Genomic DNA, 56,468 nt, shown 5'->3' with positions numbered 1-56,468 from the left:
CGAGGCCGGCATCGAGTTGCGCGGCGACCTGCGCCGGCGCGCGCAGGGACATGGCCGTAATCCGGACTCGGTGCGGGTACTGCCGGGCCTGCATTTCTTCCTCGCCGCGACGCGCGCGGAGGCCTGGGCACTGCATGCGCGGGCGCACGCCCATCTCACCGCCGGGCAGCGTCGCAAGATGGTGGCGTCCGTCCTCGGGCTCGACCTTGGCGACCTGCCGCCCGAGGCGCGGGTGACAGCCCAGATGCTGCCGCCGCCCGACACGCCGGTGCGCAGCCGCACTCATGCCGAACTGCTGCGCCGCTTCATCGAGGCGAACGAGCCGACGGTGGCGGAGGTGCTGGCGCGGCCGGAAATCGTCGGCTCGGCCCATTGGGTCTGCGTCGGGACCGTCGACGACGTCCTCGCCGAAATCACCGCCTGGTTCGAGGCCGGCGCGATCGACGGCTTCATCGCGATCCCCGGCGGCTCCATGCAGTCGCTACGCCTGTTCATGGAGGAGCTGGTGCCGGCGCTGGCGCAGAGAGGCCTGTTCCGCAGCGACTATGAAGGCACGACGCTGCGTCAGCATCTGCGGATCGACGCGGAGCAGTGATGCGGCTCAGGCGCCGCCCGAGTCCCGCGTCGCCGCCCGTGCCGCGGCGAACAGCGCCTCGCGATGTCCCTCAGCCTCGGCCGTCTTGACGAAGGAGACTGTGGTGACGACGCAGGCGATCTCGCCGAGCGCATTGAAGACCGGCGCGGCCTTGCCGGTCAGCAGCGAGAACAGATGCTCATTCAGCTCCGCGCCTCCCTCGCGCCTGACGGCATCGAGCATCTCGCCCGGCGGCCGGCTGCCGCGGAAAGAGGCTGGTTGCAGCTTGCGCGCGGCGGCGATCGCCTCCTTCGGCAGATGCGCCTGGAAGACGAAGCCGCAGGCGGTGTTGTCGACAGGCAGGACGTCGCCCAGCGTCACCGTGCTCAGCGCGAAATCGGTGTTGCGGTACCAGCGCACGATGGTCGGGCCGCGCTCGGTCCAGATCGCGACGCCGCAACTGGCGGCGATAGCGGATGCAAGCGTCTTCATCGTCCGCGCCGCGACCTCGACGGCGTCGATGCGCCTGAGCGCGCGGACCCCGATGCTGAGCGCGACCGGGCCGAGATCGTAGTGGCCGGTGACGTCGTCCTGCGCCGCCAGCCCCTCCCGCACCAGGCTCTGCATGTAGCGATGGGCGGTGGACGAGCCGGTGCGCGCTCGTCGCGCGATCTCGCCCAGCACCAACGGCCCGTCCGCCTTGGCCAGGATGTCGAGAAAGCGGGCCGCGATCGAGACCGATTGGATCGTCGGCGAGCGTTTGGTGCTGAGGCTGATGGTCATGCGAATCGCGGCAGGAATGCGCGGCAGATGCCGGCTCGCGCTTTGTGACACCGGGAGCCGCCTGGGGACAAGCACCGCCCTCATTCGAGCCCTTCCAAACACCAAGCCGCGCCAGACCCAGAACTGCGACCGGAAAAGCACAGCGGGACGGCAATAGGGCGGCCCCGTGTCCGCTTCGTGTTGACATGCGGAATGCATCCCACACTGTAGGATCATTCAGTGTGACCTCGCGAGCCACGGCCCTGTCCCCAGCCAGCGAGATTTTATCGGGTGGTGGGGAACATCATGTCGTCCAAGCTTGTCCTGATGCGCAGCGTGAGCTTCGTGTCGCTGATCGCCGTCGCGGCGGCGATGCCGGCCTTCGCGCAGAGCAATCCGGCCCCGACGGCCGGAACGATCGAGCTCGATGCGATCACGGTCACCGGCGAGAAGGTCGAGCGCGACCTGAAGAACACGGCATCGTCAGTCTCGGTCATCACCGACAAGGACATCGCCCGGGCGAACACCGGAAATGCAACCGTGTCCGAGATCCTCGTCGGCACGCCCAACGTGACCTATAGCGACACGGTCAGCGCTCCGATCATCCGCGGCCTGGACACGCAAGGCCCGCTGACAGGCCAGAACTCGTTCTGGGGCGGCACGGTGCCGCGCGCCACGATCAATGTCGACGGCCACTATCTCAGCTACAACGAGTTCTATTTCGGCGCGACCTCGCCCTGGGACGTCAAGAGCATCGAGGTCTTCCGCGGGCCGCAGACGACCTCGCAGGGCGCCAATGCCATCGCCGGCGCGATCATCGTCAACACAAAGGACCCGACTTTCACGCGCGAAGCGGGTTTCCTGACCGAATTCGGCAGCTATGCGACGCGGCGCGCGGCGCTGATGCTGTCGGGACCGATCATCAAGGACCAGCTCGCCGGGCGCATCACGCTCGACTATTCCGGCCGCGACACCTTCATCGACTACATCAGCCCGAACTTCCAGACGCGCTATGCCGACCAGGACTTCCGGAACCTGAACCTGCGGGCCAAGCTGCTCTGGCGCCCGAGTGAACTGCCCGGGTTCGAGGCGAAGCTCACCTATTCGCGCAATGAGAGCAATCGGCCGAGCCAGGAGGCGGCGTCGGCCCCGTTCGACCGGCTGAAGCACATCACCACGACGATGCCGAGCTTCAAGCAGAACAGCAACACCGGCGTCCTCGATCTCAGCTATGATTTCGGCAACCGCCTCAAGCTGTCCAACCAGACGCAGTTCACCGACCTCTCGGTGAGCCGGAAGACCGGCCTGCTTGGCAATGGCGACGCCTATATCACCCAGCGGAACATCTCGAACGAGCTCCGGCTGAACTATGGCGAGCAGAACGACGTCCTCAGTGGCGTCGCCGGCATCTACTATGCCCACACCAAGACGGACGAGATCCTCTATCTCACCGGCCAGTCGACCTTCGACGATACCAAGCGCAATCTCGGCATCTTCGGCGAGGCCAGCTATCGCCTGACCGATCGCTGGACCTTCACCGGCTCGCTCCGCTTCCAGCAGGACCAGATCGAGCGCGAAGGCCGTACCGTCTTCGCGCGGCAAGGCGTCGATTTCGACAAGACCTTCCAGGCCGTGCTGCCGAAGGCCTCGATCGCCTATGCGGTGACACCGGACTGGACCGTCGGCGCGATGGTCAACCGCGGTTACAACCCCGGCGGCGTCTCGCTCAACCTCACCGCCGGCCGCTGGCAGCCGTTCCAAGAGGAGACGTCGTGGAACTATGAGTTGTTCACCCGCGCCAGCCTGCTGAACAACCGGCTGAACGTCGGCGGCAACCTGTTCTACACCGACTTCCAGAATGCCCAGTACTTCATCCCGGTCGTGCTCTCGACGGGCGTGGTGCAGTCCTATGCGATCAATGCCGAGAAGGCCCATGCCTATGGGCTCGAGGTCAACGCCGATTATCGCCTGCTCGACAATCTGACGCTGAAGGCCGGCGCCGGCCTGCTGCGGACCGAGATCGACAAGATCTCCGCCAATGCCGGCTACAAGGGCAACGAATTCGCGAAGTCGCCGGGCTACATGGTGAGCTTCGGCGCGAGCTGGGACGTCACCAGCAAGCTCAATCTCACCGCCCAGCTCCGTCACACCGACGGCTACTATTCCGACGTCGCCAATACGCGTCTCTACCTGATCAAGCCCTATACGATCGCCGACATGCGCGCGAGCTATCAGATCACCGACAATCTGCAGGTCTATGGCTACGTCAAGAACATCTTCGACGAGCGCAAGCCGACCTATATGCAGCAGAACCGCGGCATCGGCGGCACCGAGGCGAGCATGACCGAGCCGCGCATGTTCGGCGCCGGCATCAAGGGCACGTTCTGAACGAGCGCGCCTGACAAGGCGGCGCGGTGGCGAGCGATTGCGCCCGCCGCGCCCCTGCCGCCCCCCAACTTCCTGCAAAGAGGTTCGCATGAACGACCTGTCGCGCCCGGCCGCGCCACCGCCCGGCCCGCCTTTGCGCCTGCTCCAGCAGATCGCCGCCTATCGCACCTCCCATTGCATCCGCACCGCCGTCGAGCTCGGCATTCCCGCCTTCCTGCAGGAAGGGCCGCAGACCGCCGGCGAGCTCGCCGAACGCATCGGCGGCAAGGCCGAGCTGCTGGCAAGGCTGCTCGGCCATCTCGTCAATGAAGAGATCATCGGGCGCGATGAGATAGGCCGCTATGTCGCTCTGCCGACAACGCGCGCCCTCGTTCCTGGCCACCCTCATTCGCTGGCGCCCTGGGTTCGCTTCGAGCTCGATCCGCTGCACGGACGCGCCTGGGAGCGGCTCGGCGAGCAGATCCGAGGCGGCACGCCCGCCTTCGAGCTCGCCCATGGCAGCCCGTTCTTCAGCTGGCTCGGCCAGGACGAGGCAGCGCAGGAGCGCTTCGACATCCAGATGCGCGCGATCGCGACGGCGCTGATCGGCGTCGCGGTGCGCCACATCCAGTTCGCCGCCGGCGAGACGGTCATCGATGTCGGTGGCGGCGACGGTTCGCTGCTGGCCGAGTTGCTCGGCCGCAATCCCGGCACCAGCGGCGTGCTCTACGAATTGCCGCGGGCGACCGAGGCGCTGAACCCGCGCTTCGCCGAGCTGGTACAGGCCGGACGCGCCCGGGTGCAGCATGGCTCGTTCTTCGACGAGATCCCGACCGGTGGCGACGCCTATGTCTTCAGCCGGATCCTGCACGACTTCGACGACGCAGCCGCCGGCCGCATCCTCGCCAACGCGAAGGCCGCGACCAAGGGGCCTGAGCGTTTCGTCGTGGTCGACATCATGGTCGATCCCGCACGAGCTAAGCCAAACGAGACCTCGCAGGACCTGCTGATGATGGTGCTGATGGGCGGGCAGGAGCGCAGCGCCGGCGAGTTCTCGCAGTTGCTCGCCGATAACGGCTTCGAGACCGCCGCGGTGACGCCGACCGCCTCGCCCTTCCATATCCTCGAGTTCCGCCATCCGCGCTGAGGCGGGTGACGCGCCGGCTCCGTCAAGCCGGGACCAGCACGCGCGTCAGCAGAAGATCGCCGAGGCGTGCGAAGCGGGCTTCGATCTCGCGGCCGGCCAGGAACTCCGGCGACAGTTGCTCCACGAGGTGCAGGCGCGCCGTGCCCCGGCCATCCCAGGCGATCAGCTCGGAAGCGCGGAAGGACATCGGCCGGCGCAGCAGCGGATGGAGCGCCTTGAACAGGCTCTCCTTGGCCGAGAAGGCCAGCGTGATCGAGAACGGGTCGTTCGCGAGATGACGGCACTCCCAGGGCGTCAAGGCCTCGGGCGCGATCTCGCTCGCCGCCTGCCCGTCCATGATCCGCTCGATGTCGATGCCGATGCCGAGACAGCTGCCCGTGTGAGCAGCGATCGCGACAGCCACGTCGCCGCTATGCGAGATCGAGCCGAGCGTGCCTTCAGGCCAGACCGGTGAGCGGTCGGGCGCCATGCCGGGACAGGTGCCCTGCCCGGTCAGCAGCCGCAGGGCCTCGCTGGCGCAGCACCGCCCCGCCAGCCATTCGGCGCGGCGCCGGGGTGCGGCGCGCGCGATGCGATCCGGCAGGACGATGCCGTAGTCTGCCGGACCGGGCTCGCGCGAGAACCGTATCGCAACGCAGCGATAGTCGATGGGCTCGCCTTGCCAGGGATGGAGCAGCTCCGGTCTGCTCTCCATCGACGCTCCGGCCCTGCTCAAGCCGCCAGGCGGCGCTGCTCGATCAGCGACCACCAGCCGTTCAGCGTCGGCACGCGGGCGAGATCGTCAAAGCCGACGATGATGCCGCGTTCCTTCAACTCGCCGGCGAGGACCATGACCTGCACGGAATCGAGGCCGTAATAGATCAGGTTCTCCTCGGGATCGAGCTCGGTCTCGTCCTCGACCAGCTCAAGCACGCGCGCCTGCAGCCATTCGCGCGTCGCCTGCGGACGCTCCGCCACACCCGCCACGCTCTCGGTCGAGACCAGCGCGCCGCAGCGCGTCGCGACATAGCGCAGCGCCATCAGGTGCTCGGCCTCGGAGAAATCGGCGACGGCGTCACCGACCAGGAAGGGCTGGATATCGCTCATGAAGGCGTCGACCGCCGTCACCATACAGCCGATATGGGCGTAGACGCCGCCGATCACGAGCTGGTTGCGACCGAATGAGCGCATCCGCTCCAGCAAATCGGAACGCTTGAAGGCGCTGTAGCGCCATTTGGTCAGGACGATGTCCTCCGACCCCGGCGTCAGCTCGGCGACGACCTCTTGGAGATCAGGCGCGGCGACGGTGAGGCCCGGCCCCCACATGTCGTTGAGCAGGGCCCGGTCGCCGGCCGGCTGCTCATGCGGCTGGGCCGTGTAGACCACAGGCACGCCATTGGCCCGCGCCCAGTCGCGCAGGCGCACGAGATTGCTGATCAGCTGCGGCAGCAACTGGCCTTTCGCGTCGTAGAAGCGCAGGAAATAGCGCTGCATATCGTGGATCAGCAGGACGGAGCGCTTCGGATCGGGCCGCCATTGTGTGCGGTTGGCCGGAAAGACACTCGCCGCCGGCATCGGATAGTCGGTGATCTGCGGAATGGCCATGGAATCTCTCGTGAACTGGATGAGAAGGATCAGACGAGCTCGGCGCGCAGGCGCTTCTTGTCGATCTTGCCGACCGGGGTGAGCGGCATCGTCTCGATGAAGCGGACGCGGTCCGGCAGCTTGTATTCGGCGACGCCGAGCTCCAGCAGGTGCCGCCTCAGAACCGGCCCGCGCAGGGCCGCATCGCGGGCGACGATGAAGGCACAGCTCTTCTCGCCGAGCAGCGCGTCCTGCATGGCGACGAGCGCCGCATGCGTCACCTCGGGATGGCGCAGCAGGAGGTTCTCGATTTCCTCGGCCGCAACCTTCTCACCGCCGCGATTGATCTGGTCCTTGACCCGGCCGACCACGCGCAGATAGCCGCCGCGGACCCGCTGGACGACATCGCCGGAGTAATAGAACCCCTCCGCGTCGAAGACCTTGGCGCTGTGCTCAGGCGCCCGGTAATAGCCGCGGAAGGTGTAGGGACCGCGCGTCGCCAGCTCGCCGCTCTCTCCCTCCGGAACGGGGTCGCCATCCTCATCGACGATCTTGATCTCGTCGTCGGGGCTGATCGGCCGCCCCTGCGTGGTGAAGACGAGCTCGTCGTCATCGTCGAAACGGGTGTAGTTCACCAGCCCCTCGGCCATGCCGAAGACCTGCTGCAGCGCGCAGCCGAACACCCCGGGCACCTGCCGGGCCAGCGCCTCGGCGAAGCTGGCGCCGCCGACCTGCATCAGCCTGAGCGAGTCGAGCCGGGGCTTCTCTCTCCCCGCCGCCTCCAGCCAGAGCGCCACTGCCGTCGGCACTAGCGCAACCATGTCGACCTTGTGCTGCTCGATCAGGGAAAAGCAGGCGAACGGCTCGGGGCTCGCCGCCAGCACAACGCAGCCGCCGGCATGGAAGACGCCGAGCGCGCCGGGCGAAGACAGCAGGAAATTGTGCCCGGCCGGTAGCGGGCAGAGGAAACGCGTCCGCGGCGAGAGTCCGCAGATCTCGGCGCTCGCCCGGACGCTGTAGTCATAGTCGTTATGGGTACGCGGAATCAGCTTCGGCGTGCCAGTGCTGCCGCCGGAGAGCTGGAAGAAGGCGACCTCGTCGGCAGGCGATGGAGAGCCGGCCGGTGCGGCGCTGGTCTCCGAGGCCAGCCAGCGTTCGAGGTCGTTATAGGCGCGGTTGCCGCCGAGCAGCAGCACCAGCGACAGGCGCGGCGAGAGCGTCCTGAGCTCGGCGGTGAAAACGTCGTCGGCAAAGAGTTCGTGCGCTCGGGCTCCGATCACGAGCCGCGGCTCGATCTGCTGGGCATAGGAGGTCATCTCCAATTTGCGGTGGCTGAAGAGCGCATTGACCGGGGCGACGCCGATCTTCAGCAGCGCGAAGAAGACGATGTAGAATTCGGCACAGTTCGGCAGCTGCACCAACGCGGTGTCGCCCTGCCCGAACCCGGCTTCGCTCAATCGGTGCGCCAGGTTCGAGGCTTTGCGGTCGAGCTCGGCATAGCTGATCTGCCTGTCGCCACAGATGATCGCGATCGCGTCGGGGCGCTCCTGCCGCTGCGTGTCGAGGATGCGGGTCAAAGGCTGATCGAGCCAGTAGCCGCGCGAACGATAGCGCGCGGCGAAATCCGCCGGCCAACGCTGGAAGTCGATGGTCATACCATGGTCCTTCGATGTCAGGCGGCGAGGCCGCAGGCGCTGAGCATGGTGCCGAGCTTGGCCTGCACCTCCTCCCATTCGGAGGCGGGATTGGAGGCCTCGACGATGCCCGCGCCGGCGAAGAGCCGCAGCGTGTCGCGCCGGGCGATGCCGCAGCGGATGGTGATCGCCCATTCGCCATTGCCCTGCGCGTCGCACCAGCCGACCAGACCGGTGAACAACCCGCGCTCGAAGGGCTCGACATAGCGGATCAGCTTATGGGCGCTCTCGGTCGGGAAGCCGCAGACCGCCGGCGTCGGATGGATGACGCAGGCGAGCTGGAGCGCGGTCATCGCCGGGTCGTTCAGCGCGCCCTCGATCCGCGTCGAGAGATGCCACATCGCCGCCGTGCTCATCAGGGACGGCGCGTCGGGAACGTCGAGCTCAGCACAGAGCGGCGCCAGGATCGAGCGGATGTTCTCGATCACCAGCCGGTGCTCGTACTGGTCCTTCTGCGAGCGCTCCAATTGCTCGGCCGCGGCGCGATCGGCCTGCGGATCGGGTTGCCGCTTGGCCGAGCCGGCGAGCGGGTTCGAGACGATCCGGCCGCCCTGCTTGCGGATCAGCAACTCCGGGCTGACCCCGACAAGCTCGCCCTCGTCAGGCAGGGGAATCCTGAACAGATAGCCTTGGCTGTTCTGAGCACGCAGGCTGGCGAGAAGCCGGCCGACATCCATGCTCCCGGCGAAGCGCAGTTCGCGGACCACCGACAGCACCGCCTTGCGGACATCACTATGGCGAAAATTGACGATGGCGTGCTCGACAGCCCTCTTGAAGCCGTCCTCGTCCGGAAGGCTGCGCTGATCGAGCAGGTCGGGAACGTCCAGTTGCTCGCCTGCCGCCTGCACCGGAGCGGCCTGCTCGCGCCACTCATGGGCGGCCGGAACATAGAGGCAGGAGGGCTCGCGCACATCGAAGGGGATGGCGCCGATCAGGATCGGATTGGCCTGCCCTGCCCGCCTGGCCCGCTCGAAAGCCGCCTCAACCGCCGCGTGCAGACCCTGTCCGCGATCCTGGCCACCATGGGCTGGCACGGAGATCCACTCATGGATTCCCGATGACAACAATTCTCGCCCATTCGATGCGAATAAAGCACCAAATTTGAAATTAAGATTCTGTTTCAAGGCTAAACTTTCCAGCATTGAAGTTACTCTACTTCTAAAGAGGCTTCATTCAGCGATGCTGATCGCAGACATTGACAGCTTCTTGCTTTCGTAAGAAGCAATGTCAATCGAAATCGATTTGCAGTAATCGATTATAAATCTTCAAAACAAATGCCATGAACATGCGACAATTGACGCCTATGCAGGCGGCTTATTGGTTTGGCCGCCAATCACACACCTCCCTCGGAGGCGTGACGGCACATCTTTATGGCGAGTTCGACGGGCGCGACCTCGAGCCCGAGCGGCTGCGCGATGCCGTTCGCAGGCTCTGCCGACTGCACCCGATGCTGCGGCTGCGGGTCGATGCCGAAGGCTGCCAGCACCTCGATCCGACAGCCGACCCGCTGCCGCTCGATGTCGAGAACATGCGGGAGCTCTCGGCGGATGCGCGAGAAGCCCGCCTCCTCGCCAAGCGCCGAAGCTGGAGCCATCGCCGGCTCGATCTCGCCCGCGGCGAGGCAGCAGCGTTCGGCCTCAGCCTGCTGCCTGATGGCTTCTGCCGGCTGCATGTCGACACCGACATGATCGCGATCGATCCGAACAGCTTCCGGATCGTCATCGAGGATCTCGCCCGGCTCTACGAGCATCCCGATCAGCCGCAAGCGCCCGCCTCTCAAGGCTTCTTTGATTGGCTGGACCGGGTAGGCGCCGGAGCCGACGGCGCAAAACGGCGCGAGCGCGACAGGGTTTGGTGGCGCACCCGGCTCGCTGACGTCCCTCCGGCGCCGGAAATGCCCACAGCGCCTCATGCTCCGGCAGAGCCGGCAAGCGAGCGCCTGGCAACCCGGCTTTCATCCGATGAGCGACGCGCACTGGAGAGGCGTGCTCGCGATCTGCGGGTGACGCCATCCGTGCTGGCGCTCGGCCTTTTCGCCGCCGTGCTCGGCCGGGCGACGGGGCAGGCCCGGTTCCGCCTGAACGTGCCGAGCTTCTGGCGCGCGCCGCTCGTTCCCGATGTCGATAGAATCGTCGGCGAGTTCTCGAACGTGCTGATCCTCGGCGTCGATCTTGCAGCCGCGACGACGTTTGCCGAGCTCTGCCGCGACATCGGCCGCCAGATGGTCGAACTCATTGCGCATGAGGCTTATCCCGGCGTCAGCGTGATGCGCGACCTGTCGCGGCTGCACGGCTCGGTGCAGACCGCGCCAGTCGTCTTCACCGCCGGGCTCGGGATTTCCGGCGGCGAGCTCTTCAGCGAGACCGTCAAGCGCGTCGTCGGCGCGATGAACTGGGTGATCTCGCAGGGACCGCAGGTGGCGATCGACGCCCAGGTCGCGGCCTGCGACGGTGGCATCCTGATCAACTGGGACGTCCGCCTCGACGCACTGCCGGAGGCCTGGGTCCGCGAGACCTTCGAGGCCTATGTCGCACTGCTGCGCGAGGTCGCGGCGCGGCCGGAAGCGCTCGACGCCGCACCGACTGCTGCGAATGCGGCGCCGAGCCGGGAGCCCGCCAGCCCGACCGAAGACATGCTGATCGGCCTGCTCGGGCGCCTGTCACCGGGCGAAGCGGTGCATCAGGGTAGCGTGATCAGCGCGGCCGCCCAGGCCGAGATCACGCGCTTCCTCGACCGCTATTGCCCCACCGGTGCGCCGTCGCGTCCGGATCTCGACGAGGTGGTCACGCCTCGCAGCCTCGCCCATCTCGTCCGCGCCCGCTCCGGTGGCGCCTCCGACGAGATCGCGCGCATCTTCCTGGAGACGATCGATGCGGGATGACTTTTCCGATGCCGCGCAGGGCGGCGCCCACGGCCGGGACGAAGCGCCCCTGACCGACCTGCAGCAGGCCTATCTGCTCGGCCGCGAGCGGCATCTGCCGCTGGGCGGCGTCGCCATGCAGGAATTCCGCGAGTATCGCGGCGCGATCGACATTCAGGCGCTGCCGCAGCGCCTTCTGGCGTTGGTCGGACGGCATCCCGCCTTGCGCACCCGTATCGACGCGCAGCGGCGAGTCTCGTGGGTCTCCTCCGAGCCGACCGTCAACTATGACGAGATCGACCTGCGCGGCCTGTCACACGCCGAGGCGCTCGCCTGGATCGACGGGCAGCGTGAGGACTATGCGCATCGCCTGTTCGACCTCGCGCGCTCACCTTGGAACGTGACGGCGTTCCGCCTGCCGGAGCCGGAAGCGGATGATTCCGACCGGACGACCTGCGTGCTGTTCACCCGCTTCGATGCCCTGATCCTCGACGGCCGCGCCATCGCCTCGCTGCTGGTCGAGCTGCTGGGCGGTGAAGCACCAAGCCTGGAGGTTGCGGCCCTGCCGCTGCCGGCCGACGAGGCGAAGCGGCGCGACGACGCCGCCTATTGGGCTCGCAAGCTCCAGCCCGTCGAAGGCCCGCCGCAACTGCCCTGGACGAAGCCGCTGGAGGCGATTGCCGCCTCGCGCTACGAGCGCGAGAGCCTGACGATCGCCCGCGAGCGTTTCACTACGCTCTGCCGCCTCGCCGCCAGGGAACGCCTGTTCAAGAACACGGCGGTGACGGCCGTCATTCTCGAAACCCTGTCGCATTGGCTGGGCGAAGGCGCGCTGTGCATCGGTATTCCCGTCGCCCCCGCCGCCTCGGCCGAGCTCGCCAACCGGTCGAGCTTCATCGCCGTCAACTGGGATGCCCGACAGGGCGGCTTCCGCGAGCGCGCGCAGGCCCTGCAAGGCGATGTGTTGGAGGGGCTGGAGCATCTCTCGCAATCCGGCGTCCAGATCAGCCGCCTCCTGATGAACGCCCATCCCGGCGGGCCGGCCCTGCCTGTCGTCGTCACCAACGGCCTCGGCTGGCCGAAACTGGCGAAGGATGCCGGCATCCGCCGCCATGACGGCCTGACCCAGACGCCGCAGGTCGCTGTCGATGTCCGCTTCCGCGACGACGAAGAAGGCAACCTCGTCGTCGAGATCGACTATGCCCGCGAGGCGATCGACCGCGGAATCATCCGCGACATCCTCGCGGCGCTCGACCGGCAGGTCGCGGCGATCTGCGAACGCGGCGCCTTCGAGACCGTGCGGGGCGAGATGCTCGACCTCGGCCACTACCGGCTCAACGGCTGGGAGAGCGATTTCGCCTGCAGCCGCTTCCTGCAACGCATCGCCGATAATCTCTTCGCCGGCGACAAGGACAAGATCGCCCTGATCTCAGGCGCCCGCCGGATCTCCTATGGCGAGCTCGGCACGAATGTGGGCAAGGCGCTGGCGGCGCTGCAGCAGCGCGGCGTCGGCAAGGGCGATGTCGTCGCGATCTGCCTGCCGCGCGGGCCCGAGCACACCGCGATCACACTCGCCTGCGCGCTCTCCGGCGCGATCTGGGTGCCGATCGACGCGGCTTCACCGCCGGAACGGCTCGACTATCTCCTCGCCAATTGCCGGCCGGCTCTGGTGATATCGACAGTCCCGGTCACAGGACATGAGGCGGCGACGCCCGAGTCCCTGCTGGCGGGCGAGCCACCAGCCGATCCGCTGGCGTTGCTGCCGGCGCTGGACACGCTCTCGGCCAGCGACGAGCCCGCCTATTACCTCTACACCTCCGGCACCACCGGCCGGCCGAAATGCGTGGTGCTCTCGAACCGCGCGACCTCGAACGTCATCGGCCGCACGCTGGAGAACTGGCAGGCCGACGAAAGCGACGTCTTCATCTCGGTGACGCCGCTGCATCACGACATGTCGATCTTCGACGTCTTCGGCTGCCTGACGGCGGGCGCGACCCTGGTCCAGCCGGCGCCGGGCGAAGAGAAGGATGCGATCGCCTGGAACCGGCTCGTCGCCGAGCACAAGGTCAGCCTCTGGTGTTCGGTGCCGGCGATCCTGGAGATGCTGCTGTCCTGCCGGCGCGGCGACGAACTGCGCTCGCTCAGGCTGATCGCCCAGGGCGGCGACTACATCAAGCCGGCGGTGATCGCCGAACTGCGCCGTCTCGATCCGGCGCTGCGCCTCGTCTCGCTGGGTGGGCCGACCGAGACGACGATCTGGAGCATCTGGCACGAGATCGGTCCCGAGGACACCGGGCAGGTCCCCTATGGCCGGCCGCTGCCGGGCAATCGCTATTTCATCCTCAACGAGCGCGGCGAGCATTGCCCGCCCGAAGTCGTCGGGCGCATGCACACCGCCGGCGTCAATGTCGCGCTCGGCTATCTCCAGGACGGCGTGCTCGGCCAGAGCGATTTCGTCACCGTCGCGGATGAAGCCGGCAAGCCGGTGCGCGCCTTCCGCACCGGCGATCGCGGCCGCTATCGCCATGACGGCAACATCCTCTTCGCCAGCCGGGTCGATGGCTATGTCAAGGTTCGCGGCGTGCGCGTCTCGCTGCCCGACATCGAGGCGGAACTCGGCGCCCATCCCGAGATCCACCAATTGCTGGTGGTCGATTGCGGCGTCGAGCAGCGCGGCGAGGCCGAGATCGGCGTCGTTTATGTGCCGGCGCAAGCGGGCAAGCCGAGCGCCGCCGACTTGCGTGCCCAGGCAAGGCGCGTGTTGCCGGAGTCGCATGTCCCGACCCGCTTCGTCGAAGTTGAGACCCTGCCGCTTTCGGCGAACGGCAAGCCCGATCGCCGCAAGGCCCGCGAGCTGCTCGCGGCTGCAGCCGCTGAACGCCGCGAACCGCCGGTATCAAAGGCTGCACCGCCAGCCAACCCGCGCAGCCGCAAAATCCTCGACCTCTACCTCGCCGTACTCGGCCAAACGGCTTCACCGGAGATCGACGACACCACCGATTTCATCCGCCTCGGCCTGCTCCCATCCCACCTCAAATCCCTAGCGAGCCGCATCCGCGCCGAGCTCAACGCCGATCTGACGCCGCATCAGCTGCTGCGCTGCCGCAATGCCGGGCAGGTCGCGCTGCTGCTCCGCGAGCAGGAGCGGTGAGGCAACGCGCCGCCGCCAGCATCGTCCGAACAGGAGATTCCCATGTCGCAGGCCGATTCGCGCCGCGCCCTGATGCCGCTCACCCTGCCGCAGCTCGATTTCTGGGAGGAGTTCACCTTCCATCCTGACGAGCCGATCGCAACCGTCGCGCATTGCCTCGACATCGACGGCGTCACGGACGAGCAGGCATTGGCCGCAGCCATCACCCAGACCATTGCCGAATCCGACGCGCTTTGCGTGCGCTTCCATGTCGAAGAGGACCACGAGACGCCGCTTCAGAGCTGTGATCCGCAATTGCGGCCTGTCCTCCAGCAATATGACCTGAGGAGCGTTGCCGATCCCTTGCAGGAGGCGCGGCTGCGGATGGAGGCGGATGTTGCGGCGCCGCTCGATCTGCGCGGCGCCGGCCTTGCTGCGACCTGGCTCATGCGCGTCGGTGAGCGGCGTTATCTCTGGTATATCCGCGCCCACCACATCGTCCTCGACGGCTATGGCTTCACGCTGATCGAGCAGCGCTGCGGCCAGCTTTATTCGCAGCGCCTCACTGGGTGTGAGGCCGGCCCGGCCTTCCATCCCTTCGCCAGCTTCATCGCGGAAGAAGAGGCCTATCGCGCCAGCCGTCGGCAAGAGAGCGACCGCGCCTATTGGCGGGACGAGTTCGCCGCGCACGCTCCGCTGCCGGTATTGCATCGCGGCGACAAGCAGGCGGGTGAAGCGCCGCACGAAGTTTATGGCACGCTCTCAGCGGATGTGAGCGCCGGATTGCGCCGTCTCTCTCAGGAGACCGGCATCGGCTGGCCCGATCTGTTGGTGCTGCTCTCCGGACTCTATCTCTCGCGCAGCCTGCCGCGGCAACGGATCGACGGGCGCGAGGTCCTGGCCTTCTGGCTGCCCTTCATGAGCCGCTGGGGCAGCCTCGCCGCCCACACGCCCGCCATGGTCGTCAACATCTTGCCGTTCCATCTCTCGTTCGGGCCGGAGGAGAGCCTCGAAGACGTCCTGCGCGAGAACACCGCAACGCTGCGGACGCAGCGCCGCCATGGCCGCTACCGGATCGAGCAGATGGCCATGGACAACGGCATGCCCGAGGGCAGCCGCTATTTCTTCTCGCCGCTGATCAATGTGCTGCCCTTCAGTGCCCCGAGCTTCCACGGCTGCAAGGTAACGCGGGAGATCATGGGCAGCGGCCAGGGCGAGGGCATCGACCTCACCTTCCGCGGCGAGGACGATGGCAGCGAGCTGTCCTTCGCGATGTCGGCCGACCCGGCCATGTTCGCGAGGGAGCCGTTCGAACGGCATGGCGAGGCGTTGCCCGCCTTTCTCGCGCGGGCACTCGCATCGGAGGCGCTGGCTCGTCCGATCGCGGAGCTTTTGGCGGAGCAGCGGGAGGATGCGCTCAGCCTAGCCTGAGCGCGGCAGTGCCGTCATGCTCGCCCTTGTGGCGAGCACCCACGTCTTGAACACCGCATCTGGTGAAGGAAGACGTGGATGGTCGGGACAAGCCCGACCATGACGAAAATGGCGACATTGGCGGACGTTCACCCGTGCGGCAGATGCGTGCCAAGCTCCGCCAGCTTCACCTGCGCCCCGCCAGCCCGGCCCATCAGCGCGAAGACCGCGCTGGTCGTCGCGGTGATCTTCTCGACCTCCTGCGGCCCGTAGTGCTCGGAGCGATAGCTCATCAGCACGCGGATCGAGCGCTCGCCGGAAAGATCCACCTCCTCCATCACCTCGAAATGCAGGCCGAGCATCGATTCGTGCCGTTCGGGATCGACCTGCCGGAAGGCGATGCTGCGCCCGTCCGGCAGCGCCAGCTCGCCGTTCAGCTTGTTCTTGGCGTGGATCTGGATGAAGACCTCGAAGAGATGATCACGGCCCGGCGTCATGCCGAGCGCCTCCTCGACCAGGTCGATCGGGATTTCGCTCGATGGCAGCGACTCGTTGACCAGGTTCCTGACCTGGCCGACCAGCCCGCCGAGGCTCATCGTCTCATCGAAGCGGATGCGATGGGCGACGACGGTGGTGAAATAGCCGACCGTGTCGAAGAAAGCGGCGTCGCTGCGACCCGAGGCCGAGGTGCCAACCACCAGTTCCGGGAGCGAGCCGAGCTGGCGCAGCGAAGCGGCGATGCCGGCATAGACGACGTTGAAGAGCGAAGCGCTGCTCTGCTTGGCGAGGGCGTAAAGCCCTTCCGTCGCCTCCCGGCCGAGCTTGAACTCGACCCAGCCGCCGGCTGCGGACGCCTCCTCGCCGGCAGGCTCGGCCCGATCCTGACGCAGCAGGATCGGCTGCGGCTGTGGCGCCCCGCGCAGCATATCGGTCCAGTAGCCGAGATGCGTCTGATCGACGCCAGCCGCATCCTGGAGCCGGGCGAATTCGTGGAACGGCGCCGGCGCATCCGACCAGACCGGCATGCCGCCGGCGGCACGGACGCGGTAGCAATAGGCGATCTCGTCCATCATCAGGTTGACCGACCATTCGTCGAGCACCACGTGGTGGAACAGGAAGGACAGCACCTGCCGGCCCGTCGCCGGGTCGATCAGGAAGCGCAGGCGGAAGGGCAGTTCCTTCGCCAGGTCGAAATGGTGCTGCGCCTCGTCGCGGCGATCGACGCCCACGCTCTCGGCACTCGTCCAGAACCACTTGTATTGCGACAGCTCGGCGGCCGGCACGACCTGCTGGACCATGCCCTCGCCTTCCTGCCGGAACAGGCTACGCAGGCCGGGATGGCGTTCGAGGATATCGGTGAAGGCGCGCCCGTACAGGGCTTCGTCGACCGGCTCGAGGAAGTCGAGCGCGAAAGGCAGGTTGAAGATCTCGTTGAAGCCGAAGGCGGCATAAGCCTTCCACAACGAGGCCTGCGCCAGCGACAGCGGCGCGCTCGGAGCCTCTTCGATCGGCGCAGCTCGCGACGTTTCCGGGGCCACTTCGCCGGTGCGACGCGCCTTGAGCGCGAGCGCGGCGGCGCTCGGATAGCTGAACAAGTCGTTGAAATGCAACCCGATGCCGTGCTGGCTGAGCAGGCGCCCGATGATGCGGGTCGCGATCAGCGAATGGCCGCCATGGTCGAAGAAATCGTCGTCCGGCCCCAGCTCCGGCGCGTCGAGCGCGGCGCGAAACTCGGCGAGGATGAGGGCAGCCACGGCATCGGTTGCCGGCTCTTCGGCTGCGACCTCGCCTCCCCGGTGTGGCTTGTCGACGGCGATTGCCGATGAAGCGCCCGGCAAGGCGACCTCGCCTTCCTTCAGCCAGGCCAGGAAGCGCTCCAGCAGGACAGGGCCGATCAGCGGCGAGAGCCCCTGCCCCGTCACGAGCTCGACCGCGACGTTGCCTTGCTTGCTGCGTCCAACGGCGAAGGCGAGATCGGGGCGCGTCTCCAGGGTCGGCAACGGCAGCCGTTCGACCGACACCCCCGGCATCCGCAAGCTGTCTGCGAGATCGCTAAGCCAGTTGACGAACAGGATGGGCCGCTCTGCCCTCCCCGCGCGGCACGGCGACATCGAAGCTTTCGATGTCCGGGCAAGCACGTCCCGAATCACGGGAACGATCGCCTCTGCCGGCGCCTGTCCGTCCACGATCAGGAAGACGGCGTCTCCACCCGCGACGGATGACGGGGGATCGCCGAGCTGCGCGGTGGGTCCGCTCGGAATCAGCAGATCGATCTCGCGCTTGCCGGACAGAGCGGACAGGTAACGGGCGAACAGCGCAGCGAGGTGGGCGAGAACCTCCTGATCAGACGCATCCGGCGCGAGGCCGTTCAGGGCTTCCAGTCTGATCGTGGTGCCGTATCGCCCGGCCAGCGCCCGTTCGGACCGCGGGGCACGGAGATTGCCCAAATCGACGATGTCGAGACCCGCAACGTTTCCGCTCCGGCGCATCCAGGCCGGCAGCATCGCCGAGGCTTCGCCCGCTGCGAGCAGTGGCGTCCCAGGCGCACGCCTCACGGCGGCGGAGGTAGCAGGCACGACCGGCTCGCCAGCATAGGCCCTGCCAAGTGCAAGCAGGAGTTCCGCGGCGGGGTGAGCCGCGTCGAGGATGCGGTGCAGGATCAGCGCCAGAACCGTCTCCTGCGGACAGCTGATCACGAGCACCTCGAAAGGCGGCGCGCCATCGGTGTCCCAGCTCACCGCCTGCCGGTCGAGGATCGCCGCGATCGCCTGCTCCAGCGTATCGGCCCGGATCAGGCTGACGACGCGCCCCTCGTCGCCAGCGAAGCGTTTATGCAGCTCGCCATCCTCGCTGAAGCGGAAACGGGCGTTCAGATCGGGCCAGGCGCGCACGAGATCGCGGATCGCGCCGACGAGGCGCGCCAGATCGGGCTCGCCGATCAGCCGGCAGGCGACGACATGCTTCAGAACCGCCTCGGGAACCTGCTGCTGCGCCAGCCAGACATGTTCCTCGTATTCGCTCGGGGCCAGCGCCGACGGCGCGCCTCGGCTCGCGGCCCCTGAAAGTTTCTGCAAGGCGGCGTCGAGGCGGCGCTGCTCGGCGTGCGTCAGCACATGGTCGAAGTCGGCAGCCATCGCTGGTCTCCTCTAGGCTTCGGCAGATGTCGATGGATGGCGCGCGGAGCGCCTCACTCGTCGAAATCGTCGTGCACGGCGACGGCGCCGCGGCGCCAATAACCGTGGGCACGGACCCATTTGCGATTGGCGCCGCGCTCGTCGACCAGGACGCCGCGCAACTGCTTGGCGGCGCCGGATTCGCAGGCGAGCCAGGCGAAGTAATCACCATCGGGGAAGGCCAGGGCCGGCAGGGCCGCAAGCAGCGCCGCACCGGGTTGCGCCCCGGCGGCACGATGAGCCCAGACCACCTCGATGCCGGCGGAGCGACGCAGGGGATATTCCTCGTCCGCTCCACCGACCTCGACCAAAGCGAGCGCCCGGCTGCCCTGTGGCAGCTCTTCCAGGCGCCGCGCCAGAGCGGGCAGCCCGGTCTCGTCGGCAACGAGCAGATGCCAGTCGAAATCGAAGGGAACGATGAAGGAGCCACGCGGGCCGGCGATCCAGGCGGGATCGCCCGGCTTGACCTGCGCCGCCCAGTTGCTGGCCGGCCCGTCATGCAACAGGGCAAAGTCGATATCGAGCTCGCCCGCCTGCGGATCATGCCGTCGCGGCGTGAAGTCGCGCGCCAGCGGTCGCGGACCGCTTTCAGGGAAGGCCAGCCCGTCCGGGCCAACGATCGGCAGGGCCGGCTTCGTCTCGCCGGGCGCTGCGAAGAACATCTTCACATGGTCGTCGAAGCCGAGGCTGACGAAGCCCTCGAGTTCCGGGCCGCCCAAGGTCACCCGGCGCATCGACGGGCTGAGATCGGTCACGCGCAGGACGTCGAGGCGCCGCAGCGCCACCTTATGGCGCTGGCGCTTCGGCAGGCGTCCGTCCGGCACGCCTGTTTCAATGGCGCTGGTCATGGTTTCGATCCCTTGTCGTTGTCGGCCCGGTCGCAGCGTGGCCGCATCGAGCCATTGCGGCCGCGCAACGCGACCATGTGTCTGCGGTGATTGTCTGCAGCGATGCCCCCTGGGGCAGCCGTCATTTGGTCAGGATCAGCTTTCCCTGCCGGGTGATCCTCAGGCGATAGAGCTCGCCATGATGCTCGATGCCGATCTCCGTCTCGCCCTTGAAGACCGCTGCGCTGGCGACCGTTCTTGCCGGGCGCAGCGCCGCTGCACGAGGCAGGCTACGGACCCGATCGAGGCACCCGGAGCCGGTCAGAGCTGAAAAGAGTGGCTGGCTGTTCATGGAAAAAGACTCGGAACGATAAGCTGCGGCGAATACGCACTCAGCTTAACCGAGATCAAAAATCCAAGCAATTACAATAGTTTATATGTATAATCGTTCAAAACTCCGGATGGGGCGAGCAAGCACGCCTCATCCGCTGAAATCACGCCCACCTCTGCTCAGCGAGCTGGCGCGACATCGCTACGCCGTCGCGCGGCGGCCGGCCGCGAGGGCGAGGATCGCCACGAGCAGCGGCGCGAAGGACAGCATCAACACCATGTTCCAGCCGAAGGCGGAGAGCAGGCCTCCAGAGAGGAAGGAGCCGATCGCCATCGTGCCGAACACCGCGAAATCGTTGAAGGACTGCACGCGGGCCTTCTCTTCCGGGCGGTGGCATTCCAGCACCATGGCCGAGGCGCCGACGAAGCCGAAATTCCAGCCCAGGCCGAGCAGGATCAGCGACGCCCAGAAATGCGTGACGTCGATACCGAACAAGCCGACTGCCGAAGCGGCGCCGGTCAGGATGAGACCGGCAGCGACGACCTTCGCCGCGCCGAAGCGCGTGATCAGGCGCCCGGTCCAGAAGCTCGGCGCGTACATGGCGACGACATGCCATTGCAGCCCGAGATTGGCCGATTCCTGCGAGAGCCCGCACAGCTTCATCGCCAGCGGCGCCGCCGTCATCAGGAAGTTCATCAAGAGATAGGAGACGACCCCGCAGATCACCGCGAGGATGAAGCGGGGCTGGCGCACGATCACACCGAGGGGACGGCCGCCGCCACCCTGTTCCGCCGCGGTCGGCATCGGCAGCTTGACGCCAAGCAGGATGAACGCGGAGAGCGCCGCGACCACCGCCTGGCCGATATAGGTGGCGGCGAAGAGATAGGGCGGCCACAGGTTCATCGTAAGCGTCACCAGTTGCGCGCCGATGACCCCTGCGAAGACGCCGCCCGCCATCACCGCCGAGAGGGCGCGCGGGCGTCGCTCCGGCGCGGCGCAATCGGTCGCCGCAAAGCGGAAGGACAGGACGACGGCGGCATAGACGCCGGCGCAGAAGGTGGCGAGGCAGAACAGCCAGAACGAGGCGGCGAGCATGGCGAGGCTCGCCAGCACACCGGCGATGACGCCGCTGCCGGTGCCCAGCATGAACACCCTGCCGCGGCCGTGACGCTGCGCGATGGCGCCGGCCGGCAGCGTGCAGAGCGCCATGCCGACGACGAAGATCGAGATCGGCAATGTCGCGAGGGCCTTGCTGGGCGCAAGCATGTCGCCGACGATCGCGCCCGTGGCGAAGACGACGGTGGCATTGGCGCCGGCGAGCGCCTGGCAGATCGCCAGCCGCAGGACATTGCTGCGCTCCTGCCGCAGCGCGCTTGCCGCCTCGTCGCCCGGAAGAGTGGATATCGTGGTCATGCGGCGATCGCAGTTCTGCAGAGGGACAGGCGCTACGAGCGGCGAAGCAGCGGCCCGGGCTCGACATCTGCGCGCGCGGACCGGTTGCGGCGGGCGCATCGGCCCTCGCTACCCATCCCCCTCGCCTAGCAGAAAGCTATCTGACGTGCTTTCGATGCTTTGCCAAAAAATGTAGAATACCAGACAAAGCAGGGAGTGCCATGAGCTGGTCGACCATCACCACCCCGCCGGATGCCCTGCCGCCACGACCGATGACGATGCGGGCGCAATCAATTCCGCCCCGGCACCATTTCCTGGAGCACGCCCATGACTGGCATCAGCTGGTCTATGCGATCGACGGCGTGCTGACCGTCTCCACGGTCGGGCAGACCTTCATCACCTCGCCGGATCAGGCGGCCTGGCTGCCGAGAGGCGTGCCGCATCGCGTCGGATCGCTGCTCGGCGCGGAGTTCAGGAGCCTCTGGATCGCGACCGAGGCCGGGAGCGGGCTGCCGCTCGCCCCGACGGTCCTGGCAGTGTCGCCGCTGCTCAAGGCCCTGATCGTCGAGGCGGCAGCGATCGAAGGCCAGAGCGACGCAGACGGCTATGGCAGCCGGGTGGTGACCCTGATCCTCGACCAGTTGCGCCGCGCCCCGACCTTGCCGACAGCTTTGCCCTGGCCGCGCGACAACCGCCTCGCCGCGCTCTGCGAGGCACTTTATCTCGATCCGGCCGACGACCGCAGCGCCGATGACTGGGCCCGGGAACTCGGCCTGTCCAGTCGAACCCTGACACGCCGGTTCGAGGCCGAGATCGGCGCGCCGTTGCGCTCATGGAAGCGCCGCCTGCGTCTGTTCCGGGCGATCGAGCTGCTCAGCGGCGGGATGTCGGTCACGCAGACCGCGATGGAACTGGGCTACAGCTCAGCCTCGGCCTTCATCTTCGCGTTCAAGGCCGAAATGGGTGAGAGCCCGCATGCCTATGGCCGCCAGGCCGAGCGCTAGCCTGGTGCTCGAGGCCGCTCACGGCGAGCGTCAGCCCTTATTCGCCGTCAGCACGAACATCGGCACGTCGCCGGGATAGGGCGAGGCCGGAAACAGATGCTGCCAGCTCCGCGCCGGGCCGAAGCCGGCCTCGCTCAGCATCGCCCGGGCATCGTCCTCCGTCAGCCCGTCATGACGCGGCAGGCTGTTGGCGAGCGTCTCGGGATAGGTCGAGCGGTATTGCGGGGCGATCGACCAGAGCCCGTCCGAGACGAGCACGAGCCCGCCCGGGCGCAGGACGAGGTTAGCCTTGCGCAGCGCCGCCATCGGATCGGGCAAGGTCCAGAGCACATTGCGCAGGGTCACGATGTCGGCCGAGCCCGGGGCGAACGAAGCCTCCTCGATCAGCGCCTGTTCGAAGGTGACGTCGAGCCCGGAGGTCTCGGCCGCCTGCCGGGCCACGGCGAGCATGCCCGCGGAGCCGTCGCAGGCCCGCACGCGATGCCCCAGCGATGCAGCGATCAGCGCGCAGGCGCCGGTCCCGGTGCCGACGTCGACGACGTCCCTCGCCTCCTCCGCTTCGAAGGCGGCAGCGAGAACATCACGCCAGAGCGAAGCCTGCGCGACATGCGAGGCGACACCGTCGAAGGCCGGCGCGCGCCGGGTCCAGTAGTCGGAAACCTGGGTCTGCGCCTCGGCCGGCTTCATGACTGCCTCCGTTCCGGTTCGATCAGATACTCGATGTGCCGGCGTCCCGACGCGCCCTGACGGATCGAGACCGCAACGCCGAAAATGCGCTGGATCGTCTCTGCGGTCAGGACCTCGTCCGGCGTCCCTGCGGCTTGCAAGCGCCCTTCGTGCAGCAACGCGATCTCGTCGCAGAACATCGCCGCGAGGTTGAGATCGTGCAGCGCCATGATGCAGGTGATGCCGAGGCGTCGGACCAAGCCGAGGATCGAGAGCTGGTGCTGGATGTCGAGATGGTTGGTCGGCTCGTCCAGGATCAGCTCGCTCGGCTCCTGTGCCAGCGCGCGAGCGATATGGACCCGCTGGCGCTCGCCGCCCGACAGCGTATGCCAGAACTGGTCGTGCCGTTCGGTGAGCCCGACCCGCGCCAGCGCCTCGTTCACTGCCACCTCGTCGGCGCCGTTCCAGGATGCCAGCGCGGCGCGATGCGGCGTGCGGCCGAGCCGGACGACATCGCAGACGGAAAGCTGGATCTCGGTGGTCGCCTGCTGCTCGACGAAGGCGAGACGGCGGGCGAGCTCGCGCCGTGGCACGGCAGCGATATCGCGCTCGTCGAGCGTGACGACGCCGCTCGCGACATTGCGCAAGCGGCAGAGCAACCGCAACAGGCTCGACTTGCCCGAGCCGTTCGGGCCGATCAGCCCGAGCACCCGGCCAGGCGCCGCCTGCAGCGTCACCCCGTCGACGATCATCCGGCCGGCAGCGCCCCAGCGCACCTCACGCATCGCGAGCGTCATGCCGGCCGCCTCGCACGATAGAGGATGAGGGCAAAGACCGGCGCGCCGAACAGCGCTGTCACTACCCCGATCGGCAGGATTTGCTGCGGAATCAGCACGCGCGAGAGGATGTCGGCGAGGATCATGAAGATCGCGCCGACGACGAGGCAGGCCGGCAGCAATCGCGCGTGGCCGGAGCCGACGAGGAAGCGGGCGGCATGGGGAATGATCAAACCGACGAAGCCGACCGTGCCGACGATCGAGACCATCACCGCGGTCATCACAGCGGTGGTGGCGAAGAGCACGACCTTCACCCTTGTGACGGCGACGCCGAGCGAGGCGGCGGCATCGACGCCGAAGGCGAAGGCATCGAGCACCTTGGCGTGCAGCATGCAGATGCCGAAGCCGATGAAGGCGACCGGCGCGGCGATCCAGAGATCCGGCCAGCGCACGCCGCCGAAATTCCCCAAGAGCCAGAACATCACACCGCGCGCCTGCTCGGCGCTGGCCATTGTCGTGACGATCGTCGCAGTCGCGGCATTGAAGAGCTGCGAGGTCGCGACGCCGGCAAGGATGACGCGATCGCTCGCCCCGCCCGCCCCCGTCGCCAGCAGCGCGACCACGGCGAGCGCGGCGCAGGAACCGATGAAGGCCCCGGCCGAGACGCTCAGCGCCGTGCCGCCAATGCCGACGCCGAGGATCAGCACCGCGACGGCGCCGGTCGAGGCGCCGGCGGAAATGCCGAGGACATAGGGCTCCGCCAGCGGGTTGCGTAGCAGCGCCTGCAGGATCGCGCCCGAGAGCGCCAGCGCGCCGCCGCACAGGCCAGCCATCAGCGCCCGGCTCAGCCGGTAATCGAAGATCACGCCCTGCTGGATCGCACTGACCGGAAAGTCGAGGCTGAACAGCCCGTTGCCGAGCGCCCGCAGCGCTGTGTCGAACGGAATGCGCATCTCGCCGATCGTCACCGCCAGCGCCACCGAGACGGTGAGCGCGACGAGTGAGGCCAACGCGATGGCGATCCGCGCCGGCCAGTTCGGGCCGTGGGCAGCGTGGCTCAAGGAGCGAGGCCGAAGCCGGCGATCGCCTTGGCGAGCGTCTCGATGCCGTCGACCGTGTCGAGCCCGGCGCGGGTCGCGCCGACGTCGAGGATGACGACGCGCTGGTTCTTCACCGCATCGAGCTTGCTGGCGACGGGATCGGTCTTGAGGAAATCGAGCTTCTTCTCGATGTCATCGGCCGGGAAGCGGCGGCGATCCATCTTCACCGTGACGATCACAGCAGGGTTGGCGCCGGCGATGCTCTCCCAGCCGACCAGCGGCCATTCCTCATTGGTGGCGATGATGTTGCGGGCGCCGAGCTTCGACAGGATGTAGGCGGGCACGCCGTTCTTGCCGGCCATGAAGCCGTCGCCCTTGATATCCCGGCTGGAGAACCAGACTACGACCGGCACGTCCTTGGCCTTGACGTTCGCCACGGCCTGGACCGCCTTGTCTTCACGAGCCTTGAGCTCGGCAATGAGCGCATCGGCCTGGTCGGAGACGTCGAAAATCTGCCCGAACTCGCGGATGTTGCGATAGACCAGCTCCATCGTGAACATCTGGGTGCGTACGCCGTCGCCGGCGCCGGAATTGTCCTTGCCGACGCAATCGGTCGGCGAGACATAGGTCGGGACCTTGACCTTGGCGAACTGATCGCGCTTGCCGACGATGCCGTTGGGCCCGACATGCCATTCAAACATCGCGGTGACGAGATCGGGCTCCTGGGCGAGCACCGCCTCGAAGCTCGGATCGTTGTCGGCGAGACGCTTCACCTTGGCATTCACCGCCTCATAGGGCTTGGCGACCGGCGAGAACCAGACCGCGGTGCCGACGACACGGTCGCCGAGGCCAAGCGCATAGAGGATCTCGGTCTGGGTCTGGCCGATCGCGACGACGCGCTTGGGCGGTGCATTGAAAGTCACGCTCTCCCGGCAATTCTCGAGGGTCAGCGGATATTGCGTCGGCGCCGCCAAGGCGGCACCCGCGAACAGAGTGCCGAGGAGCGCTGCAACCGGTCCTTGCAGCAGGCGGGCGAGATGGCGGGTAGCCGGCACGGGACAAGCCTTTAATGTAACAATGTTGCATTTCTGATAGAAGGGTCGGCGCGCAGCCGTCAAGCTCTGCGCGACGGCGCGGACGGTGTTCGTGAACATGGGTCTCATCGCTCCCCGAGATGGCAGGCGGGGAACTGCGCGGGGGCGTGGATGGATGGAGGGCATCGCCGCCATCGACACACAGCTCCGGAACACCCCGTCCGAAAGACGTCTTCGACGACCGGGGCAGGTCTCCTGGCTCGCGGGTCGATGCCGGTTCCGCCCGGCCTTCCCGGCGCGATCAGCGCCAGTGGACGATGGACGGAGAGCTCGCCGCTTACAGTTGCGGGGGCAGCCTCGGCTTTGGCGGAATACGCCTCACCGAATTCCCTCTTAGCTCCGGGAGCAACCCGGAGAACCTCGATCGCGGTCACCCTATAAGGCCGTGCCGCAGGGTCAAGCCTGCCAACCGATGGCTCAGGCGAGCCAGGCGGGCAGCCGCGCGGGAGCGATACCCGTCAGCGCAGCCTCGATGCAGTCGTCGAGCGTCCCCAGCCTGACGGCGCAGCCGGAGAGCCCCGGCCCGTAATGGGCGTATTTGCCGGAGTTGGTCAGCACCACCTTCGCCTGCTCCGGGAAGACCGGGCGGGTGATCGAGCACCAGCAGAGATCGGGAATGACCGCGACGCCGCTCTGCGCAAGCCTGGCCATCGTGCCATCGACTTCAGCCGCGGCGACGACCTCCCGCCCGGCCGTGATGATGACGGCGAGCGCAGCCGCGACAGAGCGGCCATCGAGGCGCTCCGCGACGGCCCGGCATTCGTCCAGCGAGGCATGCGGGCTGCCAATGGCGACGAGATCGACGTCCGCGGGCCCCTCGTTCAGCTTGCGCCAGCCCGCGGCAAGATGCTCGCGCGTGATGACGACTTCGTCCTCGGGGGCGCCGCCGAGGCTGTCCGCTTCCGGCGTGATCCCCTCGATATGGAGCATTGCCGCCGCCGAGGTCGTGCCGAAGGCGGCGCAGAGCGCCTTTAGATCGTCCCGTGTCGGTTGCGTCTTCGCCAGGCCCTTGATCAACGGGATCAGGTCGGGCGAGGCCAGGCCAGCAAGGTAGCCGATCAGGGGCCAGGCTGCGCTGTCCGCATCCTCCGGCAATTCGACCCGGACCGTCCGGCGCGCCCGGCGTCCCTCGTCGAGAAAAGCGCCAGCGAGCGGGGCGCGGCCGGTGACGGCGATGCAGAAATCGAGGAAGTCCGGGTGCTTGGCGGTGCGGGCGCCGAGCACGGAGTTGGCGAAGATCACCGCATTCGATTCGGACCAGCCGATCGGCTCGCCGAAGCCCGGCGGCTCAGGCAGTGCATAAGGCGCGCAGGTGAAGCTCGCCTGGCAGCCCATGCGGACATAAGTCTCGGCAAGGCGCGACGCCGGCTCGCCGAATTCGGGCGCGACGCCCTGGCGGCGCCAGTTCGCATGGTCGACCGAGATCGCGTTCATCGTCGTCGGGATGCGGACGCGCGCGCCCAGTTCCTCCATCTTCTCGGCGAAGACCAGATTGGCCGGGCCCGCATAGATGCAGCCATCGACATGGGCGCGCGTCACATCGAGGAGCCCAGTCGCTCCTTGCTGGCTCGCCATGGCGACGAGGATGCGCATGGCCTGCTGGGCAGCGATCCCGTCCTTGCCGTCGAGCATGCAGCGATCAGCGGGAGACAACAGCAGCCCCGCATCCGCCGCCGCAGCGAGAGGGATGCGCACCCGCCCGCCATCGGCCGAAACGCCATCCGGCGCGATCACCGCATGCCGCGCCGAGGAGAGGATGGCGAAAGCCTCTTCGGCGAGGCGGATGACCGGGATGCGGCGCCCGAACATCTCGGAAGCGACGATTGCGCCGAGCGTCAGCGTGTCCTCGGCGCCGGCAAAGATCAGCGCGGCGGGACTCTTGCCGGAGAGAGCCAGCTCCAGCAGCACGCCGGAGCCCGAACAGGAGCCCCGGCTGGTCGGCATCAACACCACTGCGCCGGCAAGCGAGGCGCCATGGGCGGGATGGTGCACGTCGATCACCGTGCTCGTGGCGGGATCAACGCCGCCCCAGAAGCTCAAGGGCTCGCCAAGAGCGACGATCGGTCCGGCGGCGACCCCGGCAACGACCGCGATCCCATTGTCCTGTCTCGAAGCTGGAGTCATCTCGCGGATCGACGAAGGCGGTTGTGGGACCGGGTCGGGGCCGGCGCGTACTCCGGCCCTCCCCGCGGTTGATATCACCGAATGGGAGGCGCGTATTGCAGCCCGCCCTTCGTCCAGAGATTATTGGCGCCGCGCGCCAGCTTCAGCGGGCTCTCGCTGCCGAGATTGCGCTCGAACGATTCGCCGTAATTCCCGACGGCCCTGATGATCCGCACGACCCAGTCCTTGCTCAGCCCGATCCCTTCGCCGGCATTGCCCTCGCTGCCAAGCAGCCGGCGGATATCGGGCACCTTGGAATCGACCATCTTGTCGACATTCGCCTTGGTGACGCCGAGCTCCTCGGCGTTCAGCAGAGCGAATTGCGTCCAGCGGACGATACGGAACCACTGGTCGTCGCCGGCCCGGACGAAGCTTCCCAACGGCTCCTTCGAGATCAGCTGGGGCAGGATCACATGCTCGTCCGGGGTGCGAAACTTCAGGCGGATGGCGGCGAGCGAGGAGACGTCGAGGCTGATGGCATCGCAGCGACCGGCCTCATAGGCGCCGACGACCTCGTCATTGGTCGCGAAGACGACCGGCTCGAATTTCAGCTCCTTCGACCGGAAGAAGTCGGCGAGGTTCATCTCGTTGCTGGTTCCCTGCGTCGCGCAGACGGAGCCTCCGGCCAATTGCTCTGGCTTCTCGATGCCGAGCTTCTTGGGCACCATGAAACCCTGGCCGTCATAGTAGTTCACCGCGGTGAAGTTCAGCCCAAACAGGCTGTCGCGCGCGATCGTCCAGGTCGTGGTGCGCGTCAGCACGTCGACCTCGCCGGATTGCAGCGGCGCGAAGCGATCCTTGGCGGAGAGCGACATGAACTCCGCCTTCATCGGATCGTTCAGGATCGCGGCTGCGAGGGCGCGGCACATGTCGGTATCGAAGCCCTTCCAGACGCCGTTGGCATCGGGCAGCGAGAAGCCGGGCACGCCCTGGCTCGCCCCGCAGATGATCTTGCCGCGGGCCTTGATCCGCTCGAGGGTCTGCGCCTGCCCCGAGGCGGGCCAGAAACCAATAGTGATGCACAGCGCCACCAAAGCCGATGCAGCTTTCATAGAATCCCCCTGATGTTCTTATCTCGCCAACGGCGTGTTTCTGCGAACCGTTGCTGTCGAATTTCACCGGTATCGTGGCGTTCAACTTTACCTTGCATGCCTTCAGCAGTATCTCCCGACCGCCACATGACGATGCCCAGTACCGGCATTTGACATCCGGCCTTCGCGGCTCACAAATAAAAAACCGACCGCCATCCATACGATTCTGATATGGGACCTGCTCTCGCATGGACCTCAATCTGAGAATGATCGAGTGCTTCAAGGCGGTGATGGCGGCAGGCACCGTCACCGGGGCGGCCGAGATGCTGTTCACCTCGCAGCCGGCGGTCAGCCGCTCGATCAAGCAGCTGGAATCAGCGACCCGCGCCAAGCTCTTCGACCGGGTCCGGGGGCGCCTCGTGCCGACCGCCTACGCGTTCGCGCTCTCCCAGGAGGTCAACACGGTCTTCAAGGGGCTCGACCATCTGCGGCGGGCAGCAGCCACCCTCAAGGACTTCCAGAACGGCAATATCAGCATCGTCTGCGCACCCGCCTTCTCGCAAGGCTTCATCGCCGATGTCGTCACCGCCTTCGTCCGGAAGCATGGCGACGTCAGCCTGACGGTCGAAACCCATGTGTCCTGGCGGATCGGCGAACTGATCAACGACCAGAAATTCGATCTCGGCATTGCCGCCTACGACATGACGTCGCTGGGTGTGGAGCACGAAACCTTCTGCGCGCCGGCCGAAGTCTGCGTGATGGCCGGCGACCACCCGCTCGCAAGCCGACGCGCGATCGACCCCGCCGACCTTGATGGCGTCAGCTCGATCTTCATGATCAACCACGACCCCTATCGCAAACGGCTCGACCGCACCTTCGAGACTGTCGGCGTGCAGAGACGGCTCGTCATCGAGACCTCGAACAGCGCCGCGGCCTGCGCGATGGCGCTGCGCGGCGCCGGCGTTGCGATCATCAACCCGTTGACGGCGCTGGACTATGTTTCGTCCGGCCTGGTCATGCGCCGCTTCTCGGCCGGGGGGCCGTTCCATTCGACGCTGCTGCGGGCGCGGCACCGCCCCTCCTCGCCGCTGATCGAGCTCTTCGTGGCCGAACTGAAATCCGTGCGCGACGACTATCTGGCACGCTGCGAAGCCCATCTGAACGCCTGAAGCCATATCGATAACGTATGGACTGCCTGCCATTTTCGATTGGTCTGCCGAAGGCTCGGCCGCTAGCAATCCGAAGGCCGGTAGCCGCCACGGGAAGACTTCGAGCCGGGCTCGATGATCACAAGGCAGGACCGTGATCAGGAGAGGAAGACCATGCACCGGTCGGCGTTCATCGATCTCTACAGCGATACGAAATCGAAGCCGACCGACGGCATGCGACGCTACATGATGTCGGTCGAGGTCGGCGACGAGCAGAAGGACGAGGACCCCAATGTCCTCGATCTCTGCGCCCGCGTCGCCGACATGCTCGGCAAGGAGGAGGCGGTGTTCCTGCCGTCGGGCACGATGTGCAACGAGATCGCGCTCGCGGTCCATTGCCGCCCAGGCGACGAGATCATCGTGCACGAGAGCGCGCACATCATGGTCTCGGAAGGGGGTGGCCCTGCGGCGCTCGCCGGCGTCATGGTCCGCGGCATCCGGGGCGAGAACGGCATCTTCGATGCGCAGACGCTGCGGCGCGCGATCAGGCCGGAAAGCCGCTACCTCCAGCAGTCGCGGCTGGTCTCGGTCGAGCAGACCGCGAATTTCGGCGGCGGCGCAATCTGGCCGCTAGCAACCATCCAAGACATCGTCGCAGTGGCGCGCGAAGCTGGCCTCGTCCTCCACATGGACGGCGCGCGCCTACTCAACGCCGTCGTCGCCTCCGGCGTCTCGGCGAAGGACTATGCCGGCCCGTTCGACAGCGCCTGGATCGATCTGAGCAAGGGTCTCGGCGGCCCGGTCGGCGGCGTTCTCGCCGGCTCGCGCGACTTCATCCGCCAGGCCTGGCGTCTCAAGCAGCGCTGGGGCGGCGCGATGCGGCAGGCCGGCTTCCTGGCCGCCGCCGGCATCTATGCGCTCGACCACCATGTCGAGCGACTGGCCGAGGACCACGAGAACGCCAGGGCGCTGGCCAAGGGCCTGGCTGCCCTGCCCGGCATCAGGCTGGCGGCGGGCGAGGTCCAGACCAATATCGTCTTCTTCGATGTCGCCGGGAGTGGGAAAAGCCCAGCCGAGATCGTCGCGGCCCTAAAGGCCAGGGATGTCGGCATGGGCGGCGGCGGTCTCTTCGGCCCGACCGTGATGCGGGCGGTGACGCATATCGGGGTGTCGCGAGCCGATATCGACACGGCACTGGGGGCGATGCGAGAAGCCCTGGCCGCCTAGAGGTCCTGTCCTGTCGCCTTCCGGCGAGACAGCCTGCTTCACTCTAGACCGAGATCACCCGCAACGCGCGACGACATTCTCTCCCGGAGCAAAACTCAATGACAGTGCGCTCGATTGGATTCATCGGCGTCGGCACCCTGGCGAAAGCCATGATCCTAGGCCTGCGCAGGCGCTGGCCGGAGCTGGAGGTCCAGCTTTCGCCCCGTTCGGAGCGACTGTCGTCGGAGTTGGCAGCGGGCGATCAGAAGATCCATCGCTGGACCACGAATGCCGAGGTCGTCGCGGCGAGTGAGGTCGTGTTCGTCACAGTGCGGCCGCCGCAACTCCAGGAGGCGCTGAGCGGGACGCGCTTCCGGCCCGACCAGCTCGTCCTGTCCTGCCTCGCCGGCATCTCGATCGCCGAGATCAAGGAGCGCTGCGCTCCCGCCGAAGTGGCGCGGGTCCTGCCGATACCGGCAATCGAGCGCTGCGAGGGGCCGATCGTGCTGTGCCCACCCGATGCTCGGGCGCGGGCGCTCTTCGACGGGCTCGGCGACATCGTCGATGTCCCGGACGAGGCCGCACTTGCCGCGATCTGGCCGTGCAGCGCGTTCATGTCGCCCTATTTCGCCCTGCAGGCGGCCCTGATCGGCTGGACCGCCGAACAGGGCGTCGAGCACCCGGCCGCCGCCACCTATGTGCGCTCGCTGCTGAAGGCGCTGGCGACGACGAGCGCCCTCACCGAGCTTGCCGACCTCGACAGGCTGATCGAGGAGCATGAGACGCCTGGCGGACTGAACAACCGCATCCGGCTGCAGCTGGAGAAGGCCGGCTGGTTCGCGGCCGTCGGCGACGCGCTCGCGATGACATCGCGCCTGCGCGGCGCCGAACTGACGAACCAGGCGAAGCCCTGAGCGCCAGCCGGCGCGACTACAGCTTGAACACCTCCCGCGCCGTCTCATGGGCGCGGATATAGTCCCAGTCATAGGTCACGCCGAGGCCGGGACCGGTCGGCACCGGGAAGCAGCCGTCCTTGTCGACGCCACCCAGCTGGTCGCTGTAGCCGCAGGCATAGACCGGCGGCACCGCGTTCGGGCAATCGGGCCCGACCAGCGCGAGCTCGTAGAAATTGGTGTTGCGCGTCGCGGCCATGCAGTGGCGATGGGCCGGGCCGCAAGCGTGGATCTCGACATCGACGCCGAAGGCCTCGGCGAGATGGGCGATCTTCATCGCGCCGGTGATGCCGAGATCGTATTCGGGGTCGGAGCGCAGCGCGTCGGTGCCGCCATTGATCAGGAAATCGGCCTTGGGCTCGAAGCCGCGCAGATATTCGGTCTGCAGGATCGGCGTCTTCAGCATCTCGCGCAGCTTCTTGTGGGCGAAGGCCGAGACGCCGCAATCGCGCATCGGATCCTCGTACCAGAAGTAGTTGCCCTCGTCGCAGGCCCGCCCGACATAAAGCGCGTCGGCGAAGGTCCGGAGCTCGTTGGCCGGATCGAGCATCAGGGTCATGCGGTCGCCGACGGCCTTGGCGACATGCAGGACGTTGGCGGCTTCCTCGCGCGCATCGCCATCATGCCAGCCATGGACCTTGAAGGCGCGGTAGCCGAGGTCGTAGCAGGCCTCGGCGAAGTCGACGAAGGCCTCCTTGCTGTCGAGCCCGCCATTGCGATCGCCGTGATAGGTCGAGGCGTAGGTCTTGAGCTTCGTGCGGTAGCCGCCGAGCAGTTGCGAGACCGAGGCGCCGAAGCGCTTGCCGGCGAGATCCCAGAGCGCGATGTCGATCGGGCCGATGCCCATGCCGTCATGCTGGCGCAGCTCGCGCTTCATGTCGTTCCAGATCTCCTCGCGGTGATCGGGATTGCGGCCGAGGATGTTCGGCGCCAGCGAGAGCGTCTGCGCCATGGTGGCGCGGGTGCCACCCCAGTGCATGACGTACTGCCCCTCGGCGCCGTCCTCGCTGCGGATGACCACGGCGAACTTGGTCAACTCCAGCTCGGAATTGGGCTTGTAGCCGATGTTGTAGATGGCGCGGGCATTCTCGGCCGAGCGGCCGATGTTCCTCGCCTTGAACGAGAACTCGACGATCTCGACTTCGCTGATCCTGGTCATGGGAATTCCCTTAGAAGCCGGCGACACGCGGCAGCCACAGGCTGAGCGCGGGCACATAGGTGATGATGGCGAGGGCGACGATCAGCGCGATCAGGAAGGGCCAGAGCTCGCGGAAGAGCGGCCCGAGCCTGACTTTCGTGATCGCCATGGCGACGAAGCAGAGCACCCCGACGGGCGGCGTGACCTGGCCGATGACGAGGTTGACCAGGAGCACGATGCCGAAGTGAACGAGGTCGATCTGCAGCGAAGCCAGCAGCGGCAGCAGGATCGGCACCAGGATGATCATGATGGCGATCGTCTCCATGAACATGCCGGCGATCAGCAGGGCGATGTTCAGGATCAGCAGCACGACCAGCGGGTCGGTCGAGATCGACTTCATGAAATCGGTGACGAGCTGGGGCGCCTGGTCGACGGCGAGAATCCAGCTGAAGGGCGAGGCGGCAGCGACGATGGCGAGAATGACCGCCGTCTCGCGCGCCGTGCCGACCAGAATCGCCGGCAGGTCGGCGAGGCGGATCGTGCGGTAGACCAGCATGCCGACGACCAGCGAGTAGGCGGCGGCGACGCCGGCGATCTCGGTCGCGGTGAAGAGCCCGGCGCGGAAGCCGACGATGATCAGCACAGGCATCAGCAGCGCCAGCGAGGCGTATTTGAACTCCGTCCAGAGATTGGCGAGCGAGAAGGCGCCGGCTGGCCTGAAGTCGCGCTTCAGCGCGAGGATGGCGATGGTCGCCATGATGCAGCCGGCCATGACGAGGCCGGGGATGATGCCGGCGACGAAGAGGCTGCCGAGCGAGATGTTCGCCTGCCAGGCGTAGACCACCATCAGGATCGAGGGCGGGATGATCGGCCCGAGCGTGCCGGCGACGGCCGAGAGCGCCGCGCCGAAGGCGCGGGGATAGCCCATCTTCTCGAGCTGCGGCACGAAGACCCGGGCCGCCGCGGCGGTATCGGCGACCGAGGAGCCGGAGATGCCGGAGAGGAAGACCTCACCGACGACCAGCGTATGGGCCGGGCCGCCGCGGATATGGCCGACCAGCGCCTTGGTGAAGCTGAACAGGCGCTCGGAGATGCCGGACGCGTTCATCAGCGACCCCGCGAGCGTGAACAGCGGGATCGCCAGCAGCGGGAAGGACTGCACGCCGGCGACGATGCGCTGCGCCGCCACGGTGAGCGGTATGCCCTCCATGAAGATCACCAGCAGGGCCGAGCCGGCCATGGCGATCCAGATCGGCGTGCCGACGACGATGAGCAGCGCGAAGGCGCAAAGAAGCAAGGTCACCATGGCCGCTACTCGCGCGTCGTGATGTCGGACCAGAGCGCCCCCGCGGGCCCCTCATCCAGCAGGTTGCGCAGGAGGTGCAACAGCGAGAGCACACTGCCGACGAAGAGCGGCGCGATCATCCAGCCGGCCGAGATGCCGAGCATCGGCGTGATGTTCGGCATCTCGCGCTGGAGATAGCGCCAGGAGAAATAGGTCAGCGTGCCCAGCACCACCGCCGTCGTCAGGAAGGCGAAGAGGCCGAAGGCGCGGGCGAGCCAGCGCGGCGCGAACATCACGATGACGTCGATGATGATGTGCGTGCGGACGTGGAAGGCGCTGGCGATGCCGAGGAAGACCATCCAGGCGAAGAACAGCAGGATGAGCTCCTCCGACCAGGTCAGCGGGTCGCTCAACACATAGCGGAAGACGACGGCGGCGCAGACCAGCGTCGCAATGGCGGCGTGGAGGACCACCAGGGCAGCATCCTCCACGCGGCTCGACCAGTCGTCGAGCCGCCGGATCAAGGTGAGGCCGGTCATTGCTACGGACTAACGCTGGCGCTGCTTGTCGATCGCCGCGAGCACGCGGTCGAGATGAGCCTTGCCCCAGCGCCCCTCCATCGCGGTGGCGACAACCTTGGACTTGGCGGCGAAGGCGTCGCGATCGACGTCCTCGACGATCTTGGAGCGGCCGGACTTGCGGATGTCCTCCAGCATCGAGGCCTCGCGCTTCTGCTGGAGATAGGTGTTCATCGCCGAGGCGCGGGCGGCTTCCGCGAACAGCACCTCGCGATGCTCGGGCTTCAGCCTGGCAAGGCTGTCCTTGTTGATGACGATCATGTTGTTCTGGAGCATGTGCTTGGTCATCGCGACGAAGCCCTGCACCTCGTAGAACTTGCGCGAGAAGATCGTCGGGATCGGGTTCTCCTGGCCGTCGACCGTCTTCTGCTGGAGCGCGGTGTAGACCTCGCCGAAGGGGACCGGCGTCGGCGCTCCGCCATAGGCCTTGATCATCTCGACCCAGACCGGGCTCTCCGGCACGCGGATCTTCAGGCCTTGCAGATCCTCCGGCTTCTTCACGGCGCGATCGAGCGTCGTCATGTTGCGCCAGCCCCAATACCAGATGCGGCTGACCGGCACGATGTTGTGCTTGTCGCGCAGCTCGTCGAACACGGGATCGAAGGCGTCGGAGCGGATGATCGCCTCGGCCTCGCTCCAGTCCTTCCAGAGGAAGGGCGCGCTCGGGATCTCCAGCGCCGGCACCAGCGAGGACGCCGCCGCCATCGACGGCGCGGAGAGGTCGAGTGCGCCTTCCTTGACCTGCTTGAAGAGATCGACCTCCTTGCCGAGCTGCTCGGCCGGGAAGACGCGGATGGTGACGGCGCCGCCCGTGCCCTTGTTCACGCGCTCGGCGAATTCCTGGAAGAGCTCGCCGGCGATCTCGGCGGTGGTGTTGGCGTGGCCGAAGCGCAGGGTCTGTGCCTGCGCCACGCTTGCGATGAAGCTGCCGGCGATCAAGGCCGCGGCGGCGATGCGTTTCAAGATCATGTTGATCCTCCCTGATGTTGAACCGGGCCGTTTTCGGCCTCGGGGGCGTTTCGGCTACTTGATCAGCCGCTCGTAGGAGCCTTCGAGATGCAGGCGCATGGCCTGCGCTGCGGCGTCGGGGTCGCCCGCCTCGAGCGCGTCGACGATGCGGAAATGCTCCTGATGGGTCAGCCCGACATCCTGCTCGCGCGTCAGGTAGAGCCGCGAGATGTGCAGGTGGAAGCGCAGGTCGTCATAGCTCTTGAGCGCGACCTGGTTGCCAGCAGCCTGCAGGATGATGCGGTGGAAGCGATCATCGCCCTCGGTGAAGCCACGATGGCTGCGATATTCGCGCGAAGGCTCGCCGGCCATCATGGCCGCGACCTCGTCGCGCAGCGCCGCGATGACGTCCGGCCCAGGCCTGCTCCGCGCCGCCTGCGCTGCGGCCCAGGGCTCGATCACGCCGCGAAAATTATAGACGTCCTCGTAGTAGCGCCGGTCAGGCAGCGGCGCCGTGGCGAAGCCGATGAAGGGCTCGGCCTTGACCAGCCCCTCCGCCACGAGCCGGGCCAGCGCCTCGCGGATAGGCGTCGAAGAGACCTGAAGCTCGCGCGCCAGCCCGTCGACATTGAGCTTCTCCCCCGGCGCATAGGCCTGGTCGAGGATGCGCTCCTTGATCGCCTCGTAGACCTGGTCGCCGAGCACGACCCGCTCGATCTTGCGTGCGCCGCTCAAAGCTTCATATCCTGCATCTTGGATCGTGCATGATTTTGAAACGAACGCTCAGGAGAGTCAATCCATTCGAGGGCGGACAACACAGCGCCTGATCGATCGCTCGCCCGAGCACTTGAGCTGACCGAGTCGCACGATTCGGTCAGCTCAAGCCTCGCCGGCACCCATTGTCCGGGATGCGCGGACACAGGACAAAACGCAGCATTCACAACAGCCATCGGCCCTTTCAGGAAATGGGAGCCGCAGCAGCGCTCCTGCGGCAGCAAGTGCTTCCACAACAGCTCGCCTCGCTGCCCACAGCTTCGCGCCCTGGCGCAACCATCATTGTATTGCATTGATAATAAATGATTTTTTTGATCTCACTCGGCACCTGACGAGACGGTCCTTCTGGAAAGCGCCCCAAGGATTTACCGCTCGTTAACCATTCGATTCCTACATCTGGGGAACCGAAAATTTACCAAGATGACCGCCGTGTTAACCCAACCCCGGCCGATCCGCCTCAAGGGGCGCTCCTATCTCGCGTTGACGCTGACACCCGAGCTGCCTTTCGAGGATTGGCTGGTGCGGCTCGACGATCTCGCCGGCCGCTCCGCCGGCTTCTTCCTGCGGCGGCCGGTCGTGCTGGACGTCGAAGGGCTGGAGATCGACCGCGCGCAGTTGCGCGACCTCGTCGGCAAGCTCGGCACGCGTAATGTCCGGATCATGGGGATCGAGGGCGCACGTCCCTCCATGCTCGGGGCCGACCTGCCACCGGCCATGTCGGGCGGCAAGGCGACCGGCGACATCGAAGAGCCTGCGGCCGCGCCAGTCAACGAGACCCCTGCCCCCGCTGCGGCCGAGAGCGTCGCGGACGTGCCCGCCGCGCCGCTGCCCACCACGGGTGCGCCGGCCTCGCTCGTCGTCAGCCAGCCGGTGCGCTCGGGACAGTCGATCTTCGCCGAGGGCGACATCACCATCATCGGCTCGGTCGCTTCCGGCGCCGAGGTCATCGCCGGCGGCTCGATCCATATCTACGGCACGCTGCGCGGCCGGGCGATGGCCGGCACGCTCGGCAACGCCGCCGCGCGCATCTTCTGCCGCAAGCTGGAGGCCGAGATGGTCGCCATCGACGGCTTCTACAAGACGGCAGAGGACCTCGAGTCCAATCTGCGCGGCAAACCCGTCCAGTTCTGGCTCGAAGGTGAGACCTTCACGGCCGGGTCACTGACCTGAAACGACAGCACGTCCACCGGAACTAGGAGAGGTCAATGGGCAAGGTCATCGTGGTCACATCGGGCAAGGGCGGCGTCGGCAAGACAACCTCGTCCGCCGCCCTGGGCGCAGCTTTGGCGCAGAGCGGCGACAAGGTCGTGGTCGTCGACTTCGATGTCGGCCTGCGCAATCTCGACCTGATCATGGGTGCCGAGCGGCGGGTGGTCTACGACCTCGTCAACGTGATCCAGGGCGAAGCCAAGCTGACGCAGGCGCTGATCCGCGACAAACGGGTCGAGACGCTCTATCTGCTGCCGGCCTCGCAGACGCGCGACAAGGACAACCTCACCACCGAGGGCGTCGAAAAGGTCATCGGCGCACTCAGGACGCATTTCGACTGGGTGATCTGCGACAGCCCGGCCGGCATCGAGCGCGGCGCCACCCTCGCCATGCGCCACGCCGATATCGCGATCGTGGTGACCAATCCGGAAGTCTCTTCGGTGCGCGATTCCGACCGGATCATCGGCCTGCTCGATTCGAAGACGGTGAAGGCCGAGAATGGCGAGCGCATGGAGAAGCACCTGCTGCTCACCCGCTATGACCCGGCGCGGGCCGAGCGCGGCGACATGCTGAAGGTCGACGACGTCCTGGAGATCCTGTCGATCCCGCTGCTCGGCATCATCCCCGAGAGCATGGACGTGCTGCGCGCCTCCAATATCGGCTCGCCCGTCACGCTGGCCGATGAGCGCAGCGCCCCGGCGCTGGCCTATTTCGACGCGGTGCGCCGGCTCAAGGGCGAGAGCTTCCCCGTCACCATTCCCGGCGAGAAGCGCGGCTTCTTCGGAAAGATCTTCGGAAGGAAAGCGGCATGAACCTGCGTCGTCTCTTCTTCCGCACCCAGTCGGCCCCGGCCGCGCGCGAGCGCCTTCAGGTCCTGCTGGCCCATGAGCGTCTCTCGGCCGACGGCGCCGACCTCGTGACCAAGCTGCGCGACGAGATCCTGCAGGTGATCGCCAAGCATGTGCAGCTCGACAACGACAAGGTCAGCGTCCGGATGGAGCGGGGCGCCCAGGTCTCGACGCTGGCCGTCGACATCGAGATCCCGTTCGACGCGGGCAAGAAGGCGGCCTGAGGGCCGCCTTTTCCTTTCATATTCAAGGCCCTTGCCGGCCTCACATCACCGCCGGCCCGCGGCCGTCATATTCAGCGTCCGAGACCTTATCGAGCCAGTCGACGACCTTGCCGTCCAGGGCCTCCTGCACGGCGATATGGGTCATCGCCGTCTCCGGCCCGGCGCCGTGCCAATGCTTCTCGCCCGGCGGAAACCAGACCACGTCCCCCGGCCTGATCTCCTCGACCGGCCCGCCCCAGCGCTGCACGCGGCCGAAGCCGGCGGTGACGACCAGCGTCTGGCCGAGCGGATGGGTGTGCCAGGCCGTTCGCGCGCCGGGCTCGAAGGTGACGCTGGCGCCCTGCACGCGCTCGGGTGCATGCGGATTGAACAGCGGATCGATGCGGACGGTGCCGCTGAACCAGTCGCCCGGCCCTTTCGCCGATGGCCGGGTTCCGGCGCGGATGATGTCCATGGGCTGTCTCCTTGAGCCTGCGGTCGCACTGAAAGCGAGACCGACAATCTAGTCACGCCAGGACCTGGATTGAATGGCCAGGCAGCCTCAATGGAAATCGCGGGATTTCGGCAGGATCCGGACATTGCGGGGATGGCGCGCCCGCGGAATCTGCGGGTGCTGGAACTCGTCGGCACGGGTGAGCACGATCTCGGCCCGGTGCGTGTCAGATAGGCTGAGCAAATCGGCTGAGCGGTCGACGACGCGTTTCGCCATCAGGTGGATCACATTTTCCGGGCTCTTCTGTACCCTGCCCTCGACCAGGAGCAGCCGAGCCGCCATGACCTCGCGGCGAAAGCGCTCGAAATCGCGGGCCCAGAGCACGACATTGGTGATGCCTGTCTCGTCCTCCAGCGTGATGAAGATGGCATTGCCCTTGCCGGGGCGCTGGCGCACCAGCACGACGCCGGCGACGCTGGTCCAGGTCCCGTCGCGCATCGCTGACATCTGCTCGCAACTCGCGATGCGCTCACGGACGAAGCGGGGTCGCAGCAGGCCCATCGGATGGCCCTTCAGCGAGAGCCGCGCCGTCTGGTAATCGGCGACGACGTGTTCGGCGAGCGGCATAGCAGGCAGTGCAGTGGCCTGCTCGGCGCCGAGCTCGCGCGCCTGCGCCGCCTCGAACAGCGGCAGCGCCTCGTCATCCGGCAGGCGGCGCACCGCCCAGAGCGCCTCGCGCCGATCCAAACCTATCGAGCGGAAGGCGTCGGCATCGGCGAGCAGGCGCATGGCGCGGGCCGGCAAGCAGGCGCGGCGGGCGAGCCCCTCGACATCGTGGTAACCCTCGGCACGCGCGGCGACGAGGCGCTCTGCCCAATCCTGCTTGAAGCCGTCGAGCTGACGCAGGCCGAGGCGCAGCGCCCAGCGGCTTTTCCAACCCGGCCCTCCCGCCTCCAACAGATTGTCCCAGGCGCTGGAATTGACGTCGATCGGCCGCGGCTCGACGCCGCCATTCTCCTGTGCTTCCCGGACGATCTGGGCCGGGGCGTAGAAGCCCATGGGCTGCGAGTTCAACAGCGCCGCGGCGAAGATCGCCGGGTGGTGGCATTTCAGCCAGGAGGAGACATAGACCAGCTTGGCGAAGGAGGCCGCATGGCTTTCGGGGAAGCCATAGCTGCCGAAACCCTTGATCTGCTCGAAGCAGCGCTGGGCGAAGTCGCGCTCATAGCCGCGCGCGACCATGCGCTCGACCATCATCGCCTCGTATTGGCCGATGGTGCCGACATTGCGGAAGGTCGCCATGGCGCGGCGCAAGCCGTTGGCCTCGGGATCAGTGAACTCGGCCGCGACCATGGCGAGCGTCATCGCCTGCTCCTGGAAGAGCGGCACGCCTAGGGTCCGGTCAAGAACATGGCGAAGCTCGTCCGGATCATGCGGCGGCGCAGGTGAGGGATAGTCGATCTCCTCGATCCCTGCCCGCCGCTTCAGATAGGGGTGCACCATATTGCCCTGGATCGGGCCGGGGCGGACGATCGCGACCTGGATGACGAGGTCGTAGAATTCCCTCGGCCTTAGCCGCGGCAGCATGTTGATCTGCGCCCGGCTCTCGACCTGGAAGACGCCGATGGACTTGCCCTCGCAGAGCATGTCGTAGGTCTTGCCGTTCTTTTGCGGGATCTCGGCGAGGCCATAATCCTTGCTCTCGTGCTCGCGCAGCAAATCGAAAGCCTTGCGGATGCAGGTGAGCATGCCGAGCGCCAGCACGTCGACCTTCATCAGGCGCAGCGCGTCGATATCGTCGCGGTCCCATTCGATGAAGGTGCGATCCGCCATCGCGGCGTTGCCGATCGGCACGGTCTCGTCGAGGCGGCCGCGCATCAGCACGAAGCCGCCGACATGCTGGGAGAGATGGCGGGGGAAGCCGAGCAGGCGCACGGCGAACCGCACGGCCTGTGCGATCACCGGATTATCGGGATCGAGCCCGGCCTGGCGGATCTGGTTGCGGGTGATGTCGGAGCCCCAGCTGCCCCATTGCGTCGAGGCGAGACGGGCGGTGACGTCCTCGGTCAGCCCCAGCGCCTTGCCAGCCTCGCGCATGGCGCTGCGCGGCCGGTAATGGATCACGGTCGCGGCGATGCCGGCGCGGTGACGGCCGTATTTCTGATAAATCCACTGGATCACCTCCTCGCGCCGCTCATGCTCGAAATCAACGTCGATATCGGGCGGCTCGCGCCGCTCTTCCGAGATGAAGCGAGCAAAAAGCAGCGTGTGTTCGTCCGGATCGACCGCGGTAATGCCGAGCGCGTAGCAAACCGCCGAATTGGCGGCGGAGCCCCGCCCCTGGCAGAGGATGCCCTGACTTTCGGCGAATTCGACGATCTGGCGGATGGTCAGGAAATAGCGGGCATAGTCGAGCTTGCCGATCAGGACGAGCTCTTCGTCGACCTGCTTTTGAACCCTCTGCGGGATGCCGCCGGGATAGCGCATTGGCAGGCGCCGACGCACCAGTTCCTCCAGCCAGCCTTGCGGCGTCCAACCGGGAGGGACCGGCTCGTCCGGATATTCGTATCTGAGCTCACCCAGATCGAAGTCGATGCGTCCGAAGAGATGCTGCGTCTCTGTGATCGCCTCCGGCGCTTCCTTGAAAAGCCTGGTCATCTCCTGTGGGGCCTTAAGATGGCGCTCGGCATTGGCTTCGAGCAGGCGACCGGCCTTGTCGATCGTCGTGCCCTCGCGGATGCAGGTCAGCAGGTCCTGCAGGTCGCGCTGCTCGGGCGCGTCATAGAGTACGTCGTTGGTCGCGATCAGCGGTGTCAGGGTCGCCGCCGCGATGCTCTTCAGCCGGGCAAGGCGGCGGCGATCGTCGCCGCGGCGCGACATGCTGGCGGAGAGCCAGACCGCACCGGGGGCGGCGGCATCGAGCCGGACGAGGATCTCGGCGAGGCCGTCGAGTCGGCGCTCCGGCATGACGATCAATAGGAGGTCGCGGGCATCGTTCAGGAGGTCGTCCAAGCTGAGGATGCACTCGCCCTTAACGCCGCGCAGATTGCCTGAGGTGAGCAAGCGGCAGAGCCGGCCCCAGCCGGCGCGGTTGGCGGGGTAGACGACGATGTCGGGCGTGCCATCGGCGAAGACGAGGCGGCTGCCGGTGGCGAGCTTGAAGGCCTTCGCCATCGCCTGTAGCTGGGGCAAGGTGAAGGGCAGATCGGCGAAGGCCGGGTTCTCGACCCAGATATATTCGCCGGGACTGCCGCCTTCGCGGATTTTCTCGGGCGCCAGCACGCCGTCCTCGCGCAGGTCGCGCAGCGCGCTCCAGGCCCGCACCACGCCGGCAACGGTGTTGCGGTCGGCGATGCCGAGGCCGGCCTGGCCGAGCAGCAGCGCGGTCATCACCAGGTTCGACCCGGGCGAGGCGCCGCGCAGGAAGGAGAAATTGGTTGCGGCGACGGGCTCGGCATAGGCGGTCATGCGAACAGCCCGTGCAGATACCAGCGCGGCGCGGTCGTCTCGCGGCCATAGAGGCCGGCGCGGAAGAGCCAGAAGCGGCGCCCCTGCGCATCCTCGACGCGGTAATAGTCGCGGGTGTGCTCGCCTGGACCGTCGCGCCACCAGTCCGGCGCGATCCGCTCCGGCCCCTCGGCCCGGGCGATCTCGTGCAGCACGCGCCGCCAGCGGAAGCGCAAGGGCGGGCCATCCGGCACCTCGGCCAGGGTCTCGACCGGCTGCGGCGGCTCGAAGAGCTGGAGCGGGCGGGCCGGCGGCTCATCAGGCTGGGCGACGGGCCAGGGTGGCGCCTCATCCGACTTGGCAGCGGCCGGGACAAGCGCGGCCTCGCGCTCGGGCTGATGGCTGTCCTGCGCGACGAAGCGGAGCACGCGCTCGCGGCCGAAGCGGGCGACCAGCCGGTCGACGAGATCGGCAACCGCCTCCTCCTCGACGGCGCGCCCGTCGAGGCTCGCCTGCGGCGTGCCGAGCGGCTCGCAGACCAGCACCGCGAGCCGGATCGCGTCATAGCCGAAGCCGGGATCGAGCGGATCGGCCAGACTGTCGATGCGCTCGCGATAGAGCCGCAGGATCGCAGCGGCATCGCGCGAGGGCCGGCCGGTCTCCAGCGAAAGCCGGCGTACTGCGCCATCGCTGCGGAAGAAACTGATCTCGAAGGCGCGTCCCCCCTCGCCACGCGCCTCGAGCAGGCGCCCCACCTCGCCAAGCAGGCGGGCGACGATCTGCTCAAGCCCGTCGGTATCCTGCAAAGGATCGGGGAAATGCCGCTCGACCACGCAATCAGGCGGCGGCCGCATGGGCGTGATGCGGGCATCCTCATGGCCGAGGATGCGGCGCAGCTTCGTGACGAGGGCCTCGCCGAAGCGGGCGGCGAGCGTGTGCGAAGGCCGCCCGGCGAGCTCGCCCAGCGTCTTCAGCCCGGCGCGCAACAGGGCGATCACCGTCTCGGCCGAAGCTTCCAGTGCAGCAACTGGCAAAGACAGCGTCCGTTGCTCATCCTCGCCGGGAAGCGAGATGGCGCAGCGGCCGAAGCGGGAGAGTGCGCGGGCCGCCTCGGGCGTGCCGGCGATGCTGGCGAGGACGGTGAGGCCGAGCCAATCCATGCTGCGGCCGACACGTTGGCGCAGGGCCGACTCGCCACCGAAAAGATGGGCGCAGCCGGTGATGTCGAGTACGAGGCCATGCGGCGGATCGAGCGCGACGAGCGGGGTGAAGCGGTCGCAGAGCGCGGCGAGCCATTCGATCAGGCGCTGGTCGGCAGCCGGATCCGCCTCGACCACCGTCAGTTCCGGAATGCGGGCCCGGGCATCGGCCAGGGTCAAGCCGCGGGTCAGGCCGAGCGCGACCGCGCGCCTGTCGCAATCGGCGAGGCGCAGCGCGCCGCGATCCTTCTCGACCAGGACGAACGGGCGCTCAGCCGGCCCGGCGGAGTTCCGCCGGCGCAGGCGCTCGCTCGCCAGATAGGGAAACCAGAGGGCGAGATAGCGGCGCTGCATCCCTTCTGCCTCCCTCTCTCCCGATCCTGTCCTGGAAACATCGTTCGTCACGGTTCCACTCCACACGCCACTCACGCTCACCCAGGCCGCCGCGATGGCGCAGCAGCCGTAATCCAAAGGCGGGGTCGCCCGGCGCCTCCGCCTCCCGCGCCCGCGACGGCAAGGCGCGCACCTGCCAGCGCGTGCTGGCGGCGCTGGGCTCCGGCTCTGCTGCCACCCGCAACAGCAGGGTCAGGACGCCGGAGGTCTCCGCCGCCAAAGCGAGGCGTCGGCTGGCGGTCAGGTCGAACTGGCGCGGTGCGCCCCAGGGCTCGATCAGCGTCGCCCCGAGCGCGGCACAGCGCGCCGCTTCCGCCCCTGCCCGCAGCGCCCCCTCACCGTCCCTGACCCTGACCAGCAGGATCTGCGCGGGATCGAGCCCGAGCTCGGCCAGGCCCGGCGGGTGCAGCCGTCCGGCTTCGGCATCGAGGAAATCCTGCCGAACCCAGAGCACCGGCCGCGATCCGGCTGCGCGCAGGGCCATGGCCGCGGCGAAGCCCGTGGCAGCCGGGAGATCGGCTCCGGCCGCGGCGTAGACCTCATGCAAGGCAGCGCGCGCGATCCCTCCCCCCAGCGGCTCATCCAGCGAGGGCGTCCCGAACGCGACCCGCTCCACCGGCGAAAGCTCGCGCGCCAGCCCCGCCAGAGCGAGGCTCTGCCGCAAGGCTGTCAGGGACCGGGTGGAGGCGTCTGCCATCAGAGTATATGTTCACTTTTTGTTCCATGCATAAAGCGACTCCAAACCGCTCCGGAGTCAAGTCCACATCCGCTTCCGCTTGCCTGCGGGCGGCTCGCTGCTGTCATATCGCGGCAAACCGGATCGCCTATCAGCCCCGCGCCGCAAGCCCGCGGCCTCGCCTGGAGACCGCCATGAGTTCGGGACTGTTCGCCCTTCTCGACGACGTCGCCGCCCTGGCCAAGGTCGCCGCGGCCGCGCTCGACGATGCCGCGGCGCAGGCGACCAAGGCCGGCGCCAAGGCAGCCGGTATCGTCATCGACGACGCAGCGGTGACCCCGCGCTATGCCGTCGGCTTCGCGGCTGAGCGCGAATTGCCGATCATCTGGAAGATCGCGCTCGGCTCGCTGAAGAACAAGCTCATCTTCCTGCTGCCGGCGGCGCTGGTGCTCAGCCTCGTCGCGCCCTGGGCGATCACCCCGCTGCTGATGGCAGGCGGCGCCTATCTCTGCTTCGAGGGCTTCGAGAAGGTCTACGAGCTCGTCGTGCCGCATGCGCATCACGACGAGACTGCCGGCGGGGGCGGCGCCGATATTCTCGACTCCAGGGAACTCGAGGACCAGAAGATCGCCGGCGCGATCAAGACCGATTTCATCCTCTCCGCCGAAATCATGGCGATCACGCTTTCCACCATCACCGCCTCCTCCTTCTGGATGCAGGCGCTGGTGCTGGCCGTGGTCGGGCTCGGCATGACCGTGCTGGTCTACGGCGTCGTCGCCCTGATCGTGAAGGCCGACGATGCCGGCGTCGCGCTGGCGCGCAGCGGCATCCTGCCAATCCGCCTCCTCGGGCGCGGCCTCGTCGCCGGCATGCCGCCCTTCCTCAAGCTGCTGAGCGCGGTCGGCACGGCGGCGATGCTCTGGGTCGGCGGCGGCATCATCATCCATGGCCTCGCAGGCTATGGGCTCGCCGGGATCGAGCATGCCATCCATGCCGTTGCCGTCGCGGTCGGAGGCGCCTGGCCGGCGCTCACAGGCGCGCTCGAATGGCTGACCACGGCAGCCGCCTCCGCGTTGTTCGGACTTGTCATCGGCGGGCTCTGCCTCGTCGGCATGCATTTCGTCGTCGAGCCGGTGTTGAAGGCGCGGCGCGGGAGCGGCGCGAAGGCCGCCGCCGCGGAGGCGGAGCGGCATTAAGCGCTGCCCAAGCGCAGGCCCCATGCGTCTGCGGCAGCCGCGCACATTGCTGAAATCTGCTAGCGCGACCAGACAAGCCCGTCGCACGGGCGACCGGTCCGTCCATGCTGCAATTCCTCGCCACCAGTACGCCATTCTTCGCCGTGATCGCGCTCGGCGCCTTCACCGCCTGGCGCGGCATGTTCGCGGCCGACACGGTCAGGGTGTTCAACACCTTCGCCTTCATGGTGGCGACGCCGGCAATGGTGCTGCGGGTGATGTCGCGCCAACCGATCGCGGAGTTGTGGAACGGCGTCTTCTTCGCGGCACTGGCGTTGATCGGGGTCGCGGTGCTCGCCCTCGCGATCCTGCTGCAGCGGCGCCTGCTCGGCCTGCCCTTCACCAACGCCGTGTCGCGAGGCCAGGCGCTGGTCGGCGGCAATTTCGCCTTTCTCGGCATTCCGCTGATGCTCGCCTTCCTCGGCGACAGTGCCGCGGCACCGATCGCGATCGGCCTGATCTGCGACACCGCCCTGATCGTGCCGCTCTCGATCGGGCTGATCGAGGCCGGGCGTGGCCGAGGCTCGCCGCTTGCGATCGCGCTACGACTTGTCCGCGGCACGATCGTCAACCCGTTCATGCTCTCGATCATGGCCGGCGTTGCGCTGTCGCTGAGCGGGGTCGCGCTGCCGGAGCCGGTCGACCGGTTCCTGCTCTTCCTCGGTGCCTCGGCCGCCCCTGTCGGCGTCTTCGCCTTGGGGATCGCCGCCTTCCAGTGGAGCCGCCAGGGCAGACTGCCCCTGCGCGGCGTCCTGCCGCTGGTCGTCGGAAAGCTCGTCCTGCATCCCCTGCTGACCTGGGTGGTGCTGGCGCTGGTGCTGAAGCTCGATCCGTTCTGGGTCCAGGCCGGCGTGCTCTATGCGGCACTGCCGATAGCGGCCAATGTCTTCGTCATTTCCGAACGCTTCGACACTGGCAGCCGCCCGATCGCGGCTGCGATCGTGATCTCGACCGTAGCTGCAGCCCTCACCTTTCCCCTCGCGATCTGGCTGATCTCGCCCTGAATCGCCTGCACGGAGACGCCCATGCCAAGCCAGCTCTTCCAGCCCTTCGACCTCGGCGGCCTGCACCTTTCGAACCGGATCGTGATCGCGCCGATGTGCCAGTATTCGGCCGAAGACGGCTCGGCGACCGACTGGCACCTGATCCATCTCGGCAACCTCGCCTTGTCGGGCGCCGGGCTCCTGATCATCGAGGCGACCGCGGTCGAGCCGGAGGGGCGGATCAGCCCGGACGATCTCGGCCTATGGAGCGATGCGAACGAGGCGGCGCTGGCGCGCGTGCTCGACGCGGTCCGGCGCCATTCCGACATGCCTGTTGGCATCCAGCTCGGCCATGCCGGCCGCAAGGCCTCGGTCCATTCGCCCTGGACCGGCGGCGGACAGCGCCCGCTCGAGGATCGCGGCTGGCAGACGCTTGCCCCCTCGGCCTTGCCGATGCAGGCCAAGGACCGGCCGCCGCTGCCGCTCGACGCCGCTGGGCTGAAGCGGATCCGCGAGGCCTTCGTCGCGACCGCGCGCCGGGCAGTGCGGCTCGGCCTGCAGGCGATCGAGCTGCATTGCGCCCATGGCTATCTTCTGCACCAGTTCCTGTCGCCGCTCGCCAACCAGCGTGACGATGCCTATGGCGGCTCGCTGGAGAACCGCATGCGCTTCCCGCTCGAGGTCTTCGACGCGGTACGCGAGGCGGTGCCGGCTGCGATCCCGGTCGGCGTGCGCGTCTCCGGGACCGACTGGGTCGAGGGCGGCTGGGACATCGCGCAAACCATCGCCTTCTCGCAGGCGCTGAAGGCGCGCGGCGTCAGCTTCATCCATGTCTCCAGCGGCGGCGTCTCGGCCGCGCAGACGATCGCGCTCGCGCCGGGCTATCAGGTGCCGCTGGCAAGGGCGGTGAAGGCGGCGACGGGCGTGCCGACGATCGCGGTCGGCCTGATCACGGATTACGAGCATGCCGAGGCCGTGGTCGCCGGTGGCGATGCCGACATGGTCGCACTCGCCCGCGGCATCCTCTACGAGCCGCGCTGGCCCTGGCATGCCGCCGCCCATCTCGGCGCCAGCGTCAAGGCGCCGAAGCAGTATCTGCGCTCGCAACCGAACCGGTTCCGGACGCTGTTCGAGAGTTGAGAACCGGACTCAGTCGCCCGGCTGCGCGCCCTCATAGCCCTCGATGATGACGAGATCGACCGGGCCGACCTTGGCGAGGTGCTGCACCGCCGCCTGGTATTCCGGCGATTCGTAGCAAGCCCGCGCCGTCTCGATGTCCTTGAACTCGATGACGACGTTGTGCTTGCGGCCCTCGCCACGGGCGAGCTTGTACTCGCCGCCGCGGACGATGAACTTGGCGCCGTATTTGGCGAAGGCGATGGCGTTGAGCGAGCGGTAGGTGGCGTATTCCGACTCGTTCTGCACGTCGACGCGGGCGATCCAGTAGCCTTTCGCCATGGTCACGCCCCCTCGACCGCGATCAGGTCGATCTCGCCGGCGCCCTCGCGCAGCTTGCGCGCCTCGGCATATTCGGTCGAGAACAGATAGGCCTTGGCTGCCGCGTAATCGGGGAATTCGAGGACGACGTTGCGAGCCCGGCCCTCGCCTTCGCCGACCGACATCTGGCCGCCGCGCACCAGGGGTGTGCCGCCATATTGCCTGATTACCTCGGAGGCCTTCGCGGCATAGACCGCCCATTGCGTCGCATTGGTCACCTTGGCGCGACCGATCACATATCCCTTGGGCATTGCCGTGTCCGTATCCGATGAAAAGGAGGCGGGAGATTAGGCGGCGCTCGCGATCTCGTCCATGACCGCAGCCGCCGCTGCACGCGGGTCAGCCGCGCGGATGATGGGACGCCCGACGACGAGATGGTCGGCGCCGGCGCGGATCGCCTCGGCCGGTGTGAGCGTGCGCTTCTGGTCGCCGACAGCGCTGCCGGCCGGGCGGATGCCGGGGGTGACGATCACCATGTCGGGGCCGATGACGCCACGCACGATCTCGGTCTCGGCGGCGGAGCAGACGATGCCATCGACGCCAGCGGTGCGGGCCTGCTGCGCGCGCATGCGCACGAGATCGCGCACGGCGAGGCCGTAGCCGGCATCCTTCAGATCGCCATCGTCATAGGAGGTCAGGGCCGTGACGGCGAGCAGCTTCAGCGCCGCCTCGCCGCGCCCTTCGACCGCGCCACGCATGGTCTGCGGATAGGCGTGCACGGTGAGGAAGGTGACGCCTAGCTTGGTCAGCGATTCCACGCCCTCGGTGACGGTGTTGCCGATGTCGTGCAGCTTGAGATCGAGGAAGACCTTCTTGCCCTCGGTCACCAGCTGGCGGGCAAGGTCGAGCCCACCGGCGAAGGCGAGCCGATAGCCTATCTTGTAGAAGCTCGCGCCATCGCCGAGCGTCGAGACGATGCGATAGGCGTCCCAGATCGTCGGCACGTCGAGTGCGACGATCATGCGGTCCCGGAGATCGTTGATCTTCTGTGTCATCGCCCTACCCTCCGCCTGTTACCGGGTGAAAGGCATGATTCGAACGATGGCGCAAGGATTTCTCATTTTTGAGACGGATCTTTTTTAAGATCCGTCGGCAGCTTCCTCGCGATTAGCCGCCAGCACCTGCGCGAACACTTGCGTCCAGACCTCCGGCGGCTGGGCGCCGGAGACGGCGAGCTTGCCGTCGACGATGAAGAAGGGCACGCCGGTGACGCCGACCTTCTGGGCATGCGCCTCGAGCCCGATAATGGTCTCGCGCAATTCGTCATTGACGAGCTCTTCACGCGCAGCCTGTTCGTCGAAGCCCTGCTCGACGGCGATCGCCACCAGCGTCTCGAGGTCGCCGATGTCGCGCCCGTCCTGCCAATAGGCCTTGAACAGCGCCGCGGTCATCTCGCCGCCGCGCATGACAGTCGCGGCAGCGGCGACCAGCATATGCGCCATGCGGGTGTTGACGCTCTTGGTCACCTTCGCCCAGTTGAAGGTGACGCCGCTCTCCAGCGCCGCCTCGGAGAGGCGCAGTTCGATCTCGCGGCGCTTGCCCGGGCCGAACTTGCCGTCGAGATAGGCGGTGCGGTCCATGCCGTCGGCCGGCATCTCCGGATTGAGCTCATAGGGCAGCCAGGTGATGGCGACGCGCTCGCTGAGATTGTGGTTGGCGAGCGCGGTCTCGAGCCGGGTCTTGCCGATGAAGCACCAGGGGCAGGCGATGTCGGAGACGATCGCGAGCGGCAGCTTGTCGGGGGCGGAGGGGGTCAGCATGGCCTTTTCATCCTTCGCGGAACGCCGCGGCGGGGCTGCGTCAGGCCGGCGGATAGGCGTGGAGGTCGCCATGGCGATCCTCCGCGAAGCCGTGTGCGCCGGGCGTCTCACAGCCCGAAAGAAAGGCGGGTCCGACCGGAATCTTGCCGGCCCCGCCTGGGATGTCGAGGATATAGGTCGGCTGGCACAGGCCGGAAAGGTTGCCGCGCAGGCTTTTGACGAGCGCCTGCCCTTCCGCCAGCGAGAGCCGGAAATGCGAGGTGCCCGGCGCGAGATCGGGATGGTGCAGGTAATACGGTTTGACCCGGTTCTCGACGAAGGCGCGCATCAGCGCCGACAGCGTCTCGACATCGGCGTTGACGCCCTTGAGCAGGACGCTCTGGCTGATCAGGACATGGCCGGCGTCGGCGAGGCGTGCCAGCGCAGCCTTCGCGTCCGCGGTGAACTCGCGCGGGTGGTTGGCGTGGATGGCGATATAACTCGCCTTGCCCGGGATGCGCAGCGCGCGGGCATAATCCTCGGTGATGCGCTCGGGCTGGACCATCGGCACGCGCGTATGCCAGCGCGCCACCTTGATATGAGGGATCGCAGCAAGGTGCTTCGCCACCTCGCGCACACGCCTGCCTGAGAGGATCAACGGGTCGCCGCCGGTCATGATCACCTCCCAGATCTCCGGGCGGGAGGTCAGATAAGCGAGCGCGGCATCGAGCTTATCGCCGGTCAAGGCATCGCCGCCGGGGCCGACCATCTCGCGGCGGAAGCAGAAGCGGCAATAGACCGGGCAGGCATGGACCAGCTTGAGCAAGGCCCGGTCGGGGTAGCGGTGGACCACGCCTTCGACCGGCGAATGCGCCTCGTCGCCGATCGGGTCGGCGAGTTCTTCGGGCAGGGTCGTCAGCTCGGCAGCGGCGGGAATGAACTGGCGGGCGATCGGATCGGCTTCGTCGGCCGGATCGATCAGCGCCGCGATCGCCGGCGTCACCGAGACGGCATAGCGCCTGGCGACCTCGGCCAGCGCCTGCCGCCGTTCGGGTGCAACAAGGCCACGCTCGACGAGGGCGTCGACCGTCCTGAGCGGCTGGCCGGGCGGCTGGTGGATCGTCATCGCCCTCCCCTGCCCGGTTCCGCGACCGGCGTCCAGAGCACATCCTCGATCCGGCGCGCGCCGGTGGCGAGCATGACCAGCCGGTCGAAGCCGAGCGCGATGCCGGAGGCCTGCGGCATCACCGCGAGCGCGGCGAGGAAATCCTCGTCGATCGGATAGCGCTCGCCATAGATGCGCTGCTTCTCGTCCATGTCCGCCTCGAAGCGCCGGCGCTGCTCGGCCGGGTCGGTCAACTCGCCGAAGGCATTGGCGAGTTCGACGCCGCAGGCATAGAGCTCGAAACGCTCGGCGACGCGGGGATCGCCGGGCTTGGGCCGGGCCAGCGCCGCTTCCGAGATCGGGTATTCGCACAGGATGGTAGCACGGCCGCGGCCGAGCTGCGGCTCGACCTTCTCGGAGAGGACGCGGCTGAAGATGTCGGACCAGCTATCGTCCTCGGCAACTCGGATGCCAGCTTCAGTGGCATCGGCCGCGAGCGCAGGACGGTCGAGATAAAGGTCGGCCGCGATCGTGCGCTTGAGATCGATACCGGCATGACGACGGAAGGCGTCCTGCACGGTCAGCCGCTCAGGCGCCGCGAACGGATCGACCTCGACACCGCGCCAACGCAGCACGCTTGCCCCTGCCGCGCGCGCCGCCTCGGCCAGCAAGGCCGCGCAGTCATCCATCAGCGCTTCGTAGCCTTCCCCGGAGCGATACCATTCCAGCATGGTGAATTCGGGATGGTGCAGCGCCGTGCGCTCGCGATTGCGGAAGACGCGCGCGAAATCGAAGATGTGCGGCTCGCCAGCCGCCAGCAGCTTCTTGGCGGCAAATTCCGGCGAGGTATGCAGATAATAGGGGTAGCCGGCGCCGGCATCGTCGATCAGCGTCGTCGAAAAGCCGTGCAGATGCGTCTCGTTCCCCGGCGAAAGCTGCAGGATCGCGGCCTCTACCTCGATGAAGTCGCGGGCTTCGAACCAGCGCCGCAGCGCCGTCTTGATCCGCCCGCGCGCCAGCAAAGCAGGGCGCCGGTCGGCATGGATGTCCGGCCGCCAGAAGGGCGGGGGTGTGTCGCTCATGATGGCCAGTTAGCCTGCCTTCTTCACCAGAGCTTCGCGCAGGATGTCATTGATGCGCGTCTGCCAGCCGGGGCCATCGGCCTTGGCGCGCTCGAGCACATCCTGATCCAGCCGGATGCTGACCAGTTTCTTGGTTGGCGTCTTCTGCGGTCCGCGTTCCCCTTGCCGCCGCCTGTGCTCGCGCATCAACGCGACCAATTCGGGGGGGAGCACTTCATAGGCGGGCCGCATCTCGGCAAAGTCGGCGTCGGTCAACTCCCGCACTTCCCCCTCTTCGTCCGTCAGCGGCGTGAGGGCCGGATCGATGTCAGTCGGTTTCCTGCTCATAGCGCTTCACCTCCCGCGCATTCGCCTTGCGAAAGCTGATCACGCGAATACCACCTTGTATCGGCGTAAAGCAGACGACAAAGAGGCGATCTCCAATCAGTCCCAGCGAAACAAACCGCCGCTCAGGATACGGGAAACGGCGATCCTCATGCGTCTGGGCCGTCTCCCACGCGAACTCATCCACCAGCATGAACGCCAGCCCGCGTTCGCGGATATTGCGCTCGTTCTTGCCGGGATCGAATTCGATCTTCACAGCTTTAATTGTATCTACGCCGCCTGATTGTCAATGGATCATGACGTGTTTCCGGACACCGCGCTTCCGTTTCAGGCCTCAATGCGGTAGTGGCGCGGCACAGGAATTCGCATAGCGCGCGGATGAAGCCCGCGCCAGCCAGGGAAAATCCACGTGGTCAAGGTCATCGCCTCCTCCGTCCGCAAGGGCAACGTCCTCGAGCTCGACGGACATCTCTGCACAGTCATCTCGGCCGAGAGCTTCTTCCCGGGCAAGGGCACGCCGACGACGCAGATCGACATGCGCCGCATCTCCGACGGCGTGAAGATGACCCAGCGCTACAAGACGACCGAGCAGGTCGAGCGCGCCTATGTCGAGGATCGCGACTTCACCTATCTCTATCAGGACGGTGAGCAGTACGTCTTCATGAACCCCGAGACCTACGACCAGATCCCGGTCGACGGCGGCGTCGTCGGCGACATGGCGCCCTATCTCCAGGAAGGCATGAAGGTCTCGCTGTCGGTGTTCGAGGACCGGGCCGTCGCGATCGAGCTGCCGCAGCGCGTCACCTGCGAGGTCGCCGAGACCGAGCCGGTGACCAAGGGGCAGACGGCCTCGTCCTCCTACAAGCCGGCGATCCTGACCAATGGCGTGCGCACGGCCGTGCCGCCGCATATCGGCCCGGGCACCCGCATCGTGGTGATGACCGCCGACGGCTCCTATGTCGAGCGCGCCAAGGACTGACGCCTTCTGCCGCTGACATCGGCGGGGAAAGGCTTATATCGGCAGACGCAGCGGGCCCTCTCCGGGCCCGTTTTCGCTGATGAGGTCTCCGATGCCGCTTTCCGCCTATGACGCCGTCTTCCCGGGTTTCATCCAGACCCTGAAGGCGCTCGATGCGATCCTCGACAAAGCAGGCGCTGAGGCGTCCGAGCGCAAAATCCAGCCGGAGGTGCTGCTGTCGAGCCGGCTCGCGCCGGACATGCTCTCCTTCACCCGGCAGATCCAGCTGATGTCGGATTTCGCCAAGAATGCCGCAGCCCGGGTGAGCGGAGCGGAGAATCCGCGCTTCCCCGACGAGGAGAAGAGCTTCGAGGAGCTGAAGGCGCGGATCGCCCGGACGCTCGACTTCATCGCCTCGGTCGACAAGAGCGCGCTCGATGCCGGGCTAGACAAGGATGTGACCTTCCCGCGCGGCCCCTCGGCGACCGTGACGATGAAGGGCGCCGACTACCTCACGCGCTTTGCTTTGCCGAACTTCTATTTCCACGCCACGACGGCCTACGACATCCTGCGCGAGAACGGCTTCCAGATCGGAAAGCAGGACTTTTTGAAGGGCGTGTTCGACGCCTGAGGCCCGCTCCGTCATGCTCGCCCTTGTGGCGAGCATCCGCGTCTTGGCCGCCGCATTGCTCGAAGGAAGACGTGGATGGTCGGGACAAGCCCGACCATGACAGCAAGGGACCTGCTCCGAAAAGCCGCCAGCCTCACAAATACGGCGAGCAGAGCCAGAGCATCCGGTCGAGCAGGCGCAAGGGGAAGGGCCGCGCCCGAAGCTCCTTCAGCGTGACCGGCCGCGCTCTCGCGGTCGCGGCATCAATACGCTCCTCGATGCCGCGGGCGAAGCCTTCGTCGAGGACTTCGAGATCGATCTCGAAATTGAGCCTGAGCGAGCGCGCATCGAGGTTGGACGAACCGACATAGGCCCAAGTGCCGTCGATCGCGAGCAGCTTGGAATGGTCGAAGGAGCCGGTGGCGCGCCAGATCCTGCAGCCGTCCTTAAGCACCTGGTCGAACTGCGCCCGCATGGCGCGATCGACCAGGACGAGGTTGTTGACGTCAGGCACAACGATGTCGATGGCAACGCCCCGCCGCGCCGCGGTGACCAGCGCGCTGATCAGCTCGCGATCCGGCAAGAAGTAGGGCGACATGATCCGGATCGAGGTCCGCGCCACCGAGAAGGCGCCGATCAGCAGCTTGTGATTGGTCTCCAGGCTCGCATCCGGCCCCGAGGCGACGGCGCGCATCAGCACGGTCGGGCCCTGCGTTGCGGCCTGTGGCGTCACCGCCCAGACCTCGCCGGCCAGCTCCTCGCCCGAGGCGAAGCGCCAATCCTCGGCCGCGACGCCGAACAGGTCCTCGACGACCGGCCCCTCGACGCGGAAATGCGTATCGTGCCCGGCGGCCTCGCCGGCGAACTCGGTGGTGAAGCCTTGGCGGATGTTCATGCCGCCGGCGAAGGCGATGCGCCCGTCGACGATCAGCAGCTTGCGGTGCGTGCGCAGGTTCGCATAGGGCAATCTCAGGCCGATGATGATGTTGCCGTTGAAGACATCGACCGGCACGCCGCCCTTCTGCAGGTAGCCGACGATGCTCGGCACCGAATAGCGCGCGCCGACGGCATCGATCAGCACGCGCACCGCGACGCCGCGCTCATGGGCTGCGATCAGCGCGTCGGCAACGCGCAGGCCGAGCGGATCGCGGTCGAAGATGTAGGTTTCGAGAATGACCGAGCGCTCGGCCGCCGCGATGGCCGCGATCATCGCGGCATAGGCCTCATCGCCGGTCCTGAGCACGGTGACGGCATTGCCGGTCTTGAGATGGCGGCGGGTCGCCTTGTCGCCCAAGGTCTTCAGCGCAGCGAAACGGCGTCCGACATCGCCGGCGACTTCGGCATCCGAGACCTCGAAGGTCTGCGCCTTCGAAAAGGCACCGAATCCGTGCCGACGCTGCGAGACGATCGAGGCGCGGCGGATGCGGTTGATGCCGCCGACCGCATAGATCAATGGCCCGATGATCGGCGAG

Annotated in this window: 50 protein-coding genes, 1 pseudogene and 1 riboswitch (2 of these 52 running past the window's edge); of the genes and pseudogenes, 18 read left to right on the top strand and 33 right to left on the bottom strand. The window is 67.2% G+C overall.

Annotation, left to right across the window (positions count from 1 at the left end):
* Window positions 1-595, top strand: partial view of an NtaA/DmoA family FMN-dependent monooxygenase gene (locus GV161_RS15955; protein ID WP_152016624.1) — the 3' end only. Its footprint begins 686 nt before the window's first position; the window shows 595 of its 1,281 coding nt (coding positions 687-1,281); its start codon lies beyond the left edge, outside the window; the stop codon is at window positions 593-595.
* Window positions 596-601: 6 nt separating this feature from the next.
* Here GV161_RS15955 and GV161_RS15950 read toward each other — a convergent pair whose 3' ends face one another.
* Window positions 602-1,357, bottom strand: coding sequence for an IclR family transcriptional regulator (locus GV161_RS15950; RefSeq protein ID WP_152016623.1), 756 nt, complete (start codon window positions 1,355-1,357; stop codon window positions 602-604).
* A gap of 285 nt (window positions 1,358-1,642) precedes the next feature.
* On the opposite strand from GV161_RS15950, the gene GV161_RS15945 reads away from it, so the two are divergent.
* Together GV161_RS15945 and GV161_RS15940 are read left to right on the top strand one after the other, a co-directional pair.
* Window positions 1,643-3,724 carry a TonB-dependent receptor gene (locus GV161_RS15945; RefSeq protein ID WP_152016622.1) on the top strand — a complete coding sequence of 694 codons (2,082 nt, stop codon included), beginning with the start codon at window positions 1,643-1,645 and terminating at the stop codon, window positions 3,722-3,724.
* 88 nt (window positions 3,725-3,812) lie between these two features.
* Entirely contained in the window at window positions 3,813-4,850 is a 1,038-nt protein-coding gene (locus GV161_RS15940; RefSeq protein ID WP_152016621.1) for a methyltransferase, read from the top strand.
* A 22-nt stretch (window positions 4,851-4,872) separates the two neighbouring features.
* Here the strand turns inward: GV161_RS15940 and GV161_RS15935 are convergent, their stop codons facing one another.
* Genes GV161_RS15935 through GV161_RS15920 form a run of 4 tightly spaced genes read right to left on the bottom strand, consistent with a single transcriptional unit; the run spans window position 4,873 to window position 9,249 of the window.
* On the bottom strand, window positions 4,873-5,544 hold the full coding sequence (locus GV161_RS15935) for a 4'-phosphopantetheinyl transferase superfamily protein (protein WP_152016620.1): 672 nt from the start codon (window positions 5,542-5,544) through the stop codon (window positions 4,873-4,875).
* A gap of 17 nt (window positions 5,545-5,561) precedes the next feature.
* On the bottom strand, window positions 5,562-6,434 hold the full coding sequence (locus tag GV161_RS15930; RefSeq protein ID WP_152016619.1) for an isochorismatase: 873 nt from the start codon (window positions 6,432-6,434) through the stop codon (window positions 5,562-5,564).
* A gap of 29 nt (window positions 6,435-6,463) precedes the next feature.
* Window positions 6,464-8,068, bottom strand: a complete 1,605-nt coding sequence (locus tag GV161_RS15925) for a (2,3-dihydroxybenzoyl)adenylate synthase (RefSeq protein WP_152016618.1) — start codon at window positions 8,066-8,068, stop codon at window positions 6,464-6,466.
* A gap of 17 nt (window positions 8,069-8,085) precedes the next feature.
* Window positions 8,086-9,249: an isochorismate synthase gene (locus GV161_RS15920; protein WP_152016617.1), complete on the bottom strand. Its 1,164-nt coding sequence runs from the start codon at window positions 9,247-9,249 to the stop codon at window positions 8,086-8,088.
* Between the two features lie 137 nt (window positions 9,250-9,386).
* Between GV161_RS15920 and GV161_RS15915 the strand changes: the two genes are divergently transcribed.
* The 3 genes and pseudogenes from GV161_RS15915 to GV161_RS15905 all read left to right on the top strand — a co-directional run bounded on the left by GV161_RS15915 (window position 9,387) and on the right by GV161_RS15905 (window position 15,528).
* The gene (locus tag GV161_RS15915; RefSeq protein ID WP_152016616.1) at window positions 9,387-10,988 is read left to right on the top strand and encodes a condensation domain-containing protein; all 1,602 of its coding nucleotides are present in this window, start codon (window positions 9,387-9,389) and stop codon (window positions 10,986-10,988) included.
* Window positions 10,989-11,013: 25 nt separating this feature from the next.
* Window positions 11,014-14,118: pseudogene (locus GV161_RS15910) on the top strand (amino acid adenylation domain-containing protein); the annotation flags it as partial.
* Between the two features lie 42 nt (window positions 14,119-14,160).
* Entirely contained in the window at window positions 14,161-15,528 is a 1,368-nt protein-coding gene (locus GV161_RS15905; RefSeq protein WP_244624231.1) for a condensation domain-containing protein, read from the top strand.
* A 128-nt stretch (window positions 15,529-15,656) separates the two neighbouring features.
* Here the strand turns inward: GV161_RS15905 and GV161_RS15900 are convergent, their stop codons facing one another.
* The 4 genes from GV161_RS15900 to GV161_RS15885 form a co-directional block, all read right to left on the bottom strand.
* The gene (locus GV161_RS15900) at window positions 15,657-18,641 is read right to left on the bottom strand and encodes a condensation domain-containing protein (RefSeq protein WP_152016614.1); all 2,985 of its coding nucleotides are present in this window, start codon (window positions 18,639-18,641) and stop codon (window positions 15,657-15,659) included.
* A 53-nt stretch (window positions 18,642-18,694) separates the two neighbouring features.
* The gene (locus GV161_RS15895; protein WP_152016613.1) at window positions 18,695-19,528 is read right to left on the bottom strand and encodes a siderophore-interacting protein; all 834 of its coding nucleotides are present in this window, start codon (window positions 19,526-19,528) and stop codon (window positions 18,695-18,697) included.
* A 121-nt stretch (window positions 19,529-19,649) separates the two neighbouring features.
* Window positions 19,650-19,859 (bottom strand): hemin uptake protein HemP, encoded by a 210-nt coding sequence (locus tag GV161_RS15890; protein ID WP_152016612.1) that lies wholly within the window; start codon window positions 19,857-19,859, stop codon window positions 19,650-19,652.
* A 180-nt stretch (window positions 19,860-20,039) separates the two neighbouring features.
* A complete protein-coding gene (locus tag GV161_RS15885; RefSeq protein WP_152016611.1) occupies window positions 20,040-21,251 on the bottom strand; it encodes an MFS transporter in 1,212 nt (403 codons plus the stop codon).
* A gap of 200 nt (window positions 21,252-21,451) precedes the next feature.
* Between GV161_RS15885 and GV161_RS15880 the strand changes: the two genes are divergently transcribed.
* Entirely contained in the window at window positions 21,452-22,234 is a 783-nt protein-coding gene (locus GV161_RS15880) for a helix-turn-helix transcriptional regulator (RefSeq protein WP_152016610.1), read from the top strand.
* Window positions 22,235-22,264: 30 nt separating this feature from the next.
* Here the strand turns inward: GV161_RS15880 and GV161_RS15875 are convergent, their stop codons facing one another.
* The 6 genes from GV161_RS15875 to GV161_RS15850 form a co-directional block, all read right to left on the bottom strand.
* Entirely contained in the window at window positions 22,265-22,921 is a 657-nt protein-coding gene (locus tag GV161_RS15875; protein ID WP_152016609.1) for a class I SAM-dependent methyltransferase, read from the bottom strand.
* Window positions 22,918-23,697: an ABC transporter ATP-binding protein gene (locus GV161_RS15870; protein ID WP_152016608.1), complete on the bottom strand. Its 780-nt coding sequence runs from the start codon at window positions 23,695-23,697 to the stop codon at window positions 22,918-22,920. Before GV161_RS15870 ends, GV161_RS15875 begins: the two co-directional genes overlap by 4 nt.
* A complete protein-coding gene (locus GV161_RS15865; protein ID WP_152016607.1) occupies window positions 23,694-24,737 on the bottom strand; it encodes an iron ABC transporter permease in 1,044 nt (347 codons plus the stop codon). Before GV161_RS15865 ends, GV161_RS15870 begins: the two co-directional genes overlap by 4 nt.
* Window positions 24,734-25,771 carry an ABC transporter substrate-binding protein gene (locus GV161_RS15860; RefSeq protein WP_244624230.1) on the bottom strand — a complete coding sequence of 346 codons (1,038 nt, stop codon included), beginning with the start codon at window positions 25,769-25,771 and terminating at the stop codon, window positions 24,734-24,736. The genes GV161_RS15865 and GV161_RS15860 overlap by 4 nt, the downstream gene beginning before the upstream one ends.
* A 206-nt stretch (window positions 25,772-25,977) precedes the next feature.
* A riboswitch (cobalamin riboswitch) is annotated at window positions 25,978-26,188 on the bottom strand.
* Window positions 26,189-26,227: 39 nt separating this feature from the next.
* A complete protein-coding gene (locus tag GV161_RS15855; RefSeq protein WP_152016605.1) occupies window positions 26,228-27,934 on the bottom strand; it encodes an aconitase family protein in 1,707 nt (568 codons plus the stop codon).
* Window positions 27,935-28,008: 74 nt separating this feature from the next.
* Window positions 28,009-29,025 carry an amino acid ABC transporter substrate-binding protein gene (locus tag GV161_RS15850; protein ID WP_152016604.1) on the bottom strand — a complete coding sequence of 339 codons (1,017 nt, stop codon included), beginning with the start codon at window positions 29,023-29,025 and terminating at the stop codon, window positions 28,009-28,011.
* Between the two features lie 227 nt (window positions 29,026-29,252).
* Here GV161_RS15850 and GV161_RS15845 point away from each other — a divergent pair, with 227 nt between their 5' ends.
* The 3 genes from GV161_RS15845 (at window position 29,253) to GV161_RS15835 (ending at window position 32,272) form a co-directional block, all read left to right on the top strand.
* Window positions 29,253-30,173, top strand: a complete 921-nt coding sequence (locus GV161_RS15845) for a LysR family transcriptional regulator (protein WP_152016603.1) — start codon at window positions 29,253-29,255, stop codon at window positions 30,171-30,173.
* Between the two features lie 153 nt (window positions 30,174-30,326).
* Complete coding sequence (locus GV161_RS15840) at window positions 30,327-31,379, top strand: threonine aldolase family protein (RefSeq protein WP_152016602.1); 1,053 nt, start codon at window positions 30,327-30,329, stop codon at window positions 31,377-31,379.
* Window positions 31,380-31,477: 98 nt separating this feature from the next.
* The gene (locus GV161_RS15835) at window positions 31,478-32,272 is read left to right on the top strand and encodes an NAD(P)-binding domain-containing protein (protein WP_152016601.1); all 795 of its coding nucleotides are present in this window, start codon (window positions 31,478-31,480) and stop codon (window positions 32,270-32,272) included.
* A 16-nt stretch (window positions 32,273-32,288) separates the two neighbouring features.
* Here GV161_RS15835 and GV161_RS15830 read toward each other — a convergent pair whose 3' ends face one another.
* From GV161_RS15830 to GV161_RS15810, 5 genes are read right to left on the bottom strand one after another with little or no spacing between them, the layout of a single operon-like run.
* On the bottom strand, window positions 32,289-33,470 hold the full coding sequence (locus GV161_RS15830; RefSeq protein WP_152016600.1) for an enolase C-terminal domain-like protein: 1,182 nt from the start codon (window positions 33,468-33,470) through the stop codon (window positions 32,289-32,291).
* A 10-nt stretch (window positions 33,471-33,480) separates the two neighbouring features.
* A complete protein-coding gene (locus GV161_RS15825; protein ID WP_244624229.1) occupies window positions 33,481-34,755 on the bottom strand; it encodes a TRAP transporter large permease in 1,275 nt (424 codons plus the stop codon).
* Between the two features lie 5 nt (window positions 34,756-34,760).
* On the bottom strand, window positions 34,761-35,273 hold the full coding sequence (locus GV161_RS15820) for a TRAP transporter small permease (RefSeq protein WP_152016599.1): 513 nt from the start codon (window positions 35,271-35,273) through the stop codon (window positions 34,761-34,763).
* Window positions 35,274-35,282: 9 nt separating this feature from the next.
* Window positions 35,283-36,281: a TRAP transporter substrate-binding protein gene (locus tag GV161_RS15815; RefSeq protein WP_152016598.1), complete on the bottom strand. Its 999-nt coding sequence runs from the start codon at window positions 36,279-36,281 to the stop codon at window positions 35,283-35,285.
* Window positions 36,282-36,335: 54 nt separating this feature from the next.
* Window positions 36,336-36,995, bottom strand: a complete 660-nt coding sequence (locus GV161_RS15810) for a GntR family transcriptional regulator (RefSeq protein WP_152016597.1) — start codon at window positions 36,993-36,995, stop codon at window positions 36,336-36,338.
* A gap of 459 nt (window positions 36,996-37,454) precedes the next feature.
* Between GV161_RS15810 and minC the strand changes: the two genes are divergently transcribed.
* From minC to minE, 3 genes are read left to right on the top strand one after another with little or no spacing between them, the layout of a single operon-like run.
* Window positions 37,455-38,204, top strand: coding sequence for a septum site-determining protein MinC (gene minC, locus GV161_RS15805; RefSeq protein ID WP_152016596.1), 750 nt, complete (start codon window positions 37,455-37,457; stop codon window positions 38,202-38,204).
* Between the two features lie 35 nt (window positions 38,205-38,239).
* Complete coding sequence (gene minD / locus GV161_RS15800; RefSeq protein WP_152016595.1) at window positions 38,240-39,055, top strand: septum site-determining protein MinD; 816 nt, start codon at window positions 38,240-38,242, stop codon at window positions 39,053-39,055.
* The gene (gene minE / locus GV161_RS15795; protein WP_152016594.1) at window positions 39,052-39,315 is read left to right on the top strand and encodes a cell division topological specificity factor MinE; all 264 of its coding nucleotides are present in this window, start codon (window positions 39,052-39,054) and stop codon (window positions 39,313-39,315) included. Before minD ends, minE begins: the two co-directional genes overlap by 4 nt.
* A 40-nt stretch (window positions 39,316-39,355) precedes the next feature.
* Here minE and GV161_RS15790 read toward each other — a convergent pair whose 3' ends face one another.
* The 4 genes from GV161_RS15790 to GV161_RS15775 all read right to left on the bottom strand — a co-directional run bounded on the left by GV161_RS15790 (window position 39,356) and on the right by GV161_RS15775 (window position 45,484).
* Window positions 39,356-39,769, bottom strand: coding sequence for a cupin domain-containing protein (locus tag GV161_RS15790; RefSeq protein ID WP_152016593.1), 414 nt, complete (start codon window positions 39,767-39,769; stop codon window positions 39,356-39,358).
* 87 nt (window positions 39,770-39,856) lie between these two features.
* Window positions 39,857-43,216, bottom strand: coding sequence for an error-prone DNA polymerase (locus GV161_RS15785; protein ID WP_152016592.1), 3,360 nt, complete (start codon window positions 43,214-43,216; stop codon window positions 39,857-39,859).
* Window positions 43,213-44,748 carry a DNA polymerase Y family protein gene (locus GV161_RS15780; protein ID WP_152016591.1) on the bottom strand — a complete coding sequence of 512 codons (1,536 nt, stop codon included), beginning with the start codon at window positions 44,746-44,748 and terminating at the stop codon, window positions 43,213-43,215. Before GV161_RS15780 ends, GV161_RS15785 begins: the two co-directional genes overlap by 4 nt.
* Complete coding sequence (locus tag GV161_RS15775; protein ID WP_152016590.1) at window positions 44,666-45,484, bottom strand: hypothetical protein; 819 nt, start codon at window positions 45,482-45,484, stop codon at window positions 44,666-44,668. The genes GV161_RS15780 and GV161_RS15775 overlap by 83 nt, the downstream gene beginning before the upstream one ends.
* A gap of 173 nt (window positions 45,485-45,657) precedes the next feature.
* On the opposite strand from GV161_RS15775, the gene GV161_RS15770 reads away from it, so the two are divergent.
* From GV161_RS15770 to GV161_RS15760, 3 genes are all read left to right on the top strand, one after another.
* On the top strand, window positions 45,658-46,659 hold the full coding sequence (locus GV161_RS15770) for a DUF808 domain-containing protein (RefSeq protein WP_152016589.1): 1,002 nt from the start codon (window positions 45,658-45,660) through the stop codon (window positions 46,657-46,659).
* 104 nt (window positions 46,660-46,763) lie between these two features.
* On the top strand, window positions 46,764-47,702 hold the full coding sequence (locus tag GV161_RS15765) for an AEC family transporter (RefSeq protein WP_152016588.1): 939 nt from the start codon (window positions 46,764-46,766) through the stop codon (window positions 47,700-47,702).
* 21 nt (window positions 47,703-47,723) lie between these two features.
* On the top strand, window positions 47,724-48,821 hold the full coding sequence (locus GV161_RS15760) for an NADH:flavin oxidoreductase/NADH oxidase (protein ID WP_152016587.1): 1,098 nt from the start codon (window positions 47,724-47,726) through the stop codon (window positions 48,819-48,821).
* A 9-nt stretch (window positions 48,822-48,830) separates the two neighbouring features.
* On the opposite strand, the gene GV161_RS15755 is transcribed toward GV161_RS15760, so the two are convergent.
* The 8 genes from GV161_RS15755 to GV161_RS15720 all read right to left on the bottom strand — a co-directional run bounded on the left by GV161_RS15755 (window position 48,831) and on the right by GV161_RS15720 (window position 53,684).
* Window positions 48,831-49,139 carry a DUF1330 domain-containing protein gene (locus GV161_RS15755; protein WP_152017481.1) on the bottom strand — a complete coding sequence of 103 codons (309 nt, stop codon included), beginning with the start codon at window positions 49,137-49,139 and terminating at the stop codon, window positions 48,831-48,833.
* Window positions 49,140-49,141: 2 nt separating this feature from the next.
* Window positions 49,142-49,429 carry a DUF1330 domain-containing protein gene (locus tag GV161_RS15750; protein ID WP_152016586.1) on the bottom strand — a complete coding sequence of 96 codons (288 nt, stop codon included), beginning with the start codon at window positions 49,427-49,429 and terminating at the stop codon, window positions 49,142-49,144.
* Between the two features lie 36 nt (window positions 49,430-49,465).
* A complete protein-coding gene (gene pyrF / locus GV161_RS15745) occupies window positions 49,466-50,173 on the bottom strand; it encodes an orotidine-5'-phosphate decarboxylase (protein ID WP_152016585.1) in 708 nt (235 codons plus the stop codon).
* Between the two features lie 84 nt (window positions 50,174-50,257).
* The gene (locus GV161_RS15740) at window positions 50,258-50,938 is read right to left on the bottom strand and encodes a DsbA family oxidoreductase (protein ID WP_159650271.1); all 681 of its coding nucleotides are present in this window, start codon (window positions 50,936-50,938) and stop codon (window positions 50,258-50,260) included.
* Between the two features lie 40 nt (window positions 50,939-50,978).
* Window positions 50,979-52,043, bottom strand: a complete 1,065-nt coding sequence (locus GV161_RS15735) for a lysine-2,3-aminomutase-like protein (RefSeq protein WP_152016583.1) — start codon at window positions 52,041-52,043, stop codon at window positions 50,979-50,981.
* On the bottom strand, window positions 52,040-53,104 hold the full coding sequence (gene epmA, locus GV161_RS15730; RefSeq protein WP_152016582.1) for an EF-P lysine aminoacylase EpmA: 1,065 nt from the start codon (window positions 53,102-53,104) through the stop codon (window positions 52,040-52,042). Before epmA ends, GV161_RS15735 begins: the two co-directional genes overlap by 4 nt.
* A 9-nt stretch (window positions 53,105-53,113) precedes the next feature.
* On the bottom strand, window positions 53,114-53,431 hold the full coding sequence (locus GV161_RS15725) for a BrnA antitoxin family protein (RefSeq protein ID WP_152016581.1): 318 nt from the start codon (window positions 53,429-53,431) through the stop codon (window positions 53,114-53,116).
* Complete coding sequence (locus tag GV161_RS15720; protein ID WP_152016580.1) at window positions 53,412-53,684, bottom strand: BrnT family toxin; 273 nt, start codon at window positions 53,682-53,684, stop codon at window positions 53,412-53,414. The genes GV161_RS15725 and GV161_RS15720 overlap by 20 nt, the downstream gene beginning before the upstream one ends.
* 153 nt (window positions 53,685-53,837) lie before the next feature.
* Between GV161_RS15720 and efp the strand changes: the two genes are divergently transcribed.
* Window positions 53,838-54,407, top strand: coding sequence for an elongation factor P (gene efp / locus GV161_RS15715; RefSeq protein ID WP_152016579.1), 570 nt, complete (start codon window positions 53,838-53,840; stop codon window positions 54,405-54,407).
* A 91-nt stretch (window positions 54,408-54,498) separates the two neighbouring features.
* A complete protein-coding gene (locus GV161_RS15710; RefSeq protein WP_152016578.1) occupies window positions 54,499-55,017 on the top strand; it encodes a DUF1993 domain-containing protein in 519 nt (172 codons plus the stop codon).
* A 133-nt stretch (window positions 55,018-55,150) separates the two neighbouring features.
* Here the strand turns inward: GV161_RS15710 and GV161_RS15705 are convergent, their stop codons facing one another.
* A protein-coding gene (locus tag GV161_RS15705) for a phospholipase D-like domain-containing protein (RefSeq protein WP_152016577.1) crosses the window boundary here: on the bottom strand, window positions 55,151-56,468 show its 3' portion. Its footprint extends 140 nt past the window's final position; the window shows 1,318 of its 1,458 coding nt (coding positions 141-1,458); its start codon lies off the right edge, out of view — the gene reads right to left on this strand; it ends in the stop codon at window positions 55,151-55,153.

Source organism: Bosea sp. 29B (assembly GCF_902506165.1).
Classification (GTDB): Bacteria; Pseudomonadota; Alphaproteobacteria; order Rhizobiales; family Beijerinckiaceae; genus Allobosea.
Note: the sequence above shows the minus strand (reverse complement) of the source record. Positions and strands in the feature narration are given on the sequence as shown.

Excerpts from the sequence above, each read along its gene's own strand:
- GV161_RS15950 (WP_152016623.1), bottom strand. The coding sequence starts at position 1,357 with ATGACCATCAGCCTCAGCACCAAACGCTCGCCGACGATCCAATCGGTC.
- GV161_RS15945 (WP_152016622.1), top strand. The coding sequence starts at position 1,643 with ATGTCGTCCAAGCTTGTCCTGATGCGCAGCGTGAGCTTCGTGTCGCTG.
- GV161_RS15940 (WP_152016621.1), top strand. The coding sequence starts at position 3,813 with ATGAACGACCTGTCGCGCCCGGCCGCGCCACCGCCCGGCCCGCCTTTG.
- GV161_RS15935 (WP_152016620.1), bottom strand. The coding sequence starts at position 5,544 with ATGGAGAGCAGACCGGAGCTGCTCCATCCCTGGCAAGGCGAGCCCATC.
- GV161_RS15930 (WP_152016619.1), bottom strand. The coding sequence starts at position 6,434 with ATGGCCATTCCGCAGATCACCGACTATCCGATGCCGGCGGCGAGTGTC.
- GV161_RS15925 (WP_152016618.1), bottom strand. The coding sequence starts at position 8,068 with ATGACCATCGACTTCCAGCGTTGGCCGGCGGATTTCGCCGCGCGCTAT.
- GV161_RS15920 (WP_152016617.1), bottom strand. The coding sequence starts at position 9,249 with ATGCTGGAAAGTTTAGCCTTGAAACAGAATCTTAATTTCAAATTTGGT.
- GV161_RS15915 (WP_152016616.1), top strand. The coding sequence starts at position 9,387 with ATGAACATGCGACAATTGACGCCTATGCAGGCGGCTTATTGGTTTGGC.
- GV161_RS15905 (WP_244624231.1), top strand. The coding sequence starts at position 14,161 with ATGTCGCAGGCCGATTCGCGCCGCGCCCTGATGCCGCTCACCCTGCCG.
- GV161_RS15900 (WP_152016614.1), bottom strand. The coding sequence starts at position 18,641 with ATGGCTGCCGACTTCGACCATGTGCTGACGCACGCCGAGCAGCGCCGC.
- GV161_RS15895 (WP_152016613.1), bottom strand. The coding sequence starts at position 19,528 with ATGACCAGCGCCATTGAAACAGGCGTGCCGGACGGACGCCTGCCGAAG.
- GV161_RS15890 (WP_152016612.1), bottom strand. The coding sequence starts at position 19,859 with ATGAACAGCCAGCCACTCTTTTCAGCTCTGACCGGCTCCGGGTGCCTC.
- GV161_RS15885 (WP_152016611.1), bottom strand. The coding sequence starts at position 21,251 with ATGACCACGATATCCACTCTTCCGGGCGACGAGGCGGCAAGCGCGCTG.
- GV161_RS15880 (WP_152016610.1), top strand. The coding sequence starts at position 21,452 with ATGAGCTGGTCGACCATCACCACCCCGCCGGATGCCCTGCCGCCACGA.
- GV161_RS15875 (WP_152016609.1), bottom strand. The coding sequence starts at position 22,921 with ATGAAGCCGGCCGAGGCGCAGACCCAGGTTTCCGACTACTGGACCCGG.
- GV161_RS15870 (WP_152016608.1), bottom strand. The coding sequence starts at position 23,697 with ATGACGCTCGCGATGCGTGAGGTGCGCTGGGGCGCTGCCGGCCGGATG.
- GV161_RS15855 (WP_152016605.1), bottom strand. The coding sequence starts at position 27,934 with ATGACTCCAGCTTCGAGACAGGACAATGGGATCGCGGTCGTTGCCGGG.
- GV161_RS15850 (WP_152016604.1), bottom strand. The coding sequence starts at position 29,025 with ATGAAAGCTGCATCGGCTTTGGTGGCGCTGTGCATCACTATTGGTTTC.
- GV161_RS15845 (WP_152016603.1), top strand. The coding sequence starts at position 29,253 with ATGGACCTCAATCTGAGAATGATCGAGTGCTTCAAGGCGGTGATGGCG.
- GV161_RS15840 (WP_152016602.1), top strand. The coding sequence starts at position 30,327 with ATGCACCGGTCGGCGTTCATCGATCTCTACAGCGATACGAAATCGAAG.
- GV161_RS15835 (WP_152016601.1), top strand. The coding sequence starts at position 31,478 with ATGACAGTGCGCTCGATTGGATTCATCGGCGTCGGCACCCTGGCGAAA.
- GV161_RS15830 (WP_152016600.1), bottom strand. The coding sequence starts at position 33,470 with ATGACCAGGATCAGCGAAGTCGAGATCGTCGAGTTCTCGTTCAAGGCG.
- GV161_RS15825 (WP_244624229.1), bottom strand. The coding sequence starts at position 34,755 with ATGGTGACCTTGCTTCTTTGCGCCTTCGCGCTGCTCATCGTCGTCGGC.
- GV161_RS15820 (WP_152016599.1), bottom strand. The coding sequence starts at position 35,273 with ATGACCGGCCTCACCTTGATCCGGCGGCTCGACGACTGGTCGAGCCGC.
- GV161_RS15815 (WP_152016598.1), bottom strand. The coding sequence starts at position 36,281 with ATGATCTTGAAACGCATCGCCGCCGCGGCCTTGATCGCCGGCAGCTTC.
- minC (WP_152016596.1), top strand. The coding sequence starts at position 37,455 with ATGACCGCCGTGTTAACCCAACCCCGGCCGATCCGCCTCAAGGGGCGC.
- minD (WP_152016595.1), top strand. The coding sequence starts at position 38,240 with ATGGGCAAGGTCATCGTGGTCACATCGGGCAAGGGCGGCGTCGGCAAG.
- minE (WP_152016594.1), top strand. The coding sequence starts at position 39,052 with ATGAACCTGCGTCGTCTCTTCTTCCGCACCCAGTCGGCCCCGGCCGCG.
- GV161_RS15790 (WP_152016593.1), bottom strand. The coding sequence starts at position 39,769 with ATGGACATCATCCGCGCCGGAACCCGGCCATCGGCGAAAGGGCCGGGC.
- GV161_RS15785 (WP_152016592.1), bottom strand. The coding sequence starts at position 43,216 with ATGACCGCCTATGCCGAGCCCGTCGCCGCAACCAATTTCTCCTTCCTG.
- GV161_RS15780 (WP_152016591.1), bottom strand. The coding sequence starts at position 44,748 with ATGCAGCGCCGCTATCTCGCCCTCTGGTTTCCCTATCTGGCGAGCGAG.
- GV161_RS15775 (WP_152016590.1), bottom strand. The coding sequence starts at position 45,484 with ATGGCAGACGCCTCCACCCGGTCCCTGACAGCCTTGCGGCAGAGCCTC.
- GV161_RS15770 (WP_152016589.1), top strand. The coding sequence starts at position 45,658 with ATGAGTTCGGGACTGTTCGCCCTTCTCGACGACGTCGCCGCCCTGGCC.
- GV161_RS15765 (WP_152016588.1), top strand. The coding sequence starts at position 46,764 with ATGCTGCAATTCCTCGCCACCAGTACGCCATTCTTCGCCGTGATCGCG.
- GV161_RS15760 (WP_152016587.1), top strand. The coding sequence starts at position 47,724 with ATGCCAAGCCAGCTCTTCCAGCCCTTCGACCTCGGCGGCCTGCACCTT.
- GV161_RS15755 (WP_152017481.1), bottom strand. The coding sequence starts at position 49,139 with ATGGCGAAAGGCTACTGGATCGCCCGCGTCGACGTGCAGAACGAGTCG.
- GV161_RS15750 (WP_152016586.1), bottom strand. The coding sequence starts at position 49,429 with ATGCCCAAGGGATATGTGATCGGTCGCGCCAAGGTGACCAATGCGACG.
- pyrF (WP_152016585.1), bottom strand. The coding sequence starts at position 50,173 with ATGACACAGAAGATCAACGATCTCCGGGACCGCATGATCGTCGCACTC.
- GV161_RS15740 (WP_159650271.1), bottom strand. The coding sequence starts at position 50,938 with ATGCTGACCCCCTCCGCCCCCGACAAGCTGCCGCTCGCGATCGTCTCC.
- GV161_RS15735 (WP_152016583.1), bottom strand. The coding sequence starts at position 52,043 with ATGACGATCCACCAGCCGCCCGGCCAGCCGCTCAGGACGGTCGACGCC.
- epmA (WP_152016582.1), bottom strand. The coding sequence starts at position 53,104 with ATGAGCGACACACCCCCGCCCTTCTGGCGGCCGGACATCCATGCCGAC.
- GV161_RS15725 (WP_152016581.1), bottom strand. The coding sequence starts at position 53,431 with ATGAGCAGGAAACCGACTGACATCGATCCGGCCCTCACGCCGCTGACG.
- GV161_RS15710 (WP_152016578.1), top strand. The coding sequence starts at position 54,499 with ATGCCGCTTTCCGCCTATGACGCCGTCTTCCCGGGTTTCATCCAGACC.